We start from the raw sequence: 55103 nt of genomic DNA, 5'->3' as shown, positions 1-55103 counted from the left end.
CCAGCGGGCGCGCAGGACGGCCGGGTCGGGTGCGGCCACCCAGTCCCGGCCGAGGCGCAGGCCGCCCACGGCCCACGGCATCAGATCGTCCAGCAGCGGTACGTCGTCGCTCACGCCGCCGATGGTAGCGACGGCACCCGGCGGCCGGGCTGCGTCCAGGCCGAAGCGTTACGCTCCTTATGTAGGCATACGTCCCGTATCGACCGAGGAGACACGGCCATGAGTCAGTACGACGAATACTCGACTCCGTCGCAGGCCGAGGGCGAGCGCCTCGACGAGGACATGGACGAGGCCCAGCGCGCACAGCGCCACCACCCCCAGACGACGCGCACCACGCCGTCCCAGGCGGAGGGCGAGCGGACCGCCGAGGACGAGCGGACCGCGGAGGGCGACGCCGCGCGGGGCTGAGCACGTCGCCGCTGGGGAGCCGTAGCGGTAGCCGCGGGGCCGCGCCGGTCAGTGTGCGTCCACGCTCACCGTGAAGGAGAAGCGGTCGCCGCGGTACCGGATGCGGGCCACGTCCACGACCCGGCCGTCCTCGTCGTACGTCACACCCGTGTAGTGCAGGATCGGGCTGAGCAGCGGGACCCGCAGCAGCTCCGCCGTCTCCGGGTCCGCGAGCCGGGCCTCGATCGTGTCGATGATCCGGCTGATCCGCACCCCCACGACGTCCCGCAGGACCTTCGTCATCGGCCACCGTTCGAGGTCGGCGGTCTCCACGGCGGCGGCGAACTCGGGGAGGACCGCGTTCTCCGCCCAGTTGGTCGGCTCCCCGCTCTCGCGGTCGTGGCGCAGCCGGCGGTAGGTGACCACCTCCGCCGTGTCCGGGAAGTGCTCCAGCAGTTCCCCGGCCACGGGCGTGCGCCCGTGGCCGAGGATCGTCGTACGGTCGCCCGACTGCTGGGCCACGATCGCGTCGACCGAGCCCAGCAGGCGTACGGGGGCGCCGCGCAGCGCCCCCGGCTCGATGAAGGTGCCGCGCCGCCGGTGCCGGCTGATCAGGCCCTCGCCCTCCAGCTCCTTCAGGGCCTGCCGCATGGTCAGCACGCTGACCCCGTAGTGCCCGGCGAGCTGCTCCTCGGTGGGCAGGCGCAGCGAGGCGTCCGGGGTGCGCCCGAGTATCGAGGCGCGCAGCGACTGGGACACCTGGTACCAGAGCGGAAGCTTCCGGTTCAGTACCAGTGAGTCGGGGGCGAAGGCGGTCACGGGTGGTTCTCCGTACGGCTGGGCGCGGGGTGCGGCGGCGCAGGTGAGCGTACGCAGGACGGGTCAGGCGCGGAAGTGGCGCTGCAGCCCCTGCCAGACGTCGTCGTAGTCGCGCTGGAGGTGGTCCGCGCCGGCCGCCTGGGCGGTGGTGGTGATCGGCCAGCGGGTCTCGAACATGAACGCCAGGCCGTCGTCGATCTTCTGCGGCTTCAGCTCGGCGGCGCTCGCCCGGTCGAAGGTCTCCCGGTCCGGGCCGTGCGCGGACATCATGTTGTGCAGCGAGCCGCCGCCGGGGACGAAGCCCTCGGCCTTGGCGTCGTAGGCCCCGTCGATCAGGCCCATGTACTCGCTCATCACGTTGCGGTGGAAGTAGGGCGGGCGGAAGGTGTCCTCGCCGACGAGCCAGCGCGGAGCGAAGACCACGAAGTCCACGCCCGCCAGCCCGGGGGTGTCGGAGGGCGAGGTCAGGACGGTGAAGATCGACGGGTCGGGGTGGTCGTAGCTGATCGAGCCGAGGACGTTGAACCGGCGCAGGTCGTAGACGTAGGGGACGTGCGTGCCGTGCCAGGCGACGACGTCGAGCGGGGAGTGGTCGTAGGTCGCCGACCAGAGGTTGCCGCAGAACTTGTTGACGACCTCGGTCGGGCGGTCGAGCAGGCCGGGCTCCTCGTACGCGGCCACCGGGGCCCGGAAGTCGCGGGCGGCGGCGAGTCCGTTGGCGCCGATCGGGCCCAGGTCGGGGAGCTCGAAGGGCTGCCCGTAGTTCTCGCAGACGTACCCGCGGGCGTCGGCGTCGAGCAGCTCGACGCGGAAGCGCACGCCGCGGGGGATCAGCGCGATCTCACCCGGCCGGGCGGCGAGCAGGCCGAACTCGGTCCGCAGGAGCAGCCCGCCGCGCTCCGGGACGATCAGCAGCTCGCCGTCGGAGTCGCTGAACACCCGGTCGACCATGGAGGAGTTGGCGGAGTAGAGGTGGATGGCCATGCCGGCGCGCTGGGTTGCGTCGCCGTTTCCGCCGAGGGTCCACAGGCCGGCCAGGAAGTCGGTACCGGGGGCCGGGTCGGGCAGCGGGTTCCAGCGCAGCCGGTTGGGATCCGCGGGGGCCTCGGTGAAGGGGCCGGTGCGCAGGGCCCCGTTGTCGATCCGGGTGAAGGACGGGTGCGCGGCCGAGGGGCGGATCCGGTAGAGCCAGGAACGGCGGTTGTGGCTGCGCGGCTCGGTGAAGGCGCTGCCGCTGAGCTGCTCGGCGTAGAGGCCCAGGGGGGCGCGCTGGGGCGAGTTCCGGCCGAGCGGCAGGGCGCCGGGGACGGCCTCCGAGCTGTGCTCGTTGCCGAAGCCGCCGAGGTACTCCAGCGCCTCCGCCGTCTTGCCGGCCCGCTCGCTGCCCGACTGCTCGCTCATGTGCTGCTCCCGCTCCCTCGAAGGAATCCTATGGCTGACAGTAGGATTCCGCGGCCCGCACGTCAACGGCGGCTTCCGGCCGGGGTGGGGTGCCGGGGCCGCGCACCGCCGCCCGGTCCGGGCGGAACGGGTTCCCGGGCGGGCGGGAACGGATTCCCGTGCGGACGGAACGGATTCCCGCGCGGGGGGATCCCAAAAGATGAACATTGCTCTACTCTCTCGCGCATGTCGTGGACCCGCAGGTTTCCTGCCGTGCCGGTGGCGCTCCTCGCCGCCCTCCTCGCCCTCCTGTCCCTCTTCGCCGCCGCACCCGCGGCCCGGGCCCACGAGGAGCGGCCCGTCGCCCTCCCCGACGGCACCGGGTCGGTGCCCGAGTACCGCGCGACAGAGCCGGACCTGCTGGTCTGCAAGACCGACCGGACGGCCTTCGAACGCCGCATATCCGCCTTCCCCGAGGCGCTGCGCCAGCGCAACCTCGCTCTCTACGAGCGGTGCGAGCAGAACGGCTACCGCCACCTCCAGGAGGCCGTGGACGCCGTCGACCGGCCCGGGATGAACATCGCGATCCTCCCCGGGCTCTACGAGGAGGAGCCCTCCCTCCCGAAGCCGGCCGGCGAGTGCGCCGCGCTGAAGGCCCCCGACTCCTCGCTCGGCTACCAGATCCTCAGCTACGAGCAGCAGGTCCAGTGCCGGCACAACCAGAACCTCGTCGCCATCCTCGGCAAGACGGACCTCCAGATCGAGGGCACGGGGGCCTCGCGGCTGGACGTCGTCATCGACGCCAAGTACCAGAAGCTGAACGCCGTCCGCGCCGACCGGTCCAACGGCGTCTACTTCCGCAACTTCACCGCCCAGCGCACCACGTTCAACTCGCTGTACGTCCTCGCGGGCGACGGCTTCGTCATCGACGACGTCCTGACCCGCTGGAACGACGAGTACGGCTTCCTGACCTTCGCCAGCGACCACGGGCTCTACAAGAACTGCGAGTCGTACGGCAACGGCGACTCCGGCATCTACCCCGGCAGCGCCTCCGACATCAACGACGGCCGCGGCTACGAGGTCCCCCGGTACTCCATCGAGATCACCGGCTGCCGCAGCCACCACAACATGGTCGGCTACTCCGGCACCGCCGGCGACTCGGTCTGGGTCCACGACAACGAGTTCGACCAGAACATGGGCGGCGCCTCCATGGACAGCGCCTTCCCCGGACACCCCGGACTCCCGCAGAACCACGCCAAGTTCGAGCGGAACCTGATCCACGACAACAACCAGGACTACTACCGTTACGTCGCCGACGGCACCTGCGCCAAGCCGCCGGCCGAGCGCGGCTACGAGCAGGGCGTCGTCTGCCCCCAGATCTCCATGCCGCCGGGCACCGGCATCATCACCGCGGGCGGCAACTGGAACCTGTACGAGGGCAACTGGGTGTACGGGCACCGGCGGGCCGGCTTCTTCCTCAGCGCCGTCCCGGCCTTCATCCGTGGCGAGGAGGCGTGGTCCAAGCAGACGGACACCTCCCACCACAACCGGTACGCCGGGAACGTGATGGGCAAGGACAAGGCGGGCGTCGCCCGGCCCAACGGTATGGACGTGTGGTGGGACGGCCAGGGCCGCGGCAACTGCTGGCAGGACGGCCCCGACGGCTCCACGCCGGGCACCGTCCCGCAGTGCGGAGCCGCCCGCGGCGACCTCACCGGCGCCTCGGCCCGGCTGGTGGGCGAACCGGTGAAGCTGGTCCAGCTCCTCGTCTGTGCCGACTACAGCGTCCAGGCCCGCAAGCTGCCGGCCGGCTGCGACTGGTACGGCGCGCGCGGCCTGGAGCGGGTGGAGACCCAGATCGCGCTGGCCGTGGCGGGCGTGCTGCTCCTCGTCGGCGGGGTGCTGTGGTGGCGCCGACTGCGCGGCTCCCGGCTGGGCACGGCCGCCTCGCTCCTCGGCCTGGCCGGGCTCGCGCTGGACGTGGCCGGCTCCACCGCGGGGCTGGTCGCCACCTTCGTGCCGGCCCTCGCGCTCCTCCTCCTCGGGCTGTGGTGGACGGGCGCGGGCCTGGCGCTGCGCACCGACCGTCCCTGGCTGGCCCGGCTGACCCTGCTGCTGGCCGGCCTGACGCTGCTCGACGCCTTCGACAAGGCGGTCCTGATGATCCCCTGGACCCCCCTGAGCCCCGCCTGGGTACGGGCCCTGGTGGCCCTGGTGTGGCTGCTCTGGGCGGCCGTCGCCTCGGCCCGCCCCGCCCCCCGGGCGCCGGCAGGGGAGCCGGAGGGCGCCGGGGGAGCGGGTGGCGGTGGGGGCGCGACCGCCGCCCGGGAGCCGGGGGCCGCAGGGGAAGCCGCTCCGGTGGGGGCCGGGGAGCCGGGGGTCGCCCCGGTGGGAACCCGGGCAGCCGCTGGGGCGGGCGACCGCGCCGCTGACGGGGCGGGAGCCGCACTGGCGGGAGCCGCCAAGGTGGGAGCCGGGGAGCGGGGAGGCACCCTGTCCGGCGCCCTGGCAGCCCCCGGCGCGGGGGCCCCCGGCGCGGGAGCCGCTGGGGCGGGAGAGGCAGGGGCGGGGCCCGCCGCCGGAGCGGCCGGCCGCGCCCCTGCCCCGGACGGCGCCGGCCCCGGTCCGGCGGGGCCCGGCCCCGGTGCCGCGGACGCCGGTCCCGATTGCGGCCGACCGGGAACGGAGGGCCCCCGATGACCCGCACCGTGTCCGAGACCGCCCGGGGCGCGCGGGGTTCCGCCCCGGGACGCGGCCGCACAATCCGGCTCACCGCCGGGGGTGGGCAGTGAACGCGGCGGGAGCGCCGGGCGGCCCGTTCGCCGGCGCCGGTCCGTCGTACGACGCACCCCGCACCCCCCGCCCGGTGCGCGGCCGGGCGCGGCGCCGGGCCGCCCGTACCGCGGCCCTGCTCGCCCTCGTCCTGCTCCTCGGCGGCGGAGCGGCAACGGGCTGCGGAGGGAGGGCGACCACCCACCACAAGCCGGGTACCAGCCACGAGGAGGCCTCCGGCAGCGCGGGCACCCTGCTCACCGCCGACGACGGCGCCGGCCACCGGCTCCGCGAGGTCCCGGCCGGGGGCGCGCCGAAGGTCCGCCTCACCGCCCGCCCGGACTCCGAGGACGGCTGGAACCTTCAACTGACGGTGGACAACTTCGCCTTCACCCCCGACAGCACCGGCGGCGCCGCGCTCCGGGGCGCGGGCCACGCCCATCTGGAGCTCGACGGCCGCAAACTGGCCCGGCTGTACGGCCCCTGGTTCCACCTGCCCGCCGCGCAGGTCCCCGAGGGCGCGCACACCCTGACCGTCCGGCTGTACGCCGACGACCACACCGCCTGGGCGGTGTCCGGCAAGCCGGTGGAGGCGACCGTCCCGCTCACCGGCAACGGCGGACCCGGCGGTCACAGCCACGGCGCCACCCCGCCGGCGTCGCCGCCCGCACCCACCCCCGCGCCGGGCCTGCCCACCGGACAGGCCGCGGACCGCACCGTCACCATCACGGTCCGCGACGGCAAGGTCAGCCCGGCACCCGCGCGCACCGAGCTCAAGCGAGGCGAACGCGTCGCCCTGCGCGTCACCAGCGACCGGGCGGACACCCTGCACGTCCACGGCTACGACAAGGAACTCGCCCTGCCCGCGGGGCAAGAGGCCGGCCTGGTCCTGACGGTCGACCGCACCGGCCTCTTCGAGGTCGAGACCCACGCGTCCGGCCTCGTCCTGACCCAGCTCCTCGTCCGATGACCCCGCACCAGCGCCGCAACCAGCGCCAGCGCCAGCACCGCAACCCGTGCCAGCGCCGCAACCCGTGCCCGCGCCAGCACCGGCGCCGGGACCCCGCCCCGCCCCAGCTACCGGCGCCGGCCGGCGCCGACGCCCGCGCCAAGGCCGTGGCCGAGGTGTCGCCCCGCTCCGTCCGGGCCCGGGCGGAACGGTGGTGACCCCCCTCGGGCCGGGAGCCGGTCCCGGTGCCGCGGGCGCTGGTGGAGGCGGCGGCCAGGGCGTGGTCCTTCGCCCGGCCGCTCCCGATCCGTTCACCGCGCTCGCGCACGGGATCGGGTCCCAGCACGACTTGCCGATCTCACCCTTCTACGCTTTCGCCGGCGCCTTCACCGCCCTGTTCGTCTCCTTCCTCGCACTCGGCCTGCTCTGGTCCACCTCCCGCTTCCGGGGCGACCGCTCCGGGATCGCGCTGCCCGCCGCCTTCCAGGGGGTGGCCGACGCGCCGGCCACCCGTACCGTCCTGCGCGGAGTCGGGCTCGTCGCCGCGGTGGCCGTCCTGCTGCACCTCCTCCTCGGCCCCGACGACCCCGCCCGCAATCCCGCTCCCGGCGCCGTCTACGTCCTCTTCTGGGTCGGACTCGTCCCCGCCTCCCTCCTCCTCGGCCCCGTCTGGCGCCTGCTCAACCCGCTCCGCACCCTGCACCGCCTCTCCGTCCGCCCCTTCCGCCGCCCCGACCCCGACCGATCCCACCCCGACCGATCCCACCCCGACCGCCCCCTCCCCGCCCGGTTGGGGCAATGGCCCGCCGCCGCAGGCCTGTTCGGGTTCACCTGGCTCGAACTCGCCGCTCCCGATCCCGCGTCCACCACCACCCTCCTGATCGCCCTCACCGCCTACGCCGCCGCCCAGCTGCTGCTCGCCGCCCGCCACGGCGAGCGCTGGTTCGACGACGGAGACGCCTTCGAGGTGTACTCCGCGCTCCTCGCCCGTCTCTCCCCCCTCGGCCGTCGCAGCGACGGCCACCTCGTTCTCCGCAACCCCTTCCACGGACTCGACGCCACGCCCGAGCGGCCCGGACTCGTCGCCACCGTCTGCGTCCTCCTCGGATCCACCGCCTACGACGGTTTCTCCGACAACCCCTCGTGGATCAACGTCCTGCAGACCTCCCCCCTCGGCCGCACCCCCACGGCCACCCTCGGACTTCTCGGTTCCGTCGCCCTCGTCGCCGTCCTGTACTGCCTGTGCGCCGCCGGCACCCGCCTGGTCAGCGGACCGCACCCCGGCCCCCTCACCGCCTTCGCGCACTCACTCGTACCGATCGCCCTCGGCTATCTGATCGCCCACTACTTCTCCCTCCTGGTAGTCGAAGGACCACGCACAGTGAGCATGGCACTCGGCACTGACAACGCCCCGGAACCCGTGTCCCCCTTGGATCCCGGCGGCCTCGCCGCCCTCCAGGTGATCGCCGTCGTCGCCGGCCACGTCCTCGGTGTCGTCGCGGCGCACGACCGGTCCGTGCGACTCTTTCCTCCCGCGAAAGCGGTGGCCGGCCAGCTGCCGCTGCTCGCGCTGATGATCACGTACACCATCGGGGGGCTGAGTCTCCTGCTGAACTGAGGCCCCGCCGAACGGATGACGCCAGGAGCGGCATGATGGACCCCGTGCCCCCCACCCCCTCCCTGCGCCGCACCCCCGTGCAGCAGCGCAGCGCCGACCGGCTCGCCCGGATCCTCGACGCGTGCGCCGAACTCCTGGACGAGACCGGTTACGACAACCTCAGTACGCGCGCGGTCGCTCTGCGCGCCGGCGTGCCGATCGGCTCCGTCTACCGCTTCTTCGGCAACAAGCGGGCCTTGGCCATCGCCCTCGCCCACCGCAACCTGGACCGGTACGCCGACGGCATCACGCACCGGCTCGCGGGCCTGCCATCCACGCCCTGGCAGCCGGTGGTGGACGCCGTGCTCGACGAGTACCTGGCCATGAAGCGCAGCGTCCCCGGGTTCGCGCTCGTGGACTTCGGCGTACCCGCCCCGCCCGCCGACGGGCCGGCTGCCGACCCCAACCACCTGGTCGCCGTCCGCCTGACCGAGCTGCTCAGCGCGCACCTGGGCCTCACCCCCGACGCGGCACTGGAGCGGGCGGTCCTCGTCGCCGTCGAGGCCACGGACGCGCTGATCCAGCTGGCCTTCCGCGTCGATCCCGCCGGGGACCCCGGCATCGTGGCCGAGACGCGCGCCATGATGCACGCCTACCTGGCGCGCGTCCTGGGCTGACCCGCCGCGCGGACTTCCCGGCCCGCCGTGCGTCGGCCGCGGCCGTCACCGCGCCGTAGCCGTTACCCCGCGCCGTAGCCGTCACCCGGCGCCGCGGCCGGTCGCCCTGACCCGCGCCGTCCTGCCCCCGGATCCGCCCGCCCCGGGCTCCGCCCGCCAGCGGACCGGCCGGCCCGCCCAGGCCGCTCGCGGACGGACCCCGGCAGACCCCTCCCCTCCGTGCCTACCGGTCGGTATGCTCGGAGCGCCCGCGTGACCGCGCCCACCGTGCCCGGCCGCGACCGTGCCGCAGTCTGCCGCCCTGGAGGGTCCATGCCCCGCACCGCCCTGCGCATCTGCCCCCTCTGTGAAGCCACCTGCGGCCTCACCCTCACCCTCGACGGCGCCGCCGTCACCGGCGCCCGCGGTGACCGCGAGGACGTCTTCAGCCGCGGCTTCATCTGCCCGAAGGGCGCCGCCTTCGGGCAGCTCGACGCGGACCCGGACCGGCTGCGCGGCCCCCTCGTCCGCCGCGACGGCCGGCTCCGGGACGCCACGTGGGAGGAGGCGTACGAAACGATCGCCGCCGCCGTCCCCGCCCTGGTGGGGGAGTACGGAGCCCAGTCGGCCGGGGTCGTCCTCGGCAACCCCAACGTCCACACCATGGCGGGCGCCCTCTACCCGCCGCTCCTCCTCAAGGCCCTGGGCACCCGCAACCTGTTCACCGCCAGCACCGTCGACCAGATGCCCAAGCACGTCTCCAGCGGACTGCTCTTCGGCGACCCGTTCGCCATTCCGGTGCCCGACCTCGACCACACGGACTTCCTGCTGGTCCTGGGCGCCAACCCGGTCGAGTCCAACGGCTCCCTGTGCACCGCTCCCGACTTCCCCGGCCGCCTCAAGGCCCTGCGCGCCCGCGGCGGCACCCTGGTCGTCGTCGACCCGCGCCGTACCCGCACCGCCCGGCTGGCCGACCGCCACCTCGCCCCCCGACCCGGCAGCGACGCCCTGCTGCTCGCGGCCCTCGCGCACACCCTCCTCACCGAGAAGCTCGCCGCGCCCGGCGCCGCACTGGAGGACATCACCGAGGGGATCGGGGAACTCGCCGCCGCGCTCGGGAGTTTCACTCCTGAGGCCGTCGCACCCGCCTGTGACCTCCCGGCCGACGAGATCCGCACCCTCGCCCGCGAACTCGCCGCCGCGCCCACGGCCGCCGTCTACGGGCGCATCGGCAGCTCCACCGTCGAGTACGGCACCCTGGCCAGCTGGCTCGTCGACGTCCTGAACATCCTCACCGGCAACCTCGACCGGCCGGGCGGAGCCCTCTTCCCGCTCGCCGCCACGGCCGGCGCGCCCCGTCCGGCCGGCCCCGGCAAGGGGTTCGCCCTCGGCCGCTGGGCGAGCCGGGTCAGCGGCCACCCCGAGGCCAAGGGCGAGCTGCCCCTCGCCGCCCTCGCGGAGGAGATCGAGACGCCGGGCGACGGGCGGATCAGGGTGCTGCTCGCCATCGCCGCCAACCCCGTCCTGTCCGCACCCGACGGCAACCGGCTCGACCGCGCACTGGCCGGGCTCGACTTCATGATCTCCGTCGATCCGTACCTGAACGAGACCTCGCGCCACGCCCACGTCGTGCTGCCCCCGCCGCCGCCCGCACAGAGCGCGCACTTCGACTTCGCCTTCAACGGATTCGCCGTGCGCAACCAGGCGCGCTACTCGCCCGCCGCCGTCGAGCTGGAGGAGGGGCGGCTCGACGAGTGCGAGATCCACGCGCGGCTCGTCCTCGCCGTCTCGGGGCTGCACGGCGCCCCGCCGGAGGCCGTCGACGAGCGCGTCATCGCCGACACCCTCGCGCGGGCCGTCGCCGACCCGTACTCACCGCTGCACGGCCGCGACCCCGACGAGCAGGCCCGGCTGCTGTCCGGCCGGACCGGCCCCGAGCGGCGGCTCGACCTGATGCTGCGCCTCGGCCCGTACGGACTCACCCTCGACGACCTCCGACAGAGCCCGCACGGCATCGACCTGGGACCGCTGCGGCCCCGGCTCCCGGGCCTGCTGAAGACGCGCAGCGGCAGGATCGAGCTGCTGCCGGACCCGATCGCGGCCGAGCTGCCCAGGCTCCGCGCGGCGCTCGCCGACCGCCCCGCGTCCCTGGTGCTCGTGGGCCGCCGCCACCTGCGGTCCAACAACAGCTGGTTGCACAACGTCCCGGCCCTCGCCGGAGGTTCCAACCGCTGCACCCTGCACGTCCATCCGCAGGATGCCGACCGGCTCGGACTCACCGACGGGGCCCGGGCCCGGATCACCGCCGACGGCGGCAGCCTGGAGGTGCCCGTCGAGGTCACCGACACCGTCCGCACCGGCGTCGTGAGCCTCCCGCACGGGTGGGGTCACGACCGCGCCGGGACCCGGCTCTCGGTGGCCGCCGAGGAGCCCGGCGTCAACGTCAACCAGCTCCTCGACGGCAGCCGGCTCGACCCGCTGTCCGGCACGGCGGTGCTCAACGGCTTCCCGGTTGAGCTGGCGCCCCTGCCCTGAGCAGGGGTTTTGCTCGTATTGCTCACACGCGGACGTCTTGTTGGCGCAAGGAGACGGCACCTACGTTCCCAGCATGCTGACCTTCCTCGGCTTCGCCATGATCGCGACCTTCCTGGTCCTGATCATGATGAAGAAAATGTCGCCCATCGCGGCGCTCGTCCTCATCCCCGCGCTCTTCTGCGTGTTCGCCGGACAGGGCGCGCAGCTCGGCGACTACGTGATCGACGGCGTCGGCAAGCTCGCGCCGACCGCCGCCATGCTGATGTTCGCCATCGTCTACTTCGGCGTGATGATCGACGTCGGCCTCTTCGACCCGATCGTGCGGGGCATCCTGCGCTTCTGCAAGGCGGATCCGATGCGGGTCGTGGTCGGCACCGCCGTCCTCGCCGCGATCGTCTCGCTGGACGGCGACGGCTCCACCACCTTCATGATCACCGTGTCGGCGATGTACCCGCTGTACAAGCGGTTGGGGATGAGCCTCGTCGTCATGACCGGCGTCGCGGCCACCGCCAACGGCGTCATGAACACCCTGCCCTGGGGCGGCCCCACGGCCCGTGCCGCCACCGCCCTGAAGCTCGACGCCGGCGACGTCTTCGTGCCGATGATCCCGGCCCTCGCGGCCGGGCTGCTCTTCGTGTTCGTCCTCGCCTACGTCCTCGGGCTGAAGGAACGCCGCCGGGTCGGCACCCTGACACTGCCCGGCGGGCGGGAGCCCCTGGACGCGGAGTCGGAGCGCCTCGTACCGGCCGGCGCGGCGGCGGGCCCGGTCACCGCGACGCGCGCGGCGAAGCCGTCCGGCCCGGCCGGGTCCACGGGGGCGGCCGGGACCACCCCCTCGGCCGGCGCCGCCGACGCGGGCGACCCCGCCCCCGCACCCGCCGATGCCGCCCGCACCCCCGCCCCGGCCCCCGCCCCGGCCCCCGCCCCCGCCCCGGCCCCCGCCCCGGCCCCGGCCCCCGCCCCGGCCCCGGCCCCCGCCCCGGCCCCCGCCCCGGCCCCGGACGCCGCCGGCGGCCCCGCCGACGGCTTCCAGGGCCTCGACCCGGACCGCCCCACCCTGCGGCCCCGCCTGTACTGGTTCAACGCCGGCCTCACCGTCGCCCTGCTCACCTCGATGATCATGGAGCTGCTGCCCATCCCGGTGCTGTTCCTGCTCGGCGCCGCGCTCGCCCTCACCGTCAACTTCCCGCACATGCCGGATCAGAAGGCCCGCATCGCCGCCCACGCCGACAACGTCCTGAACGTCGCCGGCATGGTCTTCGCCGCCGCCGTCTTCACCGGCGTCCTCACCGGCACCGGCATGGTCAAGGGGATGGCCGACTGGCTCGTCGGCGCCATCCCCGAGGGCATGGGCCCGCACATGGCCCTGGTCACCGGCCTGCTGAGCCTGCCGCTCACCTACTTCATGTCCAACGACGGCTTCTACTTCGGCGTCCTGCCCGTCCTGGCCGAGGCGGGCGCCGCCCACGGCGTCTCCCCGCTCGAAATCGCCCGTGCGTCCCTCGTCGGCCAGGCCCTGCACATGTCCAGCCCGCTGGTTCCGGCCGTGTACGTCCTCGTCGGGATGGCCAAGGTCGAGTTCGGCGACCACACCCGATTCACCGTCAAATGGGCCGCTTTGACCTCCCTGGTCGTCCTGGCGGCAGGGATGCTTTTCGGCATCATCTGATCCCGGACACCCCTGGCGCACCGAAAACTACCGGCGCTAGTTTGTAGGCTGTCCGCGAGGTCAGGTCCACGTGCTCGTGCGTGTTTCGGGAGGAACAGCCATGAAGGCCCACGACGGGATGTACATCGGCGGGGAATGGCGGCCCGCCGCCGGACGCGAGCGGATCGAGGTCGTCAACCCCGCGGACGAGCAGGTCATCGCCGGGGTCCCGGCCGGTACCGCCGAGGACGTGGACGCGGCCGTACGCGCGGCCCGCGCCGCCTTCCCGGCCTGGGCGGCCACCCCGCCCGCCGAGCGGGGCGCCCTCATCGGCGCCCTCCGCGACGTGCTGGCCGCGCGGAAGAAGGAGATAGCCGAGACCATCACCGCCGAGCTCGGCTCCCCGAGTGGGTTCTCGGAGGCGGTGCACGTCGGATCGCCGATCGCCGTGGCCTCCTCGTACGCGGAGCTCGCCGCCTCGTACGCCTTCGAGGAGCGGATCGGGACCTCCACCGTCCTGCTGGAGCCGGTCGGCGTGGTCGGAGCCATCACGCCCTGGAACTACCCGCTGCACCAGGTCGTTGCCAAGGTGGCGCCCGCTCTCGCCGCCGGCTGCACCCTCGTCCTCAAGCCGGCCGAGGACACCCCGCTGACCGCACAGCTCTTCGCCGAAGCCGTGCACGAGGCGGGCATCCCGGCCGGAGTCTTCAACCTGGTGACCGGTACCGGTCCGGTCGCCGGTCAGGCCCTGGCCGCGCACGAGGGCGTCGACCTCGTCTCCTTCACCGGCTCGACCGCCGTCGGCCGGAAGATCGGCGCCACGGCCGGCGCCGCCGTCAAGCGGGTCGCCCTCGAACTGGGCGGAAAATCGGCCAATGTCATCCTGCCCGGGGCCGACCTGGCCAAGGCCGTCGCGACGGGCGTCGGCCACGTCATGAACAACACCGGCCAGAGCTGCAACGCGCTCACCCGCATGCTCGTCCACCGGGACCAGTACGAGGAGGCCGTCGCCCTCGCGGCCGCCGCCGTCGCCAAGTACCCCACCGGCGACCCCCGCGACCCGGGCACCCGCCTGGGCCCCGTCGTCAACGCCAAGCAGCGCGACCGCGTGCGCGGATACATCGCCCAGGGCATCGAGGAGGGCGCCCGCCTCGTCGCCGGCGGCCCCAACGCGCCCCGGGAGCACGGGTACTTCGTCGCCCCGACCGTGTTCGCCGACGTCACGCCCGACATGACCATCGCCCAGGAGGAGATCTTCGGCCCCGTCCTCTCGATCCTCGCCTACGAGGACGAGGAGGAGGCCCTGGCCATCGCCAACGGCACCGTCTACGGCCTGGGCGGCGCCGTCTGGGCCGCCGACGAGGCCACGGCCGTGGCCTTCGCCCGCCGCATGGACACCGGCCAGGTGGACATCAACGGCGGCCGCTTCAACGTGCTCGCGCCCTTCGGCGGCTACAAGCAGTCGGGCGTGGGCCGCGAGCTGGGCCCGCACGGCCTGGCCGAGTACCTCCAGACCAAGTCCCTGCAGTTCTGAACACGGAGACGACGACCATGGTCCGCGCCGCCATCCTGCCCGCCGTCGGAGCCCCGCTGGAGATACGGGAGATCGTGCTGCCCGAACCCGGACCCGGCCAGGTCCGGGTCCGGCTCACCGCCGCCGGCGTCTGCCACTCCGACCTCTCCCTCACCAACGGCACCATGCGGGTCCCCGTCCCCGCCGTCCTCGGACACGAGGGCGCGGGCACGGTCCTCGCGGTCGGGGAGGGCGTCACCCACGTCGCCCCCGGCGACGGCGTGGTGCTCAACTGGGCCCCGTCCTGCGGGGAGTGCCACCACTGCACCATCGGCGAGGTCTGGCTCTGCGCCAAGGCCCTCTCCGGGGTCGGCGCCGTCTACGCGCACGACGCGCAGGGCGCCGAGCTGCACCCGGGCCTGAACGTCGCCGCGTTCGCCGAGGAGACCGTCGTCGCGGCGAACTGCGTGCTGCCCGCGCCCGCCGGGATCCCGCTCGCCGAGGCCGCCCTGCTCGGCTGCGCCGTCCTCACCGGCTACGGCGCCGTCCACCACAGCGCCCAGGTCTTCCCCGGGGAGTCCGTCGCCGTCTTCGGCGTCGGCGGCGTCGGTCTGGCCGCGCTCCAGGCCGCCCGGATCGCCCAGGCGGGCCCGATCGTGGCCGTCGACGTGTCCCCGGCCAAGGAGGAGCTGGCCCGCGCGGCCGGCGCCACGGACTTCGTCCTCGCCTCCGACACGACGGCCAAGCAGATCCGCGCACTCACCGGCGGACACGGCGTGGACGTCGCCGTCGAGTGCGTCGGCCGGGCGGAAACCATCCGCGGGGCCTGGGAGTCCACCCGGCGCGGTGGACGCACCACGGTCGTCGGCATCGGCGGGAAGGAACAGCAGGTCACCTTCCACGCGCTGGAGATCTTCCACTTCGCCCGCACCCTGACCGGTTGCGTCTACGGCAACAGCGACCCGGCCCGCGACCTCCCGGTGATCGCCGAACACGTCCGCGAAGGCCGTCTCGACCTCGGCTCCCTGGTCACCGACCGCATCACCCTCGACGGCATCCCGGCCGCCTTCGACGCCATGCTGGCGGGCAAGGGCGGCCGCTCCCTGGTCATCTTCTGACCCTGCCGCACGCGGCCCCTGCCGTACGCGGCCCCTGCCGTACGCAACCCCGGCGGGGGCGGCGTACGGCCGGGGCCGTTCCGCGCGCCTCACACCGTTCTGCGCCTCACGCCGTTCCGCGCGCCGCCTCGTACTGCAGTGCCAGCCCGTCCAGCAGCGCCGTCAGGCCCGTCTCGAAAGCGCCCTGGTCCACCTCGCGCTGCCGCTCGGCCAGCAGGTGCGCCTGCCCCAGGTGCGGGTAGTCCGCCGGATCGTACGCCGCCTCGTCGTCCACGAAACCCCGGGCGAAGGACGCCACCGCCGAGCCCAGGATGAAGTACCGCATCAGCGCGCCGATCCGGGTCGCCTGCGCGGGGGGCCACCCGGCCTCCGTCATCGCGCCGAACACCGCGTCCGCCACCCGCAGGGCCGCGGGACGGCGCCCCGGTCCCCGGGCCAGCACCGGCACGATGTTCGGATGGTCGGACAGCGCGTCCCGGTACGAGTGCGCCCAGGCGTGCAGGGCCCCGCGCCAGTCCCGGCCGCCCTCGGCGCCGTACGCGGGAGCCTCGAACATCGACAGGTCGACCCGCGCGCTCACCGCGTCCGCCACCGCTTCCAGGATCTCGTCCTTCGTCCGGAAGTGGTTGTACAGCGAGGGCCCGCTGACTCCGAGCGCGGCCGCCAGCCGCCTCGTCGACACCGCGTCCAGTCCCTCCGCGTCCACCAGTGCGCCCGCCGCCTCGACGATGCGGGTTCTGCTCAGCAGGGGCTTGCGCGGTCTGGCCATGCGCCACATAGTAGGGCCTGCCCGCCATAAACTACCGGTGCTAGTTAACTGGCCCCGGGAGCCCGCCACGACGACCCCGGAGGTGCCCGGTGAACCTTGAGCTGAGCGAGGAGCAGACCGCCGTACGCCGGCTCGCCCGCGAGTTCACCGACCGCGAGGTCGTCCCGTACGCGGCCGAGTGGGACCGCGCCGAGAGCGTCGACCGGGCGATCGTGAAGAAGCTGGGCGCGCTCGGCTTCCTCGGCCTGACCGTCCCCGAGGAGTACGGCGGCTCCGGCGGCGACCACCTCGCCTACGTGCTGGTGACCGAGGAGCTCGGCCGCGGCGACTCCGCCGTGCGCGGCATCGTGTCCGTCTCCCTCGGCCTGGTCGCGAAGACCGTCGCCGCCTGGGGCACCGAGGAGCAGAAGCGTGCGTGGCTGCCCCGGCTGTGTTCCGGCGACGCGCTCGGCTGCTTCGCCCTGACCGAGCCCGGCGTCGGATCCGACGCGGGCAACCTCACCGCCCGCGCCGTGCGCGAGGGCGACTCGTACCTGGTCAGCGGCACCAAGATGTTCATCACCAACGGCACCTGGGCCGACGTGGTGCTGGTCTTCGCGCGTACCGGCGACGAGCCCGGCCACCGCGGCATCTCGGCCTTCCTGGTCCCCACCGACACCCCGGGCCTCACCCGCCGCGCGATCCACGGCAAGCTCGGCCTGCGCGGCCAGGCCACCGCCGAACTCGTCTTCGACGGGGTCCGCGTACCGGCCTCCACTCTGCTCGGCCCCGAGGGCAAGGGCTTCTCGGTCGCCATGTCCGCGCTGGCCAAGGGGCGGATGTCGGTCGCCGCCGGCTGTGTGGGCATCGCGCAGGCGGCTCTGGAGGCGGCTGTCGCGTACGCCGCCGAGCGCGAGCAGTTCGGCAGGCCGATCGCCCACCACCAGCTGGTCCAGGAGCTGATCGCCGACATCTCGGTCGACGTGGACGCGGCCCGGCTGCTGACCTGGCGGGTCGCGGACCTCATCGACCGCGGGCAGCCGTTCGCCACCGAGTCCTCCACCGCCAAGCTCTTCGCCTCCGAGGCGGCCGTGCGCGCCGCGGGCAACGCCCTCCAGGTGCACGGCGGGTACGGCTACATCGACGAGTACCCGGCCGGCAAACTGCTGCGGGACGCCCGCGTGATGACCCTGTACGAGGGCACCAGCCAGATCCAGAAGCTCCTCATCGGCCGTGCCCGCACCGGGGTTTCGGCGTTCTGAGGCCGCTCCGTCCGGTTCCGAGATGAGTACGCGCCTGAGTACGCGTGCGGATGTGTCCGCGGCCGGGCGGCCCGATGCTCGACCCATGAGCGAGACACCGGTCAAGCAGCAGAACACGGGGGCGTACTACGGCCAGGCCGTTGCCTCCTTCGGCATCGCCATGGGCGCCGTGTCCGTGGGGATCTACAACCTGGAGGTGGACGGCTGGGTCCGGGCCTTCCTCGGCATCGCGGTCCTGTACCTCACCACCTCGGCCTTCACCCTCGCCAAGGTGATCCGTGACCGCCAGGAGGTCACCAAGATCGTCAGCCGGGTGGACCAGGCCCGGATGGAGAAGATGATGGCGGAATACGACCCCTTCGCGCCGAAGTAGCGGGCCCGGGGACCCGTCGGGGACGAGCCACGACCGGGCCGGAGGCGCCGGTCCGCGTGGACCGGGCTAAGCGCTTGCTCACCCTCCGGTAGGGTGTCCCTTCCCAACGGGTGAAGAGGGTGAGCGGGCGATGGACAGCGTGGAGGAGACGGCCGGCGGCTACCAGCCGTGGTCGGAGGTCACCCCCGAGGCCGCGCGGCGGCTGCTCGTGGCCGCCGTCGAGGCCTTCGCCGAGCGCGGGTACCACGCCACCACCACACGTGACATCGCCGGCCGGGCCGGCATGAGCCCGGCCGCGCTCTACATCCACTACAAGACCAAGGAGGAGCTCCTCCACCGGATCAGCCGGATCGGCCACGACAAGGCCCTGCACATCCTCACGACCGCGTCCGAAGGCCCCGGCAGCGCCGCCGAGCGGCTCGACGCCGCCGTACGGTCCTTCGTGCGCTGGCACGCCGCACACCACATGACCGCGCGCGTGGTCCAGTACGAGCTCGACGCCCTGGCCCCGGAGCACCGCTCCGACATCGTGGCGCTGCGCCGCCGGAGCGACGCCGCCGTGCGCCGCATCCTGGCCGACGGGGTCGCGGCGGGCGAGTTCGACGTGCCCGACGTGCCGGGCACCACCCTGGCCGTGCTGTCCCTGTGCATCGACGTCGCCCGCTGGTTCAGCGCGGCCGGGCAGCGCACGCCCGACGAGGTCGGCGCGCTGTACGCCGACCTCGTGCTCCGCATGGTGGGCGCGCGGGCGCCCGCGCCTCAGAAGTAGTAGCGCGACACCGACTCGGCCACGCACACCGGCTTGTCGCCGCCCTCGCGTTCGACCGTCACGGTGGCCGTGACCTGCACCCCGCCGCCCGCGTCCACGACCTCCGTGACCACGGCGGTGGCGCGCAGTCGCGATCCGACGGGCACCGGGGCGGGGAAGCGCACCTTGTTCGTGCCGTAGTTGATGCCCATTTTCATGCCCTCGACCCGCATCACCTGCGGTACCAGGCTCGGCAGCAGCGACAGCGTCAGGTAGCCGTGCGCGATGGTGGAGCCGAAGGGGCCCGTCGCGGCGCGCTCCGGGTCCACGTGGATCCACTGGTGGTCGCCGGTCGCGTCCGCGAAGAGGTCGATGCGCTTCTGGTCGACCTCCAGCCACTCGCTGGGACCGAGCGGTTCGCCCGTTCCGGCACGCAGTTCCTCGGCGGACGTGAAGACCCTCGGCTCGGCCATGCCCTGATCCTGCCTCTCACAGACGACGGACGTACCACGCTCAATGAATAAGCGCTTGCTCAGCATGCTGTGACCGTGTGTGTATGTCAACGGACCTCCGACTACCCTCGGCCTGGTGCCGCAGATTCCCGAGAAAATCCACGAACTCACCGTCGGCCAGCTGTCCGCCCGCAGCGGCGCGGCCGTCTCCGCGCTCCACTTCTACGAGTCCAAGGGCCTGATCAGCAGCCGCCGCACCTCCGGCAACCAGCGCCGCTACACCCGCGACGCGTTGCGCCGGGTGGCCTTCGTGCGGGCGGCGCAGCGCGTGGGCATCCCGCTGGCCAGCATCCGCGAGGCGCTGAGCCGGCTCCCCGAGGAGCGGACCCCGACCCGGGAGGACTGGGCCCGGCTGTCCGAGGCCTGGCGCGCCGAGCTCGACCGGCGGATCACCCAACTCGGGCGGTTGCGCGACCACCTGACGGACTGCATCGGCTGCGGCTGCCTCTCGCTGGAGAACTGCGCGCTGTCCAACCCGGACGACATCTTCGGCGAACGGCTCACGGGCTCCCGGCTGTAGCGGCGCCGCGGTCGGCGCAGCCGCCCCCGCCCGCCCCCGTCACCCCGCCGGACGCACCGGTCGCGCGGCCGGCCCCGCCCGCCCCCGCTTGCTCCGCCCGGGCGGCGGCCACCAGTTCGGCGTTCGACCGGGCCCGCCGCCCGTCCGGCAGGTGCAGCACGTCCCCGACGCCGGTGCGCGCGCCCGTACCGCACCGCGCGGCCAGCCGCAGCACCGGCCAGGCGGCGTCCCCCCGCCCGTACAGCACCAGGGGTACCGGCGGCAGCCCGCCCAGGCCCGCCACCAGCGCCGGTTCGGCCGCCGCGAGCTCCACGGCCAGCCGGACCCGCCCGGGAGCGCGCAGCGGCCAGGCCAGGAACCGCGCCAGCGGCTCCGGTCCGGCCGGCCCGCCCAGCGGCACCACCGCGTCCACCGAGACCCCGCGGTCGAGCAGCGCCTCGGCGAGTTCCACCGCCCCGGGCTCCGCGAAGCGGACCTCCGCCCGGTCCGGCAGCACCGACCAGGACCGCACCCGCTCCAGCCGCGCCGCCGACTCCGGTTCCGCCGCCCCGCCCGCCGGCACCGACAGGGGTACGCCGACCCCCGCGTCCCGCAGTGCCTCCAGCACCGGCCCGACCACCCGGGGCGACAGGCTCTCCCGCCCGCACGGGGTCCGCGGATGGACGAGCACCTCCCCGGCCCCCGCGGCGACCGCCGCCCGCGCGGACCCGGCGAGGGCGTGCGGGGACATCGGCACCGCCGGGCCGTCCGCCGCCCCCCGGGCGCCGTTCAGCGACACCAGCAGCACCGGCCTCACGCGGCCCCCGCCGAGGGCACGTCCGCGAGCGCCGGTCTCGGCACCACGATCCCGCAGCCCGCGCAGACCGGGCCGCCGTCCCAGGCCCAGGCCCCCTCCCACGGCCCGGGCCCGGAGCCCGCACCCGGACCGGCCCCCGGACTCCGTACGCCCGGACCTCCCGCGCCCGGCCGCTGACCCGGCACCGGCACCGGCGACGGCCAGCGCAGCTCCTGGTCACCGCAGACCGGGCAGCCCGTCCCCGGCTCCGTCTCCAGCGCCCGCACCAGCCGCCGCAGCACCTCGCCCAGCGTCCCCTCGGGCCGCACCCCCGGGTCCGCGCACCGCACCACCGCGTCCCCGCTGCCGCCCCACGCCCACTCCGGACGCCGCAGCCCGTGGTGCTTCTCGCGCCTGCGCCGCTCCGCGAAGTGCCGCTCGTACTCCAGCCAGACCGCCCGCGCCTCCTCCAGCTCCTCCAGCGCCGCGACCAGCCGCAGCGGATCGGCCCCCCGGTCCTCCGGGGCGATCCCGTGCCGGTCGCACAGGTGCCACCAGGTGGCCCGGTGCCCGTAGGGCGCGAACCGCTCCAGGCAGCGGCGCAGGGAGTGGCGCCGCAGGGCCCGGTCATTGCGCGCGTCGCGCACCTGGTGGGCCAGACTTTGGAATCCCGCCATCACACCTTCACCTCCGCCGATGTGCCCAACATGCCCGGCCGACCGCGGGCGCATGCGGGGGCGGTCGAGGCGTGCGGGTGGCACTTGGCCGGAAGTCAGCGCCCCATGCGCCCCGCGGTGACCACGAGCCGTGCCAGTTCCTCGTGGCAGATGTCGCTGTGCGCCCCCGACGGGGCGCCGCCGCGCCGGACCACGGAACCCGTGTCCACGCTGACGCAACCCTCCCCGGGGACCCCCTCGCGCAGGGCGGCGTCGAGGCTCATCCGGGGCGCGCCGGGCACCGCACGCACCCCGTCGTGGCCGATCGCTCCCCACCGGGCGTCGAATCCGAGCAGACCGGCCGAATCACCTGCCATCCGGGAGGCCAGCGGATAGAAGAGCTTGAGCGAGGTGTCGTACGGCGAGTGGCAGGCCACCACCGGCCCGTCGACCCGGCGCTGGAGTCCGGCCAGCGCGCCGCCGCGGCCGTGGTCGTGCGGGAGCCGGTCGGCGAAGGCGTAGTGGGAGAACGCACCCTGGAGCAGGGTCAGCGATTTCACGTACCGTGCGCCGTCCGGCACCGCGCGCAGGGAGAAGGACACCACCCGCGCCCCGAAACTGTGCCCGAGCAGGTGGATGCGCAGGGCCGGGCGGCGGGCGGCCAGCCCGGCCAGCACCGGGCCGAGGCCGCGCTCGCCGACCACTCCCGCGCGCTTCTTCATCTGGTAGTACGTGGCCTGCCGCAGCAGCTCCTTGGCGCCCTTCCACAAGGGCCGCAGCTCGGCGGCTGCCGCCGGCTCCCGTCCCGCCGCGGCGGCCGCCGGGACGACGGCCCCGGGCGGGGCGCCCGCCGCGGCCAAGGCCCGGGCCAGGTCCCGGCACACTTCCAGGACGTCCTCCGTGAAGACGGCGGGCACCGGGGGAGCGGCCGCGGTGGGCACGGCGTTCACCCCCGCCAGCTCCCGTACGAGCGCGCCGAACTCGATGAAGGCGGCCGCCGACTCCTCGCACCCCTCCAGCAGTTCGGCCACCCGGTCCAGCTCCGCCCGCCGGCCCGGCCAGAAGACGTCCAGGGCCGCGCGGGTGCCGGGGTCGAGCGCCGTACCGGCGTCGAGCGCCGTACCGGGGCCCGCGTGGGCCGTGGCGGCCACCACCGGGTCCTGCTCCGGGTCCTGCACCGGGTCCTGCTCCGCGTGCGCGAGGAGCCCGGGGCCGTCGAAGTCCGGTATGGGCTCGTCCGCGAACCGTATCGAGGGCCAGACCACACCCACGTACCCCAGCCGTACCCCCGGCCCCACCAGCCCCGGGAACGGGGCGAAGAACCGGTCGTAGAGCCGGGTCGAGGTGGACCGGTCGCTGTTCCAGCCGTGCGCGAAGACCAGCAGGTCGGTGGCCTCCATGCGGGCCACCGCACCCTCGGAGGCCCGGTCCGCGTCCCCGTCGGAGTCGAAGACCAGCTCCGCGTACGGCCCCACCCCGATCCCGTCGACGGTGCCCGCCATGACATCCCCCTCGCGCCGCCCCGGGCGTCCCACGGGAGCCGGCATCCTGCCGCAGCGCCCGCCCGGCCCCCGGGCGCCGCCGGTTCACCCGTACAGGAGGTACCCCGCGCGCACCGCCGCGAACCGGTCCAGCCCGGCCGCCCAGTCGCCGGCGATCGCCTCCACCCCGGCGCCCGCGTCGACCATCGTGCGGACCCGGTCCGAGCCCGTCAGCTTGTCGATCCAGTGGTCCGCGCGCCAGCCGAAGCCGCTCCACGTCCGCCGGGCCGTGACCAGCAGCCCGATCCCCGCCCGCACGGGATCGAAGGCCTCCCGGTCGTGCACGATCAGCCGGACGCCGCCGCAGAGCCGGCCCGCGTGTTTGGAGAACGTCGGCGTGAAGTACGCCTCCCGGAACCACACCCCCGGCAGCCCCAGGGCGTTCGCCGCCTCCGCCCAGCGGCGGTCGACGCCCTCCGCGCCCACCACCTCGAAGGGGGTGGTCGTACCCCGCCCCTCGGAGAGGTTCGTCCCCTCGAACAGGCAGGTCCCGGCGTATGCGAGGGCCGTGTCCGGCGTCGGCATGTTCGGGCTCGGCGGCACCCACGGCAGCCCGGTGGAGTCGAAGAAGGAGTCCCGCCGCCAGCCGCTCATCGCCACCGTCCGCAGGGCGACGGGCCGGTCGGCCAGGAACTCGCCGTTGAAGAGCAGGGCCAGCTCGGCCGCCGTCATCCCGTGCGCCAGCGCGATCGGCTCCCGTCCCACGAAGCTCGCGTACGGGCGCTGGAGCACCGGCCCGGCGGCCCGGCGGCCGCCCACCGGGTTGGGCCGGTCCAGCACCACCACCGCCTTGCCGGCGAGCGCGGCCGCGCGCATGCAGTCGTACAGGGTCCAGATGTAGGTGTAGAAGCGGGCCCCGACGTCCTGGATGTCGAAGACGACGGTGTCGATCCCGGCGGCCGTGAACACGTCCGCGAGCCGCTGCCCGCTCGTGTCGTACGTGTCGTACACGGGCAGCCCGGTCGCCGGATCGCGGGAGGCCCCCTCGGAGCCGCCGGCCTGCGCCGTTCCGCGGAAGCCGTGCTCGGGCCCGAACACCGCGACCAGGTCGACCCGTTCGTCCGCGTGCAGGACGTCGACGAGGTGGCGGGCGTCCGCGGTGATCCCCGTCGGGTTGGTGACCACCCCGACCCGCTGCCCGGCCAGTACGGCGTACCCGTCCGCGGCCATCCGCTCGAAGCCGGTCCGCACCCGCCCGTCCGCCGAGGCCGCGGGAGCCGCGGGAGCGGCGGCGGCCCTCCCGGCGGCGCCGGCTGCTCCCGCCGGCCCCACGGCTCCCGCCGCACCCATGGCCCCCGCCAGCCCCAGTACCCCGCGTCGCGACAGACTCATCCGGCCACGCTAGGCCGCAGGGCCCTTCCGCCAGCACATACCGACTGGTTAGTATGCGCGCGATCCGTTCCGCGGATCTGCGGCGGCCGACCGGTGGCGCCTGCCACCGGCGCACCCCGCCGCCGCACCCGGCCACGAAGGGTGATCACCGTGAGCGCGTACCAGGACCAGCGAGTCGTCGTCACCGGTGCGGGCGGCGGCATCGGCGCCGCCCTCGCCCGCCGCTTCGCCGCCGAGGGCGCCACTGTGGTGGTCAACGACCTCGACCCCGTCAAGGCCGCGGCGGTGGCCGACGGGATCGGCGCCCCGGCCGTCGCGGTGCCGGGTGACGCCTCGGCGATCGTGGCGGAGGCCCGCGACGCCCTCGGCGGCACGATCGACGTGTACTGCGCCAACGCCGGACTCGCCTCCGGCGGTGACGCCTTCGCCGACGAGGCCGTGTGGGAGGCCGCCTGGGACACCAACGTCATGGCCCACGTCCGCGCGGCCAGGCTGCTGCTGCCCGACTGGCTGGAACGGGGGAGTGGCCGGTTCGTGTCCACCGTCTCCGCCGCCGGGCTGCTGACCATGATCGGCGCGGCCCCGTACAGTGTCACCAAGCACGGTGCGCTCGCCTATGCGGAGTGGCTCTCGCTGACCTACCGCCATCGCGGGGTCGACGTCCACGCCATCTGCCCGCAGGGGGTGCGCACCGACATGCTGACCGCCGCGGGCTCGGCGGGCGAACTCGTCCTCGCACCGACCGCGATCGAGCCGGACGCGGTGGCGGACGCACTGTTCGACGGCATGGAGAAGGGCCGGTTCTTGATCCTCCCGCACCCCGAGGTGGCGGACTACTACGCCGCGCGCGCCACCGATCCGGACCGCTGGCTGGGGGGCATGAACCACCTCCAGCGCACGTGGGAGGCCAGGTGAGCCCGCAGGCCGCCCCCCAGGACTCCCCGTACGCGGCGCGGCCCTGGCTCGCGCTGCTCAGCCCGGCCCAGCGCGCCCCCGTCGCGCCGCCGCCCACCGTGCTGCACGCCTTCCGTGCCGCCGCGGCCCGGGCGCCCGGGCGCACCGCCCTGGCCTACTTCGACGGCCGCACCGGCTACGCCGAGGCCGACGCGCTCTCCGACTCGGTCGCCGGACACCTCGCGCGGCGGGGCGTCCGGCGCGGCGACCGGGTCGCCCTCATGCTCCAGAACACCCCGCACTTCGTGCTCGCCGTCCTCGCCGCCTGGAAGGCGGGCGCGGTGGTCGTCCCGCTGAACCCGATGTACAAGTCCGGCGAGGTCGGACACGTCCTGCGCGACTCCGGGGCCGTCGCGCTGGTCTGCGACGTCCGGGCGTGGGACGCGTACCTGGGCGGGGCCGTCCGGGGCAGCGCCGTACGCACCGTCCTGACCGCGAGCGACCTGGACTTCCAGACGCGCAACGACCCCCGGGTCCTGCGGCCCGACCCGGCGCCGACCAGCGGGCCGGCCGCCCCGGCCGGCCGCCCCGCCGTGCGGACCGCGGACGGGACCGCCGCCGGGGCGGCCGGGTCTTCCGGCGATGACGACGCCGCCGACCTCACCGCCGCCGACCTCACCGCCGTCGCCCGCCACGGCCACCCGGCCCCGGACGACCCGTGCCTCACCGCCGCGGACACCGCGCTGATCAGCTACACCTCCGGCACCAGCGGCACTCCCAAGGGCGCGCTGAACCCGCACGGCGCGCTCACCTACAACGCCGCCCGGCAGGTGACCGGCCACCCGCTCCCCGAGGGGGCCACCTACTTCGCCCTCGCGCCCCTCTTCCACATCACCGGCATGGTCTGCCAGCTCGCCGCCTGCTTCGCCAACGCGGGCACGCTCGCCCTCGCCCACCGTTTCGACGCCGGCGCCGTCCTCGACGCCTTCCTCGAACACCGCCCCGCCTACGCGGTCGGGCCGGCCACCGCCTTCATGGCCCTCGCCGCCCACCCGGCCGCCACCCCCGACCACTTCGCGTCCTTCCAGGTGCTGTCCTCCGGCGGAGCACCGCTGCCCCCCGCGCTCGTCGAGCGCCTGCGCGCCTCCTTCGGCTTCTACCTCCGCAACGGCTACGGCCTCACCGAATGCACCGCCCCCTGCGCCTCCGTCCCCGTCCACCTCGAAGCGCCCGTCGACCCCGTCTCCGGCACCCTCTCGGTGGGCGTGCCGGGCGCCGACACCGTCGTACGGATCCTCGACGAGCAGGGCGCCGAAGTCCCCTTCGGCGAGGCCGGTGAGATAGCCGTCCGCGGCCCCCAGGTCGTGCCCGGCTACTGGGGCCTGCCCGAGGACACCGCCCGGGCCTTCCCGGACGGCGAACTGCGCACCGGCGACGTCGGGTTCATGGACCCGGCGGGCTGGCTGTACGTCGTCGACCGCAAGAAGGACATGATCAACGCCTCCGGCTTCAAGGTCTGGCCGCGCGAGGTCGAGGACGTGCTCTACACCCACCCCGCCGTCCGGGAGGCGGCCGTCGTCGGAGTCCCGGACCCGTACCGCGGGGAGAGCGTGAAGGCTTACGTCAGCCTGCGCCCCGGTGCCTCGGTCGCGCCGGAGGAGCTGTCCGCGTACTGCGCCGCACGCATCGCCGCGTACAAATACCCGCGCCGGGTGGAGATCCTGCCTGTCCTTCCCAAGACGACCAGTGGCAAGATCCTGCGACGGGAACTGCGCGACCGCGGCTGAAAACAGCCGGACGGCCGCCCGGGGCACGACGAAGCACACGGAAGGAAGGTCAGCGCCATGGCGGCCAGGACCACGGAGCCCGAGGGCACGCACGAAGCGCCGGTACCCCAGCGCCTGCTGGCCGTCGCCACCAGACTGTTCGCCGAGCGCGGCTACGACCGCACGTCGGTCCAGGAGATCGTCGAGGCGGCCGGCGTCACCAAGGGCGCGCTCTACCACTACTTCGGTTCCAAGGACGACCTGCTGCACGAGGTGTACGCGCGGATGCTGCGCCTGCAGCAGCAGCGGCTCGACGCTGTGGCCGGATCCGACGCCCCCGTGGAGGAGCGGCTGCGCGCGGCCGCCGCCGACGTGGTCGTCACCACCATCGAGAACCTCGACGACGCGATGATCTTCTTCCGGTCGATGCACCAGCTCAGTCCGGAGAAGTTCAAGCAGGTACGGGCGGAACGCCGGCGCTACCACGAGCGGTTCCGGGCCCTGGTCGAAGAGGGCCAGCGCACCGGGGTCTTCTCCGCGGCCACCCCCGCCGACCTGGTCGTGGACTACCACTTCGGGTCCGTGCACCACCTCTCCACCTGGTACCGCGCGGACGGCCCGCTCACGCCGCAGCAGGTCGCCGACCACCTCGCGGACCTGCTGCTGCGCGCCCTGCGGCCCTGACGGCTCACCCCGCGAGGGCGGGGCAGCCGACGTACCCCTCCGGCCCCTGGACGTACATCAGGAACTCCGGGCGGAGCGCGCTGAGGGGTGCGCCGGCCAGCCGGCCGCGCCCGCCGCGGCAGCGGCCCGTACGCCCGTCAGCCCAGGGGCACGACCTTGCGGCCCCAGGTCGCCTCGGCCACGCCGGCGAAGGAGAGGTACCAGGCGGTGCCCGCGCACAGCAGGCCGAGCCAGCCGCCGAGGCGACCGACCGCCGCGGCCCGGACCGAGCCGGACCCGGGCACGGAGCCCGACCCCAGTCCAGTCCGAGTCCGGGTCGGGCCCGGCCCGGGTCCGAGTCCGGGCCGGGCCTGGTCCGGGTCCCGGCCCGAGGATCCGGGCCGGGACCGTTTCCGGCCGTCCGCCGGAGGCTACTGGTACCGCTTCAGCTCCCGCCGGGCCAGGGACCGCTGGTGCACCTCGTCCGGGCCGTCGGCCAGCCGCAGCGTCCGCGCCGCCGCCCACAGCTCGGCCAGCGGGAAGTCCTGGCTCACCCCGCCCGCGCCGTGCAACTGCACCGCCTGGTCCAGGATCGCCACCACCGCCCGCGGCGTCGCGATCTTGATGGCCTGGATCTCGGTGTGCGCGCCCCGGTTGCCGACCGCGTCCATCAGCCAGGCCGTCTTCAGCACCAGCAGCCGCGCCTGCTCCACCGACACCCGAGCGTCCGCGATCCAGTTCTGCACGACGCCCTGCGCCGCCAGCGGCTTGCCGAAGGCCGTGCGCTCCACCGCCCGGCGGCACATCAGCTCGATGGCGCGCTCCGCCATGCCGATGAGCCGCATGCAGTGGTGGATGCGGCCCGGACCGAGCCGGGCCTGGGCGATGGCGAAGCCGGTGCCCTCCTCGCCGATCAGGTTCGCCGCCGGGACCCGAGCCCCGTCGAAGACGACCTCGGCGTGGCCGCCGTGGTCGTGGTCCTCGTACCCGTACACCGTCATGGCCCGGCGGACCTCGACGCCCGGGGTGTCGCGCGGGACGAGGATCATCGACTGCTGGCGCCGCGGGTCGGCGCCGTCCGGATCGGTCTTGCCCATCACGATGAAGACCGCGCAGTCCGGGTTCATCGCCCCGGAGATGAACCATTTGCGCCCCGTGACCACGTACGTGTCGCCCGAGCGCTCGATGCGCGTCTCGACGTTGGTCGCGTCCGAGGACGCCACCTCGGGCTCGGTCATCGCGAACGCGGACCGGATCTCCCCGGCCAGCAGGGGCTCCAGCCACTGCTTCTTCTGCGCCTCGTTCCCGAACTGGGAGAGCAGCTCCATGTTTCCGGTGTCCGGGGCGGCGCAGTTGGTCGCCATCGGCGCCAGGTGCGGGCTGCGGCCGGTGATCTCGGCGAGCGGGGCGTACTGGAGGTTCGTCAGCCCGGCGCCGTGCTCCGCGTCGGGCAGGAACAGGTTCCACAGGCCCTGGCGGCGCGCCTCGGCCTTCAGTTCACCGAACACGGCCGGGGTGTCCCAGGGCGAGGCCAGCCGCGCGCGCTGCTCGGCGGCGACGGGCTCCGCCGGGTAGACGTACTGCTCCATGAACGCGAGGAGCCGCTCGCGGAGTTCCTCGGTCCGGGCGTCGAATGCGAAGTCCATGGGATGAGTGCCTCAACCTTTCCGGAGGTCCTGCAGTGTGGTCAGTCCGTGCTCGATGAAGACCGGGACCAGCTCGCCGATCCGGTCGAAGCCGGCCCCGACGGTCTGCCCCAGCGTGTAGCGGTAGTGGATGCCTTCGAGGATCACCGCGAGCTTGAACCAGGCGAAGGCCGTGTACCAGGCGATCGGCCCGGTGTCGCGGCCGGAGCGGGCGGCGTACCGCTCGATCAGCTCGGCGGGCCGCGGATGGCCCGGCGCCGCGCTCGTCGTGCTGACCGGGGACTCGGTCAGGCCGAGGTCGGAGCTGTACATCACCAGCAGGCCCAGGTCGGTCAGCGGATCGCCGAGCGTGGACATCTCCCAGTCGAGCACCGCCCGGATCGTGTCGTCGGGCCCGCCGATCAGCACGTTGTCGAGGCGGAAGTCCCCGTGCACCACCGTCGGAACGGGGGAGCGGGGCAGCGCACGGCCGAGCGCGGCGTGCAGCTCGTCGACCCCGGCGAGCTCCCGGCCCCGGGAGGCCGCCAGCTGCTTGCCCCACCGCCGCAGCTGCCGGTCGAGGAAGCCCTCGGGGCGGCCGAAGTCGCCCAGCCCCACCGCCTCCGGATCCACCGCGTGCAGCTCGACCAGGGTGTCGACCAGTCCGAGCACCGCCCGCCGGGTCCGCTCGGGGCCGAGCGCGGCCAGCTCGCCGGCCGTGCGGTACGGCACCCCGTCCACGTACTCCATGACGTAGAACGGCGCCCCGAGCACGGACTCGTCCTCGCACAGCAGCACCGTCCCCGGCACCGGCACGGCCGTGCCCCGCAGCGCGGCGATGACCCGGTGCTCGCGCCGCATGTCGTGCGCGGTGGCCAGGACGTGCCCCAGCGGGGGCCGGCGCACCACCCAGCGGGAGGTGCCGTCGGTGACCTCGTACGTGAGGTTGGACCGGCCGCCTTCGATGAGCCGGCCGCGCAGCGGACCGGCGACGAGTCCCGGCCGCGCGGCGTCGAGGTGCACGCGCAGCCGCTCCGGATCGAGGCCCCGGGGGCCGGCTGGGGCTGAGGACATGGTGCGCGCCTCCGTACGGAGTCGGGGGATGGTGCGAGGACGGAACGATGCCATCATGCCGACCAGTCGGTATGCCGTCCAGAGGGCCGACCGAAAGAGCACCTTTCGCCCGGCCGTGTCACCCCGCGGGCCCGCCGCCCGGCCGGTCCGCCGCCCCCGCGGGTCGCCCCCGCGGCCCCCGCCGTGTCACGCGTGGCAGGGGATCGGCGTCCCGCCGTTCAGCACCGTCATGTCCCTCAGTACCGCCGGCACGTCCAGCGGGACGCCCTCGGGCTCCCCGGCCAGCTCCGCGTAGGCCCGGTGCAGGTTCGCCACCAGGCGCTCGCTCTCCCGCCAGGCCGCGAACTCGCCGAGGTCGGCGCCCCGCGCGGCCTCCAGCGGGGTCAGTCCCTTCGCCCGTCCCTCCCCGGCCAGGTCGGCCACGTACCGCAGGTAGCGCTCCGTCGCCTCGTACGCCGACGGGTCGGTGAGCGGCCCGTGGCCGGGTACGACGGTCTCCGCGTCCAGCGAGCGCAGCAGCTCCAGCGCGCGCAGCGATCCGGCCAGGGAGCCCATCGCCAGGAACGGGGTCCCCTCGGCGAACACCAGGTCCCCGGTGAACACGATCCCGCGGTCCGGCAGCCATACGACCGAGTCGCCGGTTGTGTGGGCGACGCCGGGGTGGATGACCCGTACCTCCGTCCCCCCGACGTGCAGGGTGATCCGGTCGCTGTAGGTGAGGTCGGGGGCGGTGATCTCCACCGCGCCGAAGTCCGTAGCGGGCCAGATCAGCTCCAGCTGGTGCCCGGCGGCCAGCTGCTCGGCCCGTGCGTTGTCGTGCCCGAGGACCAGTGCCCCGGGGGTGAACACGCCGTTGCCGTAGGTGTGGTCGCCGTGGTGGTGGGTGTTCACCACCGTGCGCGGGAGCGGAGCCCCTGCGGCCGTGACCGCGTCGCGCAGCGCGTGGGCCCGGCGCTCGGTGGCGGCGGTGTCGACGAGCAGGGTCCGGCCGCCGTCGGTCACGAAGCCGGCGTTGTTCAGGCACCAGCCCCCGTCCGGCTGGACGTAGGCGTACACCCCGGCCGCGGGCTGGACGAGGTACGGCTCCGCGACGGTCATCCGCGCTCTCCCCGGGTCGCTCTGACAGGAGCTCAGCATCCTGCCAGGCATCGGGGCGCCGGGGGAGGGCGCTGTCGCGATCGCTGCCCTGATCGCGTTTCCGGTCGCGTTCCCGGTCGCGTTCCCGATCGGTGTCCCGGCCGTGTCACCGGCCGGGAAACCTCCGGGTCCGGGTCAGTGGTCGTCGTAGTGCGTGGGGTGCTCGTGGTGCAGGGTCGTCGTGACGCCGAGGCTGGGCGATCATCCCGAATCGCCCGTTGTCGGGCAGGGGCGCGGGGAAGGCCGATCATCGGACGGAAGGATCAGCCGCTCAGCGCCGGCAGGATGAGCAGCGCCATCGCGAAGACCGCCAGCGTCACCGTGCACGCCACCGTCGCCAGGGCCGCCCCGGACGCCAGCCCCCGCGGCCGGGCCGCCGCCGCCAGCTCCCGCATCCGCAGGTGCGCCACCCACAGGAACGCCAGCCAGAGCAGCACGATCACCCCCGCCCCCACGGCGTCCGCCGGGGTACCCGGCCCGCGCATCGCCTGGCGCAGCCCCAGCACCGCCGCGACCGAGCAGGCCAGCGTCGTACGCCGCCACGCGAGCCGGGTCCGCTCCGGCTGGAGCCCGGCGTCGCGGGCCGCCGCGGGGACGGTCACCGCCCCTTCGTCCAGCCCAGCAGCACGACCGCCATCATCGTCACCGCGACCAGCGCCACCCCCGCCGTCAGCAGTACCGGGAACCGCGACAGCGGCAGGTCCTCGCCCCGCCGCATCGCCCGCTCGCACCGCACCCAGTGGTTCAACGCCCGCACCGCGCAGGCCGCACCGACCGCGAGCAGCGCCAGCGCCATCCCGACCCGCACCGCCCACCGCAGGTCCGGCAGGAACTGGTCCACCGCGAACCCGCCGCCCACCAGCGCCAGGGCGGTCCGGATCCAGGCGAGGAAAGTCCGCTCGTTGGCCAGCGAGAACCGGTAGTCGGGGGTTTCGCCCTCGTCCTTCAGCCGCGCGGGCGCGAACCAGAGGCGGACGTCCTTGACGAAGTCGATCACCCGGTCAATCTACTGGCCCGGTCCACGGAACCCCCGCAGCCGCCGGTACGCCTCCAGCCCGTCCGGCACCCAGGGCCAGTCGCCCTCCGCCACCCGCCGCTCCAGCTCCGCTTCCGGCAGCCAGGCGTGCCAGTCCACCTCCGAGGCCTGCGGGTCGACCGGCAGCTCGCAGCGCACCTCGTGCACGAACGACCACCAGGACCCGCCCTCGCCCTCGTACAGGAACTTGAACAGCGGTACGGGCTGCGGCAGCCCGCGCACCCCGAGCTCCTCCTCCGCCTCCCGCAGCGCGGCCCGCGCGTAGTCCTCGCCGGCGCCGACCACCCCGCCCACGAACATGTCGTAGGACGCGGGGAAGACCAGTTTCGACGCCGTCCGGCGGTGCACGAAGATCCGCCCCTCCGCGTCCCGGGCGCGCACGAACACGCAGCGATGGATCAGGCCGCGGGCGTACACCTCGCCGCGCGGGGCCCGCCCCGTCACCCGGTCGTCCCGGTCCACCACGTCCAGCACTTCGTCGGCAGCACTCACACGGTTCATCCAACCACCCCTGTTGACGGGTTACCGGTCCGTAGCCAAGGATCGCCCCACCACCGACGGAGGACGGGTTCCGCATGACGTACGACGCAGACGTGATCGTGATCGGGGCCGGGCTCGCGGGCCTGGCGGCCACCGCCGAGCTCGTCGACGCGGGCCGCAAGGTGATCCTGCTCGACCAGGAGCCGGAGCAGTCGATCGGCGGCCAGGCGCACTGGTCCTTCGGCGGCCTCTTCTTCGTGGACTCGCCCGAGCAGCGCCGGATGCGCATCAAGGACACCCGGGACCTCGCCCTCCAGGACTGGATGGGCACCGCCGGGTTCGACCGCGCGGAGGACGCCTGGCCGCGCCGCTGGGCCGAGGCGTACGTCGACTTCGCGGCCGGCGAGAAGCGCTCCTGGCTGCACCGGCAGGGCGTGCGCTTCTTCCCCGTCGTCGGCTGGGCGGAGCGCGGCGGCTACGACGCCAACGGCCACGGGAACTCCGTCCCCCGCTTCCACATCACCTGGGGCACCGGCCCCGGGCTCGTCGCACCCTTCGAGCGCCGGGTCCGGGCCGGGGTCGCCCGCGGCCTGGTCACGCTGAAGTTCCGCCACCGCGTCACCGGCCTCTCCCGTACGGCGGGCTCCGTGGACACCGTCACCGGCGAGGTCCTGGAGCCCTCTGACGCCGTACGGGGCACCGCGAGCGGCCGCGGGGCCACCGGCTCCTTCTCGCTGCGGGCCCAGGCCGTGATCGTGACCAGCGGCGGCATCGGCGGCAATCACGACCTGGTCCGCGCCCAGTGGCCCGCCCGTCTCGGCACCCCGCCGCGGCGGATGCTCTCCGGCGTCCCGGCGCACGTGGACGGCCTGATGCTGGGCATCGCCGAGGCGGCGGGGGCCAGCCACATCAACAAGGACCGGATGTGGCACTACACCGAGGGCATCGAGAACTGGGACCCGATCTGGAACCGGCACGGCATCCGCATCCTGCCCGGCCCCTCCTCGCTGTGGCTGGACGCCACCGGCCGCCGGCTGCCCGTACCGCTCTTCCCGGGCTTCGACACCCTCGGCACCCTCGACCACATCATGAGGACCGGCCACGACCACACCTGGTTCGTGCTGAACCAGCGCATCATCGGCAAGGAGTTCGGGCTCTCCGGCTCCGAGCAGAACCCCGACCTCACCGGCCGGTCCGTCCGGCAGGTCATCGACCGGGCGCGCCAAGCCGTCCCGGGTCCGGTGAAGGCGTTCATGGACAACGGCGCCGACTTCGTCGTCGAGCGTGACCTGTCCGCCCTGGTCCGCGGGATGAACGCGGTCACCAAGGAGGACCTGCTCGACGAGGCGACCGTACGCGACCAGGTCGTGGCCCGGGACCGGGAGATCGCCAACCCCTTCACCAAGGACCTCCAGGTGATGTCGATCCACGGCGCCCGCAGGTACCTCGGCGACAAGCTGATCCGTACCGCGGCACCGCACCGGATCCTCGACCCCGCGGCCGGTCCGCTGATCGCCGTCCGGCTCTCGATCCTGACCCGCAAGTCGCTCGGCGGCCTGGAGACCGACCTCTCCTCGCGGGTCCTCACCGCGGAGGGCGAACCGCTGCCCGGCGTCTACGCGGCGGGCGAGGCGGCCGGGTTCGGCGGCGGCGGCGTCCACGGATACCGGGCCCTGGAGGGCACCTTCCTCGGCGGCTGCATCTTCTCGGGCCGGGCGGCGGGCCGCGCCGCCGCCGGGGCGGTCGGCTGAACCCCGCCGCGTGGACGCCGGGCGGACGTACCCGCCCGGCGTCCACGCCGACGGGTGGGTTTCAAGCCAGCCGCTCCACGACCCGGAACCGCTCCGCCACCACCTGCGTGTCGTCGTCGACCGTGTAGGCCGGATCCCCGACGGCCTCCCGCATCGGCGCGCTGTGCCAGAACCGTTCGTGCGCCGCGCGCCATTCGGCCACCGAGCCGTACCCCTCGCCCTCGTCCAGCGCGTGCCGCAGGTCCACGTCGGCCAGCCGCACCACCCGGACCCCGGTCACCTCCAAGACGGCCACCGGCCGCTCGTCGGAATCCACCAGCACCGCCCGCTGCCCGGCCTCCGGCAGGGGCTCGCCCTCCGCCTCGTACTCGGGCAGCAGTCCGGTGGTCGAGGTCTTCGCGCCGCTCAGTACCGCCGCCACCAGCCGGTCCCGCAGCGGCCCGGGGAAGCCCAGCAGGTACGGGGGGAGATCGTCGTATGTGCTCATGATCCGACCTTAGGACAGGGCCGGCGGCTACCCCGAATCGGTGCGGGAATCCCAACTCTCATCGTGGTGAGAGCAGTTGAAACCCGCCACCCAGTGGACTGGACCTTGACTCGGAGCTGTGCGTACCGCTTTGCTGTCGGTGATCACCGGTTCGCTCACCGGTACGAAACCCCGACTACCCGGCCTCACCACTCACGTGCAGCATGCACGCGATTCGGCCGGAGTTCGTCCCGTCCGCCCGTGTCCTGGAGGGAAAACCGCGGATGTCCCCGCCTCCGCCGCCCCTCGGCCGTACCCGCAAGCGCGACGCCCAGCTCTTCGACCCCGCCCTGTGCGACACCGAACTCGTCGAGGTCCGGACACAGTTCAGCCAGGGCCGCTGGGCCAAGGTCCGCTCCCTCCTCGCCGGAACCGGCGACGACTGGGACCGCAGGGGCCACCGCATCGTCGTCCTCGCCGAAACCCCGACGGCCGGCGCCTGGGCCCGCGAATGGCTGCTCGCCGAACCCGGCAGCGCCGACGCCTCCACCCTCCTGGCCTGCGCCGCCGTCTTCGCCGCACTGCGGGGCAAGGGCGCACCGGCCGCCGCCGAGGAGGCCTGCCGCCGCGCCGCCACCCTGCAGCCCGCGGACCCCACCCCCTGGCTGGGCCTGCTCCTCCTCTCCCGCGCGTTCGGCACCGAGGAGGAGTTCAGCCGTCACTTCGACCAGGTCCGGGCGCGGCACCGCGAGCACCACCACGCCCACCACCTGATGGTCGCCCGGCTCGCCGAGCGCGTCTGCGCGACCGGTCAGGACCCGCTCCACGAGGTGTACGACTTCGCCGCGTGGGCCGCCGAGGAGTCCCCGGCCGACTCGCCCCTCGCCGTGCTCCCCGTCATCGCGCACGCCGAGCGCTACCGCGTGCTCGCCGCCGCACACGGCCACGGTCCCGAGCACGCCGCCGACCACTGGTCCGGCCGCCGCGCCCGCCAGGTGCTGCGCTCCGCCTTCGACTGGTGGCTGGAGTGGGAGCGCGAGGACCACCCGCGCAACCGGGTCGACCTCAACTTCCTCGCCCACGCGAAGCTCTGCGAGGGCCGCCCCGCCGAGGCCGCCGCCCTCTTCCACCGGATCGGCAGCCACGCCACCAGCGCCCCCTGGTCCTATCCGGACCTCGACCCGCACAAGGCCTTCCTCGCCGCACGCAGTTCCGCGCTCGGCACCGCCTGACACCCTCCGGACGACCCGTACTCCCGAAAGGACGCCGCCATGCCGACGGGCAGATCCACCACGCTCCAAGACCGGCCCGAGATACGCACGTACAAGGGCCAGGACCGCGCCCTGCGCGCCGACCGCCTGGGCACCGCCGGACTGCTGCTGTCCGTCCTCGCCGCGAGCGCGCCCCTGATGGTCGTCGCCGGCGTCATGCCCACGACCTTCGGCGTCATGGGCATCGTCGGGCAGCCCCTGCTCTTCGTCATCCTCGGCATCGTCCTCGCGCTCTTCAGCATCGGCTACGCCGAGATGAGCCGGCACGTCCACAACGCCGGCGCGTTCTACGCGTACATCGCCCGCGGACTCGGACCCACCGCCGGCGCGGGCGCCTCGCTCGTCGCCCTCGTCGCGTACAGCTCCATGCAGGTCGGCGTCTTCGGCATCCTCGGCTTCGAGATCTCGGGCCTGTTCGCCACCTACCTGGACATCGAACTGGCCTGGTGGATCCCGGCCCTGCTCGCCGTCGCCGCCACCGGCGCCCTCGGCTGGCTGAAGATCGACCTCAACGCCAAGGTCCTCGGCGTCCTGCTCCTCATCGAGTGCGCCCTCGTCGTCATCTTCGACGTCGCGGCCCTCGGCAAGCCCGGCCCCGAAGGCCTCTCGCTCCACGCCTTCAACCCCGAGACCCTCACCGGCGCCGGCCTCGGCACCGCCCTGTGCTTCTGCATCGCCGCCTTCGTCGGCTTCGAGCAGTCCCCGGTGTACGCCGAGGAGACCAGCAAGCCGCACATCGTCGTCTCCCGGGTGATGTTCCTCGCCGTCGGCTTCGTCGCCCTCTTCTTCGCCTTCAGCGCCTGGGCCCTGACCGTCGCCACCGGCCCCTCCGAGGTCGTCAGGACCTCCGCCGAAGCCGGGCCCGGCCTGCTCTTCCAGCTCACCCAGGACCGCCTCGGCGGCACCTTCACCGACGTCCTGCACGTCCTCTTCGTGACCGGCATGTTCGCGGCCGTCCTCAGCTTCCACAACGTGGTCGCCCGCTACGCCTTCGCCATGGGCCGCGAGGGCCTGCTCCCGGCCGCCTTCGGCCGGACCAACCCCGGCACCGGTGCCCCCGGCACCGGCTCCCTGCTCCAGACCGGCATCGCCACCGTCGTCGTGATCGCCTTCGCCGTCACCGACGACCTGCCCGCCGGCGACCCGACCGCCCCCGTGCTCCACCTCTTCACGTGGATGGGCAGCGTCGGCGCCCTCGGCATCACCCTGCTGATGGCCGCCGCCTCCTTCGCCGTCATCGCCTTCTTCGTCCGCCGCGGCACCGCCGGCGTCCAGGTCTGGCGGCTCGTCGCGGCCGGCGCCGCCGGCCTCGCGCTCCTCGGCATCGCCGTCTACACCGTCAAGGACTTCGGCGTCCTGGTCGGCGCGGAGCAGGGCTCCGCCCTCAGCTGGGCCCTGCCCGGCATCATCGGCGCGGCCGTCGTGATCGGCCTGCTGTACGGAGTGGTGCTGCGCCGGCGCCGCCCCGAGGTGCACGCCCGCATCGGCCTGGGCAACGAAGCCTTCCGCCTCGACCAGGCGGCAGAGGCCGACACCGGCGACTAGCCTCGCTTTCCGCCTCCACCGAAGCCTCCGACACCCCATTCCAAGGTCGTCAGGGGCTTCGGTGCGCACGGGGCGTTTTTGGCGGGTAGCGGAGGCCCATGGTCTCCTGGGGCGATCAAAACGGCCGGACCACCGCACGGGGGACATCACGCAGCCCCCCGCGCGGCAGGCCCGGGCTCTGCCTGTCCCACCCACGAAGGCGAAGTCGTACATGAGTGACCTGAGTGACCGCACCCTGGCCGAGGCGCCCGCCCCGCAGGCGGCCCCGGCGGTGCCCGCCCGCCACGTCGATGCCGGCGACGAGGGCTACAGCAAGGACCTCAAGTCCCGCCACATCAACATGATCGCGATCGGCGGAGCCATCGGCACCGGCCTGTTCCTCGGAGCCGGCGGCCGCCTCGCCGGAGCCGGCCCGTCCCTCGCGATCGCCTACGCGGTCTGCGGCGTCTTCGCCTTCTTCGTCGTCCGCGCCCTCGGCGAGCTCGTGCTCTACCGCCCCTCCTCCGGAGCCTTCGTCTCCTACGCCCGCGAGTTCATGGGGGAGAAGGGCGCCTACACGGCCGGCTGGCTGTACTTCCTCAACTGGTCCACGACCACCGTCGCCGACATCACGGCCGCCGCGACCTACGCCCACTTCTGGTCGCTGTTCACCGACGTCCCACAGTGGGTCCTCGCCTTCGTCGCCCTCGCCATCGTCCTCACCGCGAACCTGATCTCGGTGAAGTACTTCGGCGAGATGGAGTTCTGGTTCTCCCTGGTCAAGGTCGCCGCCCTGACGGTCTTCCTGCTCGTCGGCATCTACCTCGTCGCCACCGGCCACCCCATCGACGGCCACACGCCGGGCCTGTCCACCGTCACCGACAGCGGCGGCCTCTTCCCCGTCGGCATGCTCCCGATGCTCCTGGTGATCCAGGGCGTGGTCTTCGCGTACGCCTCCGTGGAGCTCTGCGGCGTCGCCGCCGGCGAGACCGAGAACCCCGAGAAGATCATGCCGAAGGCGATCAACTCGATCATGTGGCGCGTCGGCATCTTCTACGTCGGCTCGGTCGTCCTCCTCGCGCTGCTGCTGCCGTACACCGCGTACTCCTCCGACCAGAGTCCCTTCGTCACCGTCTTCGACAAGCTGGGCGTCCCCGGCGCCGCGGGCATCATGAACCTGGTCGTCCTGACCGCCGCCCTCTCCAGCCTGAACTCCGGGCTCTACTCCACGGGCCGCATCCTGCGCTCGATGGCCATGTCCGGCTCCGCCCCCAAGTTCACCGGTGTCATGAACAAGGGCAAGGTCCCCTACGGCGGCGTCCTGTTCACCGCCGCCTTCGGCGTCGGGGGCGTCGGCCTCAACTACTTCATGCCGTCCGACGCCTTCGAGATCGTCCTGAACTTCGCCTCGCTCGGCATCCTGGGCACCTGGGCCATGGTCATGCTCTGCTCGCTCCACTTCTGGCGCCGCGCCCGCCAGGGCCTCCTGGAGCGCCCCTCCTACCGCCTGCCCTGGGCCCCGTACACCCAGCTCGTGACCCTGCTCTTCCTCGTCACGGTCCTGGTCCTGATGTGGTCGGACGGCGGTGTGGGCCGCACCACGGTCCTGTTCGTCCCGCTCATCGGCGCGGCCCTGGTGGGCGGCTGGTTCCTGGTCCGCCGCCGCGCGGCGGAGATCGCCGCGACCCGCTCCTGACCGGCGCCCCGGTTCGGCCCGGTCCCCCCCCCGAACGGCAGCGGCGGCGAACGCGGCTCCGCGCCGTCAGCCCCGGGACACCGCGGAGCGGGCGTAGCGCCCGGGGGTGGTGCCCACGACGCGCTTGAAGTGCCGGGTGAGGTGGGACTGGTCGTGGAATCCCGCCTCGGTTGCCACCTCGGCCGCCGGGCGGCCGTCGAGCAGCAGCCGGCGGGCCAGGGCGACCCGGCGCGAGACGAGGTACTGGTGCGGGGCGATGCCGAACGCGGCGCTGAACGAGCGCACGAGATGGGCCGGATGGGCTTGAACCACACCGGCCGCTTCCGGCAGGGAGATGCCCGCGACCGCCCGCTCGTCGAGGAGCTCGCGCAGGCTGTGCGCGATGCCGTGGCGGGTGCTGCCGCCGCCGAGCGGCGCGGCGCGCCCGCCGGGGAGTTCGAGGCGCGGCCGGAGCAGCACGCGCAGCCGTTCGCCGATCAGGGCCAGCCGGCTCTCGGCCTCGAACTCGTCACCGGGGCAGGTCAGGGCCCGGTGGAGCTGCCCGACGCGTCGCCGCAGGACCGGGTCGGCGAGGTCCGGACCGTCCACGGCGGCGCCGGTGAAGTGCTCGTCCAGCACGGTCGTGTCGAGGTAGACGACCCGCTTGCGGAACCCGGCGGGGGAGGCGGCCGAGCCGTTGTGCGGAACCCGGGGCGGAAGCAGGCTCACGGTGCCGCCCGGGGTGCCGCGCCGGTGGCGGTCCAGGTCGTAGCGCACGGCGCCGTCATCGACGATCAGCAGCGTCCACTCGTCGTGGACGTGCATGGGGTACGCGTGTGCGGTGAAGCTGGCGTGGAAGACCTCGACGACACCCGCGACCCGCGGGCGCCAGGCCGAGACCTCCTGCTGGAGCTGCACGCAAAGAACGTACAAGACGTGGCGAGCGCGCACCCGGCAGTCTCGGGCCATGAGCATCGAGACGACGAACGAGAACGACGAGCAGGGCGAACGGGTCGGACCGGGGGAACGGGACGTGCAGGGAGCCGCGGACGGGCCCGTGCGGTTCGACACCAAGATCGCGGTGCTGCTGCGCGACGACCTGGAGCCGTGGCAGCGGCTGAACGTCACCGCGTTCCTCGTCAGCGGACTGGGAACGGTCCTCCCCGAGGTGGTCGGCGAGCCGTACCGGGACGCCGACGGAACGTCCTACCTGCCGATGTTCCGGCAGCCCGTCCTGGTCTTCGAGGGCGGGAGGGACACGGTGAGGGCCGCGCACGACCGGGCGGTGCGGCGAGGGCTGCCGACCGGGGTGTTCACCGCCGACCTGTTCGGCACGGGCCACGACCGGGCGAACCGGGCCGCGGTGGCGGCGGTGGGCAAGGACGGGCTCGACCTGGTCGGCATCTCCGTCCACGGGCCGCGCAACGCCGTGGACAAGGTCCTCAAGGGCACCCGCATGCACCGGTGACCACCGCTCGGCAGCCCGCCGGCAGGGGGAAGGCAACCGCCGGGGAGCGGCCACGGGCAGGAAGCGCAGCGCTGTGCATCGGTTCCACCGTTCCGCCAGGGCGCTTTGGAAGGTCCGGCCGGGGGCCGGGCACGGGCCCCTGCTACGCCCAACGCGTCCGCGGCGCCCCCGGACACCCGCTCTCCCCGGAAAAACAGAAAAACCCCAGATCAACTGGGGTTCCTGCTGGTGTCCGAGGGGGGACTTGAACCCCCACGCCCGATAAAGGGCACTAGCACCTCAAGCTAGCGCGTCTGCCATTCCGCCACCCGGACAAGGTGTCTGTCTCGCGTCCCTCGCGGGCCGTTCCGACGTGGAAAACATTACCAAACAATCCGGGGTCCTCGATCACACCCCCCGGCGGCCGGGGATCGCCCTTGGGGAGAACGGTCCGGGGGGCGAGGATGGGAGGCAGTCCGGTACCGATCAGTGGGAGGAACAGCGTGAGCGAGTCGAGCGCGGGCAGGACCGTCTCCGGCGAGGACGAGGTGGTGGACCTCTGCCGGGACCTCATCCGGATCGACACCAGCAACTACGGAGACCACTCGGGCCCGGGCGAGCGCAAGGCGGCCGAGTGGGTCGCCGAGCAGCTCGCGGAGGTCGGGCTGGAGCCGCAGATCTTCGAGTCGCACAAGGGGCGCGCCTCGACGGTGGCACGGATCGAGGGCGAGGACCCGTCGCGGCCGGCGCTGCTGATCCACGGGCACACCGACGTGGTCCCGGCCAACGCCGCCGACTGGACCTACGACCCCTTCGCGGGCGAGATCGCCGACGGCTGCCTGTGGGGCCGCGGCGCCGTCGACATGAAGGACATGGACGCGATGACGCTGGCCGTCGTGCGCGACCGGATGCGCAGCGGGCGCAAGCCCCCGCGCGACATCGTCCTCGCCTTCCTCGCCGACGAGGAGGCCGGCGGGATCTACGGGGCCCGCCACCTCGTCGACAAGCACCCGGGGCTGTTCGAGGGAGTCACCGAGGCGATCGGCGAGGTCGGCGGCTTCTCCTTCACGGTCAACGAGAACCTGCGCCTCTATCTGGTGGAGACCGCCCAGAAGGGCATGCACTGGATGCGCCTGACGGTGGAGGGCACCGCGGGCCACGGATCCATGACCAACAACGACAACGCCATCACGGAGCTGTGCGAGGCCGTGGGCCGGCTCGGCCGCCACCAGTGGCCGGTGCGGGTGACCAAGACCGTACGGTCGTTCCTCGACGAGCTCTCCGACGCGCTCGGCACCCCGCTGGACCCCGACAACATGGACGCCACGCTCGCCAAGCTGGGCGGCATCGCCAAGATGGTCGGCGCCACCCTGCGCAACTCGGCCGCTCCGACGATGCTCGGCGCCGGTTACAAGGTCAACGTGATCCCCGGCCAGGCCACGGCCCACGTGGACGGCCGCTTCCTGCCCGGCTACGAGGACGAGTTCTTCGCCGACCTCGACCGCATCCTCGGGCCGCGGGTCAAGCGGGAGGACGTGCACGGGGACAAGGCGCTGGAGACGGACTTCGACGGCCGGCTCGTCGACGCCATGCAGGGCGCGCTGCGGGCAGAGGACCCCATCGCGCGGGCGGTCCCGTACATGCTGTCGGGCGGTACGGACGCGAAGTCCTTCGACGACCTCGGCATCCGCTGCTTCGGCTTCGCGCCACTGCAGCTCCCGCCGGAGCTGGACTTCGCCGGGATGTTCCACGGCGTGGACGAACGCGTGCCGGTCGACGGGCTGAAGTTCGGTGTCCGGGTGCTCGACCGCTTCATCGACAACGCCTGAGATTCGCAGAGGTGTGCGCATTCCACTGAGAAGAGTGAATGCGCTCATACGCTCGTAGCCCTGGTGATCCCTCCTCGTTACAGGTGGTGCGGTCCGCGGCTGGGACCGCATTGCCTACTAGGAGGAACAATGATCAAGAAGGTTGTAGCCGCTGCGGCTGCCACTGGTGGCCTCGTTCTCGCGGGTGCGGGTCTGGCCGTCGCCGACGCGGGTGCCCAGGGTGCGGCCATCGGGTCCCCCGGTGTCCTGTCCGGCAACGTCGTCCAGGTTCCGGTTCACGTTCCCGTGAACGTCTGCGGCAACACGATCTCCGTGATCGGCCTGCTGAACCCGGCCTTCGGCAACACCTGCGTCAACGCCTGACGCGTCTGAACCACCGGGCCCCGGAACGCATTCCAGCGTTCCGGGGCCGCCGGGCTTTCCGGCCCGGTTCTACGGTCTTCGGCGGGGCGGCGGGGGAACCTGTACGGCCGGGCCGCCGGAACCACGCCCGAACACGTACACACCAGGGGACGAGTACAGATGCGACGACCGGCACAGGTCACCAGGAAGACTCTGATCACCATGGCGGCCGCGGGGGGTGTCCTCGCCCTGGGCGGGGGCTACGCGCACGCGGACGCCGGGGCCTCGGGGAAGGCGGCGAACTCGCCGGGACTGCTGTCCGGGAACCAGCTGCAGGCGCCCGTGGACGCTCCGGTGAACGCCTGCGGCAACACGGTGACGGTGGTGGGGGGCCTCAATCCGGCCTTCGGCAACCACTGCGCCCACCACTCGGGCAAGCCGAGCCGCCCGGACCACCCGGGACACCCGGGTCACCCCGGCCACCCCGGTCACCCGGGCGGCGGGGACGACGAGCCCTGCGACGACCACCCGGGTACGCCGGGCACTCCCGGTACGCCGGGCAACCCCGGGACTCCCGGTACGCCTGGCACTCCTGGAAACCCGGGCACTCCGGGCACGCCCGGTAACCCTGGCACCCCGGGTACGCCTGGCACCCCGGGTACGCCCGGCACCCCGGGTACGCCCGGCACCCCGGGTACGCCCGGCACCCCGGGCAACCCCGGCACCCCGGGTACGCCCGGCACCCCGGGCAACCCCGGCACCAGCACCCCGGGTACGCCCGGCAGCCCCGGCACCGGTACTCCCGGCAACCCCGGCCCGGGAACGGTCACCCCCGTCACGCACCCCGGTCCGGGGACGAGCACGGGTACGGGCACCGGCACCGGTGGGGCACCCGGGCTCGCCGCGACCGGCGCGGGCAGCGCCCTCACCGCCGGCCTCCCGCTCGCGGGCGGTCTGCTGCTGGCCGGCTCCGTGCTCTACCGGCGCTCCCGCAACGCGGCGTGAAAGCCGCCGGTGACGCGGACCCCACCCCCGGGGCCCGCGTCACCGGCGTCACCAGGTCGCGCGGACCTGGCGGATGATCCGGCGGCGCAGCCGCACGCGGCGGCTGCCGTCCCGGTGCAGGGTCAGGCGGTCGAGTTCCCAGTTCCCGTACTCGGCATGATCGGTCAACAGGCGGGTCGCCTCCTTACGAGGGACGCCGCGGGGTACGTACACGTCGACGAATTCGTATTCCGGCATCGCATCTATTGTGCGGGCAGAGCCCTGCTACGGATAGCGTCTACTCCATGTCTGATGCCGCTCTGCCCACTGTTGCCGAGGTACGCGCCGCCGCCGAGGCGGTCAAGGCCGCACTCGACCGTCACCTCGCCGCGGTCGAGCGCAGGACCGGGGACGAGGACCCGGATGTCTACGCCGCCTTCAATGAACTCGCCGCCGCCTCCGAGGAGTACGACGAACTCCTCTACGACCGCTACGACGAGGTCACCCCCTTCGAGATTCCCGCGCCCGAGGACGGCGTCCCGTACGCCGGCCCCGCCGACCCCGTCGCCTTCAGCGTGCTCATCCGCCGGGACTACGCCGTGGTCGAACCGCTTCGGCTGATCGCCCAGGCCGAGCGTGTCGCGGCGCACGACCGCGACGCCGAGCTCGTGGACGACGGCGGTACCGCGGGCGCGCTGGGCGTGCTCTTCGGGGAGTACGAGCCCGACGAGATCGCCTCCCGCTACAAGGAGTTCGGCCTGGAGGAGGGCGATTCCACCCTGTGGATCGCGGCCTCCGAGGAGGTGGCCGAACCGGGTGAGTGGCTGAACTCGCCCTTCGAGCACACCGGTCCGGAAGACGTCCTGCACCGGTTCGACGTCAGTTCCGTGTTCGACGAGGAGACCGACGAGTTCGACGACGAGGACGGGCCCGAGGACGACCGCGAGGACGAAGCGGCCCATCCGGGGCTGACCCCGGCCTGACCCGGCCGCCGTGGCCCGCGCCCCGCTGGGCGTGGGCCACGGCGTGCCTGCCGCCGCCCGGCTACCGCTACCGCGGCTGCTCCCGCGCCGACACCGCCAGCGCGGTCAGCAGGCCCGTCAGCCGGGTCGTACGCGGCTTCGGCAGGACCTCCGCCACCGCCCGCGGCAGCGCTTGGTCGACGCCGTGGACCACCGACAGGTGCCGCTCCGCGCATCCGAACGCCGTGTACACCCAGTCCCGCGACAGGGACTCCGCCGCGTCGCCGGGCAGGACGACGACCGCCGCCGGCCAGCGCGTCCCGACCGCCTGGTGCGCCGTCACCGCCCAGCCGTGCCGTACCTGCCCCTCCACCAGCTCCTTCGGTACGACCACCCGCGCGCCCGCGCGGTCCAGGTGCAGCCCCTCCGCGTCGGCCGACACCACCCGGGCCGGCAGGGCCCGCCCGGGCGAGGGCACGTGGACGACGCGGTCGCCGGGGTCGAAGCCGCCGAAGCGGCCGGGACCGGGGTTCAGCCGTTCCTTCAGCGCCGCGTTCAGAGCCCGGGTCCCCGCCGCACCGCCGTGGCCCGGGGTGATCACCTGGACACCGTCCGCCGGAATGCCGAACGCCCGCGGCACCGACTCGGCCACCAGCTGCACCGTGCGGTGCACGGCCTCGCCGGCGTCCCGCACCGGGACGATGACGACTTCCTTGCCGGGGGCTTCGACCTGGTAGAGCTCCCCGATCCCGATCCCCGAGACCAGCTCGCCGACCGGGCCCGGGTCGGGGGTGCGGGAGACCAGCACGGGGCAGGTACGGGCCGCCAGTACGTCGGCGAAGACCCGGCCGGCCCCGGCGGACCCGAGGACCCCGGTGTCGCCGGACAGCACCAGCCGTGCCCCGTCCGGGACGGACTCCACGAGCGCGGCCGCCGTCTCGACGTCCAGCTGCGGCGCGTCCAGCACCACCAGCAGGTCCAGCGCGAACCGCCCGTCGGCGTCCCTCCCGGGCCCCTCCGTGCCGGCCAGCAGGCCCGCCGCGGTGACGGAGTCCGGGCCGCCGGGGGCGTGCGCGGCCAGGCAGGCGCGCAGCCCGAGCTCCCGGGCGGCCGCCAGCAGCGCGAGCGGTTCGGCGCGGGCCGCCCAGCCGCCGGTGTGGGCGACCACGCCGTTGGCCGCGACCGCGCGGATCAGCTCGGCGCCCGGTCCGGTGGCGGCGCCCTCCCAGTCCGCCGGGCCGTCGAAGGCGCTCGCGATGCGGGCCAGGCCGTCGGCCAGGCTCTCCTCGGCCATCGCGGCCCCCTCCAGGCCCACGAGGACGCGGACCGGCTGCTCCGCGTCCTCCTCCGCCGGCGGCGGGCCCAGCGGCTCGTGGAACACCAGCACCGAGCCGTCGGCGACCGCCTCGGCGAGGGCCCCGTCGGGCTCCGGTACGCCGTACTGGGCCAGGGCCTTCTCCAGAACCGGGGCCTCCAGCGCGGTGTGCCCCTTGAGGCCCGCCTGCACCAGCAGCCAGCCCAGCAGCGCCGCGGTGCGGCGCTCGTCCCCGGGACCGGCTCCGGGGCCCAGCAGGGCCCGGGCGAAGCCGTCCGCCTGGCTCGGGCGCACCGCGGGGACGGACAGGAGCCGCCAGGGGTCCTCGGCCAGCTCCTGCGCCGCGCCGTCGCCCAGGGCCGCGGCGACCGGAGCCGCGAGGTCCTCCGGGGCGCCGCCGCGGGTCAGGACCGCCCGTACGGCGTCCACGACCCCGGCGGAGGCTTGCGGCGCCGGAGCGGGGGCGGCCGCGGGCGTGCGCGGCGCCGGGGGAGCGGGAGCGGCCTTCCGCGGCGCGGCGGGGCCCTCGTCGAAGTACACGGCGGGCGCCTCGGCCCCGCTCTCCACGGCCCGTACGGCCGCCAGCAGGTCGGCGGCCCGGCCGCTGAGCTTCGCCCCGGCCTCGACCGGCGCTTCCCGTTCGGCCTTGCGCCGGGCGATGCGCTCCCGCTCGACCTTCTGCGCGGCCAGCTCGGCCTGCGCCTCGCTCAGCCCGGGAGCAACTGCCGGGGCGTCCGCCGCGGGTTCCGCCGGGGACGGACCGTCGGCGTCGGCACCGTCCGAAGCGGCACCGTCGGCGTCGGCACCCTCGGCACCGTCGGCGTCCTCAGCACCCGGGACGTCGCCCTCCGCGGCCGCCGGTTCCAGGCCGTCCTGCGCCTCCGCGGCCGCCTCCTCGGGGTGCGGCGGGGCGGGCTCGGATGCCGTGGGACCCTCCGGGCCGACGGCGCCGTCGGCGGGCTCCTCGGGGGTTTCCGTGGCGGGGTCCGTGCTCACAGCGTGCTCCAGTCCTGGTCGGGATAGCGGTGCACGGGCGCCGACACGTCGTCCAGCGCCCGGCAGATCTCCTCCGGAAGACTAAGGGCCTCCACCGACATCGCCGCCGCGAGCTGCTCCGAAGTCCGCGCGCCGACGATCGGCGCGACCACCCCGGGCCGGTCCCGGAGCCATGCCAGCGCGACCTGCAGCGGTGTCACCCCGAGCCCCTGGGCGGCGGTGACCACCGCGTCCACGATCCGGCCCGCCGCATCGTCCAGGTACGGCTCCACCAGCGCGGCCAGGGCCTCCGACGCGCCCCGGGAGTCCGCCGGGGTGCCGCCGCGGTACTTGCCCGTCAGGACGCCGCGCCCCAGCGGGGAGGAGGGCAGCAGCCCGATGCCCAGGTCGAGCGCGGCCGGCAGCACCTCCCGCTCCACGCCGCGCTGGAGCAGGGAATACTCCATCTGGGCCGAGGCGAGCCGGGTCCGGGTGCCCGGGGCGGCGAGCTGCCAGGTCGCCGCCTTCGCGAGCTGCCAGCCGCAGAATCCCGCCACGCCCGCGTACCGGGCACGGCCGCTGCTCACGGCCAGGTCCAGGGCTTGCAGGGTCTCCTCCAGCGGGGTCGCCGGGTCGAAGGCGTGGATCTGCCAGAGGTCCACGTAGTCGGTGCCGAGCCGGTCCAGGGAGGCGTCGAGGGCGGCCAGCAGGTGCCCGCGCGAGCCGTCGAACCGCCGGTCCGGATGCGGCACGCCGCCGGCCTTCGTGGCGATCACCAGGTCCCGGCGGGGGACGAGGCCCCCGACGACCTGCCCGAGGAGGTGCTCCGCCTCCCCGTCCCCGTACACGTCGGCGGTGTCGACGAGGGTGCCGCCCGCGTCCCAGAAGGTCTTCACCTGCTCGGCGGCGGCTTCCCCGCCGGTGTCGCGGCCCCAGGTCAGGGTGCCGAGGCCGATCCGGGAGACGCGCAGTCCGGTGCGGCCGAGATGCCTCTGCTCCATGAGCGCTGAGACTACTGGGGCACTGCCGCGGCGGAGCCGGGCGCGCTACAGTCCCCGCAGACCCACGTTACTCATGGGTACACCGGTACTGCGTAAGGGGACGACATGCGGCTCGGCATCAATCTCGGCTACTGGGGTGCGGGCATGGACGCCGACAACCTCGCCGTCGCCCAGGAGGCCGACCGGCTCGGCTACGACGTCTGCTGGGCCGCGGAGGCCTACGGCTCCGACGCCCCGACCGTGCTCGCCTGGGTCGCCGCCCAGACCGAGCGCATCGACGTCGGCTCGGCGATCCTCCAGATCCCGGCCCGCCAGCCCGCGATGACGGCCATGACGGCCGCCACCCTCGACTCCCTCACCGGCGGCCGCTTCCGCCTCGGCCTCGGCGTGTCCGGGCCGCAGGTCTCCGAGGGGTGGTACGGCGTCAAGTTCGACAAGCCCCTCGCCCGGACCCGGGAGTACGTGGAGATCGTCCGCAAGGCGATGACCCGCGAGCGCCTCTCCTACGAGGGTGAGCACTGGACCCTGCCGCTGCCCGGAGGCCCGGGCAAGCCGCTCAAGCTGACCGTGCACCCCGAGCGCGAGCACATCCCGCTCTACATCGCCGCCATCGGGCCGAAGAACCTGGAGCAGACCGGCGAGATCGCCGACGGCGCGCTGCTGATCTTCCCGGCCGCCGAGCACCTGGAGTCCACCGCGCTCACCCACATCCGGGCGGGCCGCGAGAAGGCCGGGCTCACCATGGACGGCTTCGACGTGTGCCCCACCGTGCCGCTGGCCCTCGGCGACGACGTGCACGCCCTCGCCGACGTGTTCCGCCCGTACACCGCGCTGTACGTCGGCGGCATGGGCAGCCGGAAGCAGAACTTCTACAACCAGCTGGCCCAGCGCATGGGCTACGAGAAGGAAGCCGCGGAGATCCAGGACAAGTACCTGGCCGGCGACAAGGCGGGCGCGGCCGCGGCCGTCCCGCACTCGCTGATCGACTCGACCGCCCTGCTCGGTCCGGTGGAGCGGATCGCGGACGGGATGCGGGCCTACGCGGAGGCCGGGGTCACCACGCTCACGCTCGCACCGGCCGGCTTCACCCGCGAGGAGCGGCTGGCCGCCCTGCGCGCCGGCACCGAGGCCATGGAACTCGCCGGACTGGCGTAGTCCCCGGCGAGCCGCCCCCGCGTACGCGGGGGCGGGGTCCGGGGGAGAGGTCTGCGGCCGTGGTGGGGGCTCGGGGGGTCTTCCCCGCCACGGCCGACACCGCCAACAACGCGCCGGGGGCCCGCGGGGTTACGCATCGGGGTCCGGCGTCCCGGTTCGTTCATTCGGACGAGTCGTGCGACCCCTCGGTTGCCCGCTCGGGGCAGCGGCGTTTGACTCGGTGCATGCTCTCTGCCCGCAGCCTGTTCCAGGAGATCGTCGACCACGACGACGCCTTCCAGCTGTTCTGCTCCATCGCCGCCAGCGGGGAGTCCCAGGGCGGCTGGGAGAACGCCCGCATCGCCGCCCTGGTGCCCGACGGCATGCGCGACCTCGCGCCCAAGATCACCCGGCACGGCGCCGACGAGGACAAGCACGGGCGGATCTTCAACGCCCTGCTCCGCAAGCGCGGACTGCCGCCGGTCCCCGTCCCGCCCGAGACCGACTACACGATGCTGCTGGAGCGGCGCGGCATCGGCCTGGCCCACGACAAGCTGCGCCGCGACGAGCCGCTGACCGAGGGGGACATCCTCGTCTACCTCGCGCACAGCCGCGTCACCGAACAGCGCGCCGCCGACCAGATGGTCATGCTCGTGCGGTACTTCGGCGACGACCCCGAGGTCGGCAAGGCCATCCGCATGATCAGCAACGACGAGGACAACCACCTCGCCTACTGCCACGAGGAACTGCTGCGCCTGGCCCGCGCGGGCCACGGCCGGACGATCCAACGGGTGCTCCGCGAGAGCGCGCTCGCCGAGATCGGCGTCTACCGGGACGTGAGCCTCGCCGTCATGGACCACATGGGACGCCTGCTGGGCTGGTCCGCGCCCAAGGCGGCCGCCCTGGCCGCCGGGATCCGCGGGATGCACGCGTACGAGCGGTTCAGCGGCTGGCACCGCATGGTGCGGCTGCACATGCCCGAGCGCCGCGACGCCCTGAGCGGCGCCCCGACCTCGGCACCCGAGTTCGCGTAGCGGCGCCCGGCACCCCCCACTCCCCACGCCCCGCAACCCCTGCAACCCGCGTACTCCGCTCCCGCCGCGCCCGTGCCGCGGCGGGAGCGGAGGGGCCGGCTACAGCCAGCCCCGGCGCTTGAACGTCCGGTGCAGGCCCAGGCACAGGCCCGCCATCAGCACGAGCACCGCGGGATAGCCCCAGGTGTGCCTCAGCTCCGGCATGTGGTCGAAGTTCATCCCGTAGATCCCCGCCACCATCGTCGGCACCGCCGCCATCGCCGCCCAGGCCGAGATCTTGCGCATGTCGTCGTTCTGCCGGACGCCCATCTGTGCCAGGTGCGCGGCGAGCGCGTCCGACAGCAGCCGGTCCAGGCCCTCGATGTACTCGTTCGCCTTGGTCAGGTGGTCCGCCACGTCCCGGAAGAACGGCTGCGCGTGCTCGTGGACGAACGGCACGCCCCCGAAGGCGAGCCGGTCCATCGGCTGGAGCAGCGGGCTCGTCGCCCGGCGGAACTCCAGCACCTGCCGCTTGAACCCGTAGATGCGGGCGGCGGTGTTCTTGGTGTCCGAGGCGTTCGGGGCGAACACCTCCGCCTCCAGCTCCTCCAGGTCCGCCTGGAGCTCGGCGGCCACCTCGATGTAGTGGTCCACCACGGCGTCGGAGACCGCGTACAGCACCGCCGTCGGGCCGTGCCGCAGGACCTGCGGCTCCAGCTCCAGCCGGTGCCGCACGGCGGCCAGCGGGGCGCCCTCGCCGTGCCGGACCGTGACGACGAAGCAGTCGCCGATGAACACCATCAGCTCGCCCGCGGTGACCGTGTCGGTGGCATCGTCGTACTGCACCGGCTTGAGGACCACGAACAGCGAGTCGTCGTACACCTCCAGCTTCGGCCGCTGGTGCGCGGTCAGCGCGTCCTCCACCGCGAGCGGGTGCAGCCCGAACTCCCTGCGGACGTGGTCGAACTCCTTCTCCGACGGCTCGTGCATCCCGACCCAGAGGAAGGAGCCGCCGGTCGCCCGCGCCTCGCCGAGGGCGTCGGAGAAGTCTCCGGGAGCCTCGGACCGACGGCCGTTCCGGTACATCGCGCAGTCCACAATCACCCGGGCATTGTTCCCTGCCGGGGGCCGGCCCGCACGCCGACGGCACCGCTTACCCTTGCGCCATGGCCACGCTGATCCTCGTACGACACGGGCGGTCCACCGCCAACACCGCTGGACTGCTCGCCGGATGGACCCCGGGAGTGGCCCTCGACGAGCGCGGCGCCGAGCAGGCCGCCGCGCTGCCCGGGCGGCTGGAGGGGGTGCCGCTCGCCGCCGTCGTCACGAGCCCGCTGCAACGCTGCCGGGAGACCCTCGCCCCGCTGCTGGCCGCCCGGCCCGGGCTGGAGCCGCACACCGACGAGCGGATCGGCGAGTGCCACTACGGCGACTGGTCCGGCCGCAAGCTCTCCGAACTGTCCGACGAACCGCTGATGAAGATCGTCCAGCAGCACCCCTCGGCCGTCTCCTTCCCCGGCGGGGAGTCCATGCGCGCCATGCAGGCCCGCGCGGTGGACGCCGTACGGGAGTGGAACGCGCGGATCGAGGAGGAGCACGGGAGCGACGCCGTCTTCCTCATGTGCTCGCACGGCGACATCATCAAGTCCCTCGTGGCCGACGCCCTGGGCATGCACCTGGACCTCTTCCAGCGCATCCACGTCGACCCCTGCTCGGTCACCGCGATCCGGTACACCCCGGTCCGGCCGTACGTCTTCCGGCTCGGGGACACCGGAGACCTCGGCGCACTCGTGCCGCGCCCGGCCTCCGAGGCGGCCGAAGAGCCCGGGGCGGCGGACCGGCGCACCGCGGACGGGGACGACGCCGTCGTGGGGGGCGGCGCGGGCGCCGTGTGATCGAACGGCGCAGTAGGGTGGTCGGGCCCACACTGGGGCGCAGGACTGCCCCCGCCGCCGAGACTTGGAGACTGGACGTGCCCCGTCAGGTGTTCCTCTACGACCCCCCGGACCGCTTCGTGGCCGGCACGGTCGGCCTTCCGGGACGCCGTACGTTCTTCCTGCAGGCCTCCTCCGGCCCCCGCGTCACCAGCGTCTCCCTGGAGAAGACCCAGGTCGCGGCGCTGGCCGAGCGGATGGACGAGCTGCTGGACGAGGTCGTGCGGCGTACCGGGGGCAATGCCCCGGTCCCGGCCGTGGCCCCCACCGAGGCGTCCGACACCGCGCCCCTGGACGTCCCCGTCGACGAGGAGTTCCGCGTCGGCACCATGGCTCTGGCCTGGGACGGCGAGGAGCAGCGGATGATCGTCGAGGCGCAGGCCCTGGTGGAGGTGGAGGCCGACTCCGACGAGGACCTGGCCGACGCCGAGGAGCGGCTGCTCCAGGACGAGGAGAACGGCCCGCCCATGCTGCGGGTCCGCCTCAGCGGCGCCCAGGCCCGGGCCTTCGCCAAGCGGGCCCTGGACGTGGTCAACGCCGGCCGACCGCCCTGCCCGCTGTGCAGCCTGCCGCTGGACCCGGAGGGGCACGTGTGCCCGCGCCAGAACGGCTACCGGCGCCAGGCGTGAGCACCACGGGGGAACACCGGGACCTGCTCGCCCTGGGCGAGCTGACCGTCGTCGGGCGCATCCGGGAGGCGTCCAACGCCGTCCTGCTGTGCACGGTCTCGTACGAGGGCGCCGCCACCGACTGCGTGTACAAACCGGTCAAGGGCGAGCGGCCGCTGTGGGACTTCCCCGACGGGAACCTCGCCCGGCGCGAGGTCGCCGCCTACCTGGTCTCCGAGGCCACCGGATGGGGCCTCGTACCGGAGACCGTCCTGCGCGACGGACCGTACGGCGAGGGCATGGTCCAGCGCTGGATCGAATCGGCCGACGCGGACACGGGCGAGGACGGCGACGGCGGTGAGGGGACCGCGGACGGCGGCCCGGGCAGCGGGCTCCTCGCGCTGGTCGAGGGCGAGGAGGCGGCGGAGGGCTGGAAGCCCGTCGCCCTGGCCGAGGTGGGCGAGGGCCGCACCGCCCTGCTCGTGCACGCGGACGACCCGCGGCTGCGCCGCATGGCCGTCCTCGACGCCGTGATCAACAACGGCGACCGCAAGGGCGGCCACCTGCTGCCCGCGCCCGACGGCCGCCTCTACGGCATCGACCACGGCGTGACCTTCCACACCGAGGACAAGCTGCGCACCCTCCTGTGGGGGTGGGCGGGCGAGCCGCTCACGGACGAGGCCCGCGAGGTCCTCGGTTCACTCGGCGCGCAACTGGCCGACGGGGCGCCGCTCGCCACCCGGCTGGCGGAGCTCGTCACGGCGGCCGAGGTGGCCGCCGTACGGGACCGGGTGGAGCAGCTGCTGCGCACCGGCACCCACCCGAAACCGACGGGGCAGTGGCCGGCGATCCCGTGGCCACCGGTCTGATCCGGCCAGCATCGATACGCATAGAATCGGCCAGACCGCAAGGGAGTCGATCAAGACAACAGTGCTGGTCCGGTTCGTTTCCGGAACATCCGTCCGGTTACGCTCATGCCATGCATGCCTGGCCCGCTTCTGAGGTCCCCGCCCTGCCCGGCAAGGGCCGCGACCTCCAGATCCACGACACCGCGACCCAGGGGACGATCACCCTCGCCCCCGGTCCCGTCGCCCGAATCTACGTCTGCGGCATCACGCCGTACGACGCGACCCACATCGGTCACGCGGCGACCTACAACGCGTTCGACCTCGTGCAGCGCGTGTGGCTCGACACCAAGAGGCAGGTTCACTACGTCCAGAACGTCACGGACGTGGACGACCCGCTCCTGGAGCGGGCCCAGCGCGACGGGCACGACTGGACCGAGCTGGCCGAGCGCGAGACCGCGCTCTTCCGCGAGGACATGACCGCCCTGCGGATGCTGCCGCCGCAGCACTACATCGGAGCCGTCGAGGCCATACCCGGCATCGTGCCGCTGGTCGAGCGGCTGCGCGACGCGGGCGCCGCGTACGACCTGGACGGCGACGTCTACTTCTCCGTCGAGTCCGATCCCCACTTCGGCGGGGTCTCGCACCTCGACGCCGAGGCGATGCGGCTGCTGTCCGCCGAACGCGGCGGCGACCCGGAGCGGCCGGGGAAGAAGAACCCGCTCGACCCGATGCTGTGGATGGCCGCCCGTCCCGGCGAGCCCAGCTGGGACGGCGGTTCGCTGGGCCGCGGCCGTCCGGGCTGGCACATCGAGTGCGTCGCCATCGCCCTGGACCACCTGGGCATGGGCTTCGACATCCAGGGCGGCGGCTCCGACCTGGTGTTCCCGCACCACGAGATGGGCGCCTCGCATGCGCAGGTGCTGACGGGCGAGTTCCCGATGGCCAAGGCGTACGTCCACGCCGGCATGGTGGCCCTGCACGGCGAGAAGATGTCGAAGTCCCGGGGCAACCTGGTCTTCGTCTCCGCCCTTCGGCGGGCCGGCGTCGACCCGGCGGCGATCCGCCTCGCCCTCCTGTCGCACCACTACCGGGCCGACTGGGAGTGGACGGACGCGGTGCTCGCCGAGGCGGTGGCCCGCCTGGAGCGCTGGCGCGCGGCCGTGTCCCGGCCGGACGGGCTTCCCGCGGACGCCCTGGTGGACGAGGTCCGCGCGGCCCTCTCCGCCGACCTGGACGCCCCGGCGGCGCTGGCCGCCGTGGACCGCTGGGTGGAGCTCCAGCTGGCCGGAGGCGGCGACGACGAGTCCGCCCCGGGCCTGGTCTCCCGTACCGTCGACGCCCTGCTGGGCGTGGCCCTGTAACCCTCCGGGCCGGCACCCGGGGGCCCCGCCCCCGGGCCCCGCGCCCCACACGCCGGCGGGGGGGGGGGGGGCCCGCCCCCCGGGCGCGGGGCCCGCCCGGGGGGGGGGGCGGGGGCCGGCCGCCGCGGGGCGAGGGGGTAATAAACA

The 55103-nt window shown here is 74.0% G+C and carries 53 protein-coding genes, 1 tRNA gene and 1 pseudogene (1 of these 55 running past the window's edge); 32 read left to right on the top strand and 23 right to left on the bottom strand.

Going from position 1 to position 55103, the window contains the following annotated elements:
- Positions 1-123, bottom strand: the start of a protein-coding gene (locus ACFWW8_RS27885) for a type ISP restriction/modification enzyme (RefSeq protein WP_386532614.1). Its footprint begins 1041 nt before the window's first position; the window shows 123 of its 1164 coding nt (coding positions 1-123); its start codon is at positions 121-123; its stop codon lies off the left edge, out of view.
- Between the two features lie 96 nt (positions 124-219).
- On the opposite strand from ACFWW8_RS27885, the gene ACFWW8_RS27880 reads away from it, so the two are divergent.
- A complete protein-coding gene (locus ACFWW8_RS27880) occupies positions 220-408 on the top strand; it encodes a hypothetical protein (protein ID WP_386532523.1) in 189 nt (62 codons plus the stop codon).
- Positions 409-456: 48 nt separating this feature from the next.
- Here the strand turns inward: ACFWW8_RS27880 and ACFWW8_RS27875 are convergent, their stop codons facing one another.
- Positions 457-1206 carry a GntR family transcriptional regulator gene (locus ACFWW8_RS27875; RefSeq protein ID WP_386532521.1) on the bottom strand — a complete coding sequence of 250 codons (750 nt, stop codon included), beginning with the start codon at positions 1204-1206 and terminating at the stop codon, positions 457-459.
- Positions 1207-1269: 63 nt separating this feature from the next.
- Positions 1270-2607: a homogentisate 1,2-dioxygenase gene (hmgA, locus tag ACFWW8_RS27870; RefSeq protein WP_386532518.1), complete on the bottom strand. Its 1338-nt coding sequence runs from the start codon at positions 2605-2607 to the stop codon at positions 1270-1272.
- A gap of 225 nt (positions 2608-2832) precedes the next feature.
- On the opposite strand from hmgA, the pseudogene ACFWW8_RS27865 reads away from it, so the two are divergent.
- The 9 genes and pseudogenes from ACFWW8_RS27865 to ACFWW8_RS27825 all read left to right on the top strand — a co-directional run.
- Positions 2833-4875, top strand: a pseudogene (locus tag ACFWW8_RS27865) (right-handed parallel beta-helix repeat-containing protein); the annotation flags it as partial.
- A 577-nt stretch (positions 4876-5452) separates the two neighbouring features.
- Entirely contained in the window at positions 5453-6328 is an 876-nt protein-coding gene (locus ACFWW8_RS27860; RefSeq protein ID WP_386532612.1) for a hypothetical protein, read from the top strand.
- Entirely contained in the window at positions 6325-6525 is a 201-nt protein-coding gene (locus ACFWW8_RS27855; RefSeq protein WP_386532516.1) for a hypothetical protein, read from the top strand. Before ACFWW8_RS27860 ends, ACFWW8_RS27855 begins: the two co-directional genes overlap by 4 nt.
- Before the next feature lie 62 nt (positions 6526-6587).
- A complete protein-coding gene (locus ACFWW8_RS27850; RefSeq protein WP_386532513.1) occupies positions 6588-7925 on the top strand; it encodes a hypothetical protein in 1338 nt (445 codons plus the stop codon).
- A gap of 35 nt (positions 7926-7960) precedes the next feature.
- A complete protein-coding gene (locus tag ACFWW8_RS27845) occupies positions 7961-8581 on the top strand; it encodes a TetR family transcriptional regulator (RefSeq protein ID WP_386532609.1) in 621 nt (206 codons plus the stop codon).
- Positions 8582-8893: 312 nt separating this feature from the next.
- The gene (locus ACFWW8_RS27840; RefSeq protein ID WP_386532510.1) at positions 8894-11095 is read left to right on the top strand and encodes a molybdopterin oxidoreductase family protein; all 2202 of its coding nucleotides are present in this window, start codon (positions 8894-8896) and stop codon (positions 11093-11095) included.
- 73 nt (positions 11096-11168) lie between these two features.
- A complete protein-coding gene (locus tag ACFWW8_RS27835) occupies positions 11169-12764 on the top strand; it encodes a CitMHS family transporter (RefSeq protein ID WP_386532507.1) in 1596 nt (531 codons plus the stop codon).
- A 100-nt stretch (positions 12765-12864) separates the two neighbouring features.
- On the top strand, positions 12865-14277 hold the full coding sequence (locus tag ACFWW8_RS27830; RefSeq protein WP_386532504.1) for an aldehyde dehydrogenase family protein: 1413 nt from the start codon (positions 12865-12867) through the stop codon (positions 14275-14277).
- Between the two features lie 17 nt (positions 14278-14294).
- Positions 14295-15374, top strand: a complete 1080-nt coding sequence (locus ACFWW8_RS27825; protein ID WP_386532502.1) for a Zn-dependent alcohol dehydrogenase — start codon at positions 14295-14297, stop codon at positions 15372-15374.
- A 106-nt stretch (positions 15375-15480) separates the two neighbouring features.
- Here the strand turns inward: ACFWW8_RS27825 and ACFWW8_RS27820 are convergent, their stop codons facing one another.
- On the bottom strand, positions 15481-16152 hold the full coding sequence (locus tag ACFWW8_RS27820; RefSeq protein WP_386532499.1) for a TetR/AcrR family transcriptional regulator: 672 nt from the start codon (positions 16150-16152) through the stop codon (positions 15481-15483).
- Positions 16153-16232: 80 nt separating this feature from the next.
- Between ACFWW8_RS27820 and ACFWW8_RS27815 the strand changes: the two genes are divergently transcribed.
- From ACFWW8_RS27815 to ACFWW8_RS27805, 3 genes are all read left to right on the top strand, one after another.
- Positions 16233-17384: an acyl-CoA dehydrogenase family protein gene (locus ACFWW8_RS27815; RefSeq protein ID WP_386532496.1), complete on the top strand. Its 1152-nt coding sequence runs from the start codon at positions 16233-16235 to the stop codon at positions 17382-17384.
- Between the two features lie 85 nt (positions 17385-17469).
- Entirely contained in the window at positions 17470-17757 is a 288-nt protein-coding gene (locus tag ACFWW8_RS27810) for a YiaA/YiaB family inner membrane protein (protein ID WP_386532493.1), read from the top strand.
- 130 nt (positions 17758-17887) lie between these two features.
- The gene (locus ACFWW8_RS27805) at positions 17888-18526 is read left to right on the top strand and encodes a TetR/AcrR family transcriptional regulator (protein WP_386532490.1); all 639 of its coding nucleotides are present in this window, start codon (positions 17888-17890) and stop codon (positions 18524-18526) included.
- On the opposite strand, the gene ACFWW8_RS27800 is transcribed toward ACFWW8_RS27805, so the two are convergent.
- Positions 18517-18978, bottom strand: coding sequence for a MaoC family dehydratase (locus ACFWW8_RS27800; protein ID WP_386532487.1), 462 nt, complete (start codon positions 18976-18978; stop codon positions 18517-18519). The genes ACFWW8_RS27805 and ACFWW8_RS27800 overlap by 10 nt on opposite strands.
- Before the next feature lie 115 nt (positions 18979-19093).
- Between ACFWW8_RS27800 and soxR the strand changes: the two genes are divergently transcribed.
- Positions 19094-19537, top strand: a complete 444-nt coding sequence (gene soxR, locus ACFWW8_RS27795) for a redox-sensitive transcriptional activator SoxR (RefSeq protein ID WP_386532484.1) — start codon at positions 19094-19096, stop codon at positions 19535-19537.
- Here soxR and ACFWW8_RS27790 read toward each other — a convergent pair.
- From ACFWW8_RS27790 to ACFWW8_RS27775, 4 genes are all read right to left on the bottom strand, one after another.
- On the bottom strand, positions 19518-20333 hold the full coding sequence (locus ACFWW8_RS27790; RefSeq protein WP_386532482.1) for a 3-keto-5-aminohexanoate cleavage protein: 816 nt from the start codon (positions 20331-20333) through the stop codon (positions 19518-19520). The genes soxR and ACFWW8_RS27790 overlap by 20 nt on opposite strands.
- Positions 20330-20989: a hypothetical protein gene (locus ACFWW8_RS27785; RefSeq protein WP_386532479.1), complete on the bottom strand. Its 660-nt coding sequence runs from the start codon at positions 20987-20989 to the stop codon at positions 20330-20332. The genes ACFWW8_RS27790 and ACFWW8_RS27785 overlap by 4 nt, the downstream gene beginning before the upstream one ends.
- 95 nt (positions 20990-21084) lie before the next feature.
- Positions 21085-22470, bottom strand: a complete 1386-nt coding sequence (locus tag ACFWW8_RS27780; RefSeq protein ID WP_386532476.1) for a serine-threonine protein kinase — start codon at positions 22468-22470, stop codon at positions 21085-21087.
- 84 nt (positions 22471-22554) lie between these two features.
- Positions 22555-23841 carry an exo-beta-N-acetylmuramidase NamZ domain-containing protein gene (locus ACFWW8_RS27775; protein WP_386532474.1) on the bottom strand — a complete coding sequence of 429 codons (1287 nt, stop codon included), beginning with the start codon at positions 23839-23841 and terminating at the stop codon, positions 22555-22557.
- A gap of 141 nt (positions 23842-23982) precedes the next feature.
- Here ACFWW8_RS27775 and ACFWW8_RS27770 point away from each other — a divergent pair, with 141 nt between their 5' ends.
- Genes ACFWW8_RS27770 through ACFWW8_RS27760 form a run of 3 tightly spaced genes read left to right on the top strand, consistent with a single transcriptional unit; the run spans position 23983 to position 27185 of the window.
- Positions 23983-24756 carry an SDR family oxidoreductase gene (locus tag ACFWW8_RS27770; RefSeq protein WP_386532471.1) on the top strand — a complete coding sequence of 258 codons (774 nt, stop codon included), beginning with the start codon at positions 23983-23985 and terminating at the stop codon, positions 24754-24756.
- Positions 24741-26522, top strand: coding sequence for an AMP-binding protein (locus ACFWW8_RS27765; RefSeq protein ID WP_386532469.1), 1782 nt, complete (start codon positions 24741-24743; stop codon positions 26520-26522). Before ACFWW8_RS27770 ends, ACFWW8_RS27765 begins: the two co-directional genes overlap by 16 nt.
- A 57-nt stretch (positions 26523-26579) precedes the next feature.
- Complete coding sequence (locus ACFWW8_RS27760; protein ID WP_383927416.1) at positions 26580-27185, top strand: TetR/AcrR family transcriptional regulator; 606 nt, start codon at positions 26580-26582, stop codon at positions 27183-27185.
- A 137-nt stretch (positions 27186-27322) separates the two neighbouring features.
- Here ACFWW8_RS27760 and ACFWW8_RS27755 read toward each other — a convergent pair whose 3' ends face one another.
- The 7 genes from ACFWW8_RS27755 to ACFWW8_RS27725 form a co-directional block, all read right to left on the bottom strand.
- Entirely contained in the window at positions 27323-27469 is a 147-nt protein-coding gene (locus ACFWW8_RS27755) for a hypothetical protein (RefSeq protein WP_386532466.1), read from the bottom strand.
- Between the two features lie 126 nt (positions 27470-27595).
- Positions 27596-28810 carry an acyl-CoA dehydrogenase family protein gene (locus ACFWW8_RS27750; protein ID WP_386532463.1) on the bottom strand — a complete coding sequence of 405 codons (1215 nt, stop codon included), beginning with the start codon at positions 28808-28810 and terminating at the stop codon, positions 27596-27598.
- A gap of 12 nt (positions 28811-28822) precedes the next feature.
- Positions 28823-29863, bottom strand: a complete 1041-nt coding sequence (locus tag ACFWW8_RS27745; protein ID WP_386532460.1) for a phosphotransferase family protein — start codon at positions 29861-29863, stop codon at positions 28823-28825.
- A 186-nt stretch (positions 29864-30049) separates the two neighbouring features.
- A complete protein-coding gene (locus ACFWW8_RS27740) occupies positions 30050-30961 on the bottom strand; it encodes an MBL fold metallo-hydrolase (RefSeq protein ID WP_386532458.1) in 912 nt (303 codons plus the stop codon).
- Between the two features lie 302 nt (positions 30962-31263).
- Positions 31264-31602 (bottom strand): DUF202 domain-containing protein, encoded by a 339-nt coding sequence (locus tag ACFWW8_RS27735; protein WP_386532456.1) that lies wholly within the window; start codon positions 31600-31602, stop codon positions 31264-31266.
- The gene (locus ACFWW8_RS27730; RefSeq protein WP_267722598.1) at positions 31599-31997 is read right to left on the bottom strand and encodes a YidH family protein; all 399 of its coding nucleotides are present in this window, start codon (positions 31995-31997) and stop codon (positions 31599-31601) included. The genes ACFWW8_RS27735 and ACFWW8_RS27730 overlap by 4 nt, the downstream gene beginning before the upstream one ends.
- 9 nt (positions 31998-32006) lie before the next feature.
- A complete protein-coding gene (locus ACFWW8_RS27725; RefSeq protein ID WP_386532453.1) occupies positions 32007-32537 on the bottom strand; it encodes an NUDIX hydrolase in 531 nt (176 codons plus the stop codon).
- Positions 32538-32611: 74 nt separating this feature from the next.
- On the opposite strand from ACFWW8_RS27725, the gene ACFWW8_RS27720 reads away from it, so the two are divergent.
- Complete coding sequence (locus tag ACFWW8_RS27720) at positions 32612-34267, top strand: FAD-binding dehydrogenase (RefSeq protein ID WP_386532451.1); 1656 nt, start codon at positions 32612-32614, stop codon at positions 34265-34267.
- A gap of 61 nt (positions 34268-34328) precedes the next feature.
- On the opposite strand, the gene ACFWW8_RS27715 is transcribed toward ACFWW8_RS27720, so the two are convergent.
- On the bottom strand, positions 34329-34754 hold the full coding sequence (locus tag ACFWW8_RS27715; RefSeq protein ID WP_386532448.1) for an ASCH domain-containing protein: 426 nt from the start codon (positions 34752-34754) through the stop codon (positions 34329-34331).
- Between the two features lie 263 nt (positions 34755-35017).
- On the opposite strand from ACFWW8_RS27715, the gene ACFWW8_RS27710 reads away from it, so the two are divergent.
- The 3 genes from ACFWW8_RS27710 to ACFWW8_RS27700 all read left to right on the top strand — a co-directional run bounded on the left by ACFWW8_RS27710 (position 35018) and on the right by ACFWW8_RS27700 (position 39224).
- On the top strand, positions 35018-35965 hold the full coding sequence (locus ACFWW8_RS27710) for a hypothetical protein (RefSeq protein ID WP_386532445.1): 948 nt from the start codon (positions 35018-35020) through the stop codon (positions 35963-35965).
- 39 nt (positions 35966-36004) lie between these two features.
- Positions 36005-37549 (top strand): APC family permease, encoded by a 1545-nt coding sequence (locus ACFWW8_RS27705; RefSeq protein ID WP_386532443.1) that lies wholly within the window; start codon positions 36005-36007, stop codon positions 37547-37549.
- A gap of 220 nt (positions 37550-37769) precedes the next feature.
- A complete protein-coding gene (locus tag ACFWW8_RS27700) occupies positions 37770-39224 on the top strand; it encodes an amino acid permease (protein WP_386532607.1) in 1455 nt (484 codons plus the stop codon).
- 66 nt (positions 39225-39290) lie between these two features.
- Here ACFWW8_RS27700 and ACFWW8_RS27695 read toward each other — a convergent pair whose 3' ends face one another.
- On the bottom strand, positions 39291-40172 hold the full coding sequence (locus tag ACFWW8_RS27695) for an AraC family transcriptional regulator (protein WP_386532605.1): 882 nt from the start codon (positions 40170-40172) through the stop codon (positions 39291-39293).
- Here ACFWW8_RS27695 and ACFWW8_RS27690 point away from each other — a divergent pair.
- Positions 40171-40671 (top strand): DUF2000 family protein, encoded by a 501-nt coding sequence (locus ACFWW8_RS27690; protein WP_386532440.1) that lies wholly within the window; start codon positions 40171-40173, stop codon positions 40669-40671. The two genes, ACFWW8_RS27695 and ACFWW8_RS27690, sit on opposite strands and share 2 nt — an antisense overlap.
- Before the next feature lie 226 nt (positions 40672-40897).
- Here ACFWW8_RS27690 and ACFWW8_RS27685 read toward each other — a convergent pair.
- Positions 40898-40985, bottom strand: a tRNA-Leu gene (locus ACFWW8_RS27685).
- Between the two features lie 168 nt (positions 40986-41153).
- On the opposite strand from ACFWW8_RS27685, the gene ACFWW8_RS27680 reads away from it, so the two are divergent.
- From ACFWW8_RS27680 to ACFWW8_RS27670, 3 genes are all read left to right on the top strand, one after another.
- Positions 41154-42479 carry a M20/M25/M40 family metallo-hydrolase gene (locus tag ACFWW8_RS27680; protein ID WP_351278811.1) on the top strand — a complete coding sequence of 442 codons (1326 nt, stop codon included), beginning with the start codon at positions 41154-41156 and terminating at the stop codon, positions 42477-42479.
- Between the two features lie 129 nt (positions 42480-42608).
- A complete protein-coding gene (chpH, locus tag ACFWW8_RS27675) occupies positions 42609-42842 on the top strand; it encodes a chaplin ChpH (RefSeq protein ID WP_383812603.1) in 234 nt (77 codons plus the stop codon).
- 159 nt (positions 42843-43001) lie between these two features.
- Positions 43002-43826: a chaplin gene (locus ACFWW8_RS27670; RefSeq protein WP_386532436.1), complete on the top strand. Its 825-nt coding sequence runs from the start codon at positions 43002-43004 to the stop codon at positions 43824-43826.
- A 48-nt stretch (positions 43827-43874) separates the two neighbouring features.
- Here ACFWW8_RS27670 and ACFWW8_RS27665 read toward each other — a convergent pair whose 3' ends face one another.
- A complete protein-coding gene (locus tag ACFWW8_RS27665) occupies positions 43875-44063 on the bottom strand; it encodes a DUF5703 family protein (protein ID WP_031146791.1) in 189 nt (62 codons plus the stop codon).
- A 47-nt stretch (positions 44064-44110) separates the two neighbouring features.
- Between ACFWW8_RS27665 and ACFWW8_RS27660 the strand changes: the two genes are divergently transcribed.
- Entirely contained in the window at positions 44111-44788 is a 678-nt protein-coding gene (locus ACFWW8_RS27660; protein WP_386532433.1) for a hypothetical protein, read from the top strand.
- Between the two features lie 67 nt (positions 44789-44855).
- Here ACFWW8_RS27660 and ACFWW8_RS27655 read toward each other — a convergent pair whose 3' ends face one another.
- Positions 44856-47078: a helix-hairpin-helix domain-containing protein gene (locus tag ACFWW8_RS27655; protein ID WP_386532430.1), complete on the bottom strand. Its 2223-nt coding sequence runs from the start codon at positions 47076-47078 to the stop codon at positions 44856-44858.
- Positions 47075-48058, bottom strand: a complete 984-nt coding sequence (locus tag ACFWW8_RS27650) for an aldo/keto reductase (RefSeq protein ID WP_386532427.1) — start codon at positions 48056-48058, stop codon at positions 47075-47077. Before ACFWW8_RS27650 ends, ACFWW8_RS27655 begins: the two co-directional genes overlap by 4 nt.
- 105 nt (positions 48059-48163) lie before the next feature.
- On the opposite strand from ACFWW8_RS27650, the gene ACFWW8_RS27645 reads away from it, so the two are divergent.
- Together ACFWW8_RS27645 and ACFWW8_RS27640 are read left to right on the top strand one after the other, a co-directional pair.
- On the top strand, positions 48164-49213 hold the full coding sequence (locus ACFWW8_RS27645) for an LLM class F420-dependent oxidoreductase (RefSeq protein WP_386532425.1): 1050 nt from the start codon (positions 48164-48166) through the stop codon (positions 49211-49213).
- A gap of 224 nt (positions 49214-49437) precedes the next feature.
- Complete coding sequence (locus tag ACFWW8_RS27640) at positions 49438-50226, top strand: ferritin-like domain-containing protein (protein ID WP_386532423.1); 789 nt, start codon at positions 49438-49440, stop codon at positions 50224-50226.
- A gap of 99 nt (positions 50227-50325) precedes the next feature.
- On the opposite strand, the gene ACFWW8_RS27635 is transcribed toward ACFWW8_RS27640, so the two are convergent.
- Positions 50326-51309: a magnesium and cobalt transport protein CorA gene (locus tag ACFWW8_RS27635; RefSeq protein ID WP_386532421.1), complete on the bottom strand. Its 984-nt coding sequence runs from the start codon at positions 51307-51309 to the stop codon at positions 50326-50328.
- A 62-nt stretch (positions 51310-51371) separates the two neighbouring features.
- On the opposite strand from ACFWW8_RS27635, the gene ACFWW8_RS27630 reads away from it, so the two are divergent.
- From ACFWW8_RS27630 to mshC, 4 genes are all read left to right on the top strand, one after another.
- Complete coding sequence (locus ACFWW8_RS27630; protein ID WP_386532419.1) at positions 51372-52100, top strand: histidine phosphatase family protein; 729 nt, start codon at positions 51372-51374, stop codon at positions 52098-52100.
- A 77-nt stretch (positions 52101-52177) separates the two neighbouring features.
- The gene (locus ACFWW8_RS27625) at positions 52178-52768 is read left to right on the top strand and encodes a DUF3090 domain-containing protein (protein WP_386532416.1); all 591 of its coding nucleotides are present in this window, start codon (positions 52178-52180) and stop codon (positions 52766-52768) included.
- On the top strand, positions 52732-53616 hold the full coding sequence (locus ACFWW8_RS27620; protein WP_386532414.1) for an SCO1664 family protein: 885 nt from the start codon (positions 52732-52734) through the stop codon (positions 53614-53616). The genes ACFWW8_RS27625 and ACFWW8_RS27620 overlap by 37 nt, the downstream gene beginning before the upstream one ends.
- 110 nt (positions 53617-53726) lie before the next feature.
- A complete protein-coding gene (gene mshC / locus ACFWW8_RS27615) occupies positions 53727-54956 on the top strand; it encodes a cysteine--1-D-myo-inosityl 2-amino-2-deoxy-alpha-D-glucopyranoside ligase (protein ID WP_386532411.1) in 1230 nt (409 codons plus the stop codon).
- Positions 54957-55103: the final 147 nt, after the last annotated feature.

The organism is Streptomyces sp. NPDC058701, assembly GCF_042715295.1.
Classification (GTDB): Bacteria; Actinomycetota; Actinomycetes; order Streptomycetales; family Streptomycetaceae; genus Streptomyces.
This window is presented reverse-complemented; position numbering and strand designations above follow the sequence as displayed.

What these genes read in the sequence shown, in the direction of transcription:
- mshC (WP_386532411.1), top strand. Translation starts at nt 53,727, where the DNA reads ATGCATGCCTGGCCCGCTTCTGAGGTCCCCGCCCTGCCCGGCAAGGGC.
- ACFWW8_RS27745 (WP_386532460.1), bottom strand. Translation starts at nt 29,863, where the DNA reads ATGTCCTCAGCCCCAGCCGGCCCCCGGGGCCTCGATCCGGAGCGGCTG.
- ACFWW8_RS27760 (WP_383927416.1), top strand. Translation starts at nt 26,580, where the DNA reads ATGGCGGCCAGGACCACGGAGCCCGAGGGCACGCACGAAGCGCCGGTA.
- hmgA (WP_386532518.1), bottom strand. Translation starts at nt 2,607, where the DNA reads ATGAGCGAGCAGTCGGGCAGCGAGCGGGCCGGCAAGACGGCGGAGGCG.
- chpH (WP_383812603.1), top strand. Translation starts at nt 42,609, where the DNA reads ATGATCAAGAAGGTTGTAGCCGCTGCGGCTGCCACTGGTGGCCTCGTT.
- ACFWW8_RS27715 (WP_386532448.1), bottom strand. Translation starts at nt 34,754, where the DNA reads ATGAGCACATACGACGATCTCCCCCCGTACCTGCTGGGCTTCCCCGGG.
- ACFWW8_RS27845 (WP_386532609.1), top strand. Translation starts at nt 7,961, where the DNA reads ATGGACCCCGTGCCCCCCACCCCCTCCCTGCGCCGCACCCCCGTGCAG.
- ACFWW8_RS27830 (WP_386532504.1), top strand. Translation starts at nt 12,865, where the DNA reads ATGAAGGCCCACGACGGGATGTACATCGGCGGGGAATGGCGGCCCGCC.
- ACFWW8_RS27855 (WP_386532516.1), top strand. Translation starts at nt 6,325, where the DNA reads ATGACCCCGCACCAGCGCCGCAACCAGCGCCAGCGCCAGCACCGCAAC.
- ACFWW8_RS27780 (WP_386532476.1), bottom strand. Translation starts at nt 22,470, where the DNA reads ATGGCGGGCACCGTCGACGGGATCGGGGTGGGGCCGTACGCGGAGCTG.
- ACFWW8_RS27670 (WP_386532436.1), top strand. Translation starts at nt 43,002, where the DNA reads ATGCGACGACCGGCACAGGTCACCAGGAAGACTCTGATCACCATGGCG.
- ACFWW8_RS27835 (WP_386532507.1), top strand. Translation starts at nt 11,169, where the DNA reads ATGCTGACCTTCCTCGGCTTCGCCATGATCGCGACCTTCCTGGTCCTG.
- ACFWW8_RS27725 (WP_386532453.1), bottom strand. Translation starts at nt 32,537, where the DNA reads ATGAACCGTGTGAGTGCTGCCGACGAAGTGCTGGACGTGGTGGACCGG.
- ACFWW8_RS27640 (WP_386532423.1), top strand. Translation starts at nt 49,438, where the DNA reads ATGCTCTCTGCCCGCAGCCTGTTCCAGGAGATCGTCGACCACGACGAC.
- ACFWW8_RS27750 (WP_386532463.1), bottom strand. Translation starts at nt 28,810, where the DNA reads ATGGACTTCGCATTCGACGCCCGGACCGAGGAACTCCGCGAGCGGCTC.
- ACFWW8_RS27690 (WP_386532440.1), top strand. Translation starts at nt 40,171, where the DNA reads ATGAGCATCGAGACGACGAACGAGAACGACGAGCAGGGCGAACGGGTC.
- ACFWW8_RS27800 (WP_386532487.1), bottom strand. Translation starts at nt 18,978, where the DNA reads ATGGCCGAGCCGAGGGTCTTCACGTCCGCCGAGGAACTGCGTGCCGGA.
- ACFWW8_RS27665 (WP_031146791.1), bottom strand. Translation starts at nt 44,063, where the DNA reads ATGCCGGAATACGAATTCGTCGACGTGTACGTACCCCGCGGCGTCCCT.
- ACFWW8_RS27645 (WP_386532425.1), top strand. Translation starts at nt 48,164, where the DNA reads ATGCGGCTCGGCATCAATCTCGGCTACTGGGGTGCGGGCATGGACGCC.
- ACFWW8_RS27695 (WP_386532605.1), bottom strand. Translation starts at nt 40,172, where the DNA reads ATGGCCCGAGACTGCCGGGTGCGCGCTCGCCACGTCTTGTACGTTCTT.
- ACFWW8_RS27740 (WP_386532458.1), bottom strand. Translation starts at nt 30,961, where the DNA reads ATGACCGTCGCGGAGCCGTACCTCGTCCAGCCCGCGGCCGGGGTGTAC.
- ACFWW8_RS27775 (WP_386532474.1), bottom strand. Translation starts at nt 23,841, where the DNA reads ATGAGTCTGTCGCGACGCGGGGTACTGGGGCTGGCGGGGGCCATGGGT.
- ACFWW8_RS27825 (WP_386532502.1), top strand. Translation starts at nt 14,295, where the DNA reads ATGGTCCGCGCCGCCATCCTGCCCGCCGTCGGAGCCCCGCTGGAGATA.
- ACFWW8_RS27810 (WP_386532493.1), top strand. Translation starts at nt 17,470, where the DNA reads ATGAGCGAGACACCGGTCAAGCAGCAGAACACGGGGGCGTACTACGGC.
- ACFWW8_RS27880 (WP_386532523.1), top strand. Translation starts at nt 220, where the DNA reads ATGAGTCAGTACGACGAATACTCGACTCCGTCGCAGGCCGAGGGCGAG.
- ACFWW8_RS27630 (WP_386532419.1), top strand. Translation starts at nt 51,372, where the DNA reads ATGGCCACGCTGATCCTCGTACGACACGGGCGGTCCACCGCCAACACC.
- ACFWW8_RS27785 (WP_386532479.1), bottom strand. Translation starts at nt 20,989, where the DNA reads ATGGCGGGATTCCAAAGTCTGGCCCACCAGGTGCGCGACGCGCGCAAT.
- ACFWW8_RS27805 (WP_386532490.1), top strand. Translation starts at nt 17,888, where the DNA reads ATGGACAGCGTGGAGGAGACGGCCGGCGGCTACCAGCCGTGGTCGGAG.
- ACFWW8_RS27720 (WP_386532451.1), top strand. Translation starts at nt 32,612, where the DNA reads ATGACGTACGACGCAGACGTGATCGTGATCGGGGCCGGGCTCGCGGGC.
- ACFWW8_RS27840 (WP_386532510.1), top strand. Translation starts at nt 8,894, where the DNA reads ATGCCCCGCACCGCCCTGCGCATCTGCCCCCTCTGTGAAGCCACCTGC.
- ACFWW8_RS27705 (WP_386532443.1), top strand. Translation starts at nt 36,005, where the DNA reads ATGCCGACGGGCAGATCCACCACGCTCCAAGACCGGCCCGAGATACGC.
- ACFWW8_RS27820 (WP_386532499.1), bottom strand. Translation starts at nt 16,152, where the DNA reads ATGTGGCGCATGGCCAGACCGCGCAAGCCCCTGCTGAGCAGAACCCGC.
- ACFWW8_RS27660 (WP_386532433.1), top strand. Translation starts at nt 44,111, where the DNA reads ATGTCTGATGCCGCTCTGCCCACTGTTGCCGAGGTACGCGCCGCCGCC.
- ACFWW8_RS27710 (WP_386532445.1), top strand. Translation starts at nt 35,018, where the DNA reads ATGTCCCCGCCTCCGCCGCCCCTCGGCCGTACCCGCAAGCGCGACGCC.
- ACFWW8_RS27650 (WP_386532427.1), bottom strand. Translation starts at nt 48,058, where the DNA reads ATGGAGCAGAGGCATCTCGGCCGCACCGGACTGCGCGTCTCCCGGATC.